At 66.1% G+C, this 53,225-nt stretch carries 56 protein-coding genes and 2 tRNA genes (2 of these 58 only partly in view); 27 read left to right on the top strand and 31 right to left on the bottom strand.

Annotated features, from left to right (window positions below; all coding sequences use genetic code 11):
• Positions 1–113, bottom strand: the 5' portion of a protein-coding gene (locus SynRS9909_RS01815; protein WP_007100770.1) for a photosystem II reaction center protein K. The gene continues 31 nt to the left of window position 1, outside the view; only the first 113 of its 144 coding nucleotides appear in the window; its start codon is at positions 111–113; its stop codon lies beyond the left edge, outside the window.
• Positions 114–143: 30 nt separating this feature from the next.
• Positions 144–1,262, bottom strand: coding sequence for a tRNA guanosine(34) transglycosylase Tgt (gene tgt, locus SynRS9909_RS01820; RefSeq protein WP_007100769.1), 1,119 nt, complete (start codon positions 1,260–1,262; stop codon positions 144–146).
• A gap of 64 nt (positions 1,263–1,326) precedes the next feature.
• Here tgt and SynRS9909_RS01825 point away from each other — a divergent pair, with 64 nt between their 5' ends.
• A complete protein-coding gene (locus SynRS9909_RS01825; protein ID WP_007100768.1) occupies positions 1,327–2,133 on the top strand; it encodes an adenosylcobinamide-GDP ribazoletransferase in 807 nt (268 codons plus the stop codon).
• Here SynRS9909_RS01825 and SynRS9909_RS01830 read toward each other — a convergent pair.
• Positions 2,078–3,226: a sensor histidine kinase KdpD gene (locus SynRS9909_RS01830; RefSeq protein ID WP_007100767.1), complete on the bottom strand. Its 1,149-nt coding sequence runs from the start codon at positions 3,224–3,226 to the stop codon at positions 2,078–2,080. The genes SynRS9909_RS01825 and SynRS9909_RS01830 overlap by 56 nt on opposite strands.
• 347 nt (positions 3,227–3,573) lie before the next feature.
• On the opposite strand from SynRS9909_RS01830, the gene SynRS9909_RS01835 reads away from it, so the two are divergent.
• Positions 3,574–3,942, top strand: coding sequence for a DUF3155 domain-containing protein (locus SynRS9909_RS01835; protein ID WP_007100766.1), 369 nt, complete (start codon positions 3,574–3,576; stop codon positions 3,940–3,942).
• Positions 3,943–3,947: 5 nt separating this feature from the next.
• Here SynRS9909_RS01835 and SynRS9909_RS01840 read toward each other — a convergent pair whose 3' ends face one another.
• Positions 3,948–4,571 (bottom strand): alpha/beta hydrolase, encoded by a 624-nt coding sequence (locus SynRS9909_RS01840; RefSeq protein ID WP_255479198.1) that lies wholly within the window; start codon positions 4,569–4,571, stop codon positions 3,948–3,950.
• 76 nt (positions 4,572–4,647) lie between these two features.
• On the opposite strand from SynRS9909_RS01840, the gene purH reads away from it, so the two are divergent.
• A complete protein-coding gene (gene purH, locus SynRS9909_RS01845) occupies positions 4,648–6,252 on the top strand; it encodes a bifunctional phosphoribosylaminoimidazolecarboxamide formyltransferase/IMP cyclohydrolase (RefSeq protein WP_007100764.1) in 1,605 nt (534 codons plus the stop codon).
• A gap of 50 nt (positions 6,253–6,302) precedes the next feature.
• Positions 6,303–6,764, top strand: a complete 462-nt coding sequence (locus SynRS9909_RS01850) for a DUF4079 domain-containing protein (protein ID WP_007100763.1) — start codon at positions 6,303–6,305, stop codon at positions 6,762–6,764.
• A gap of 13 nt (positions 6,765–6,777) precedes the next feature.
• Here the strand turns inward: SynRS9909_RS01850 and SynRS9909_RS01855 are convergent, their stop codons facing one another.
• The 4 genes from SynRS9909_RS01855 to sfsA all read right to left on the bottom strand — a co-directional run bounded on the left by SynRS9909_RS01855 (position 6,778) and on the right by sfsA (position 11,088).
• Complete coding sequence (locus tag SynRS9909_RS01855; protein ID WP_007100762.1) at positions 6,778–7,404, bottom strand: DUF1997 domain-containing protein; 627 nt, start codon at positions 7,402–7,404, stop codon at positions 6,778–6,780.
• Positions 7,405–7,467: 63 nt separating this feature from the next.
• Positions 7,468–8,664: a 4-hydroxy-3-methylbut-2-enyl diphosphate reductase gene (locus SynRS9909_RS01860; RefSeq protein ID WP_007100761.1), complete on the bottom strand. Its 1,197-nt coding sequence runs from the start codon at positions 8,662–8,664 to the stop codon at positions 7,468–7,470.
• Between the two features lie 98 nt (positions 8,665–8,762).
• Positions 8,763–10,229: an ammonium transporter gene (locus tag SynRS9909_RS01865; protein ID WP_038001656.1), complete on the bottom strand. Its 1,467-nt coding sequence runs from the start codon at positions 10,227–10,229 to the stop codon at positions 8,763–8,765.
• 94 nt (positions 10,230–10,323) lie between these two features.
• Complete coding sequence (sfsA, locus tag SynRS9909_RS01870; protein WP_007100759.1) at positions 10,324–11,088, bottom strand: DNA/RNA nuclease SfsA; 765 nt, start codon at positions 11,086–11,088, stop codon at positions 10,324–10,326.
• A 113-nt stretch (positions 11,089–11,201) separates the two neighbouring features.
• Here sfsA and murJ point away from each other — a divergent pair, with 113 nt between their 5' ends.
• Positions 11,202–12,809: a murein biosynthesis integral membrane protein MurJ gene (murJ, locus tag SynRS9909_RS01875; protein ID WP_038000882.1), complete on the top strand. Its 1,608-nt coding sequence runs from the start codon at positions 11,202–11,204 to the stop codon at positions 12,807–12,809.
• Here the strand turns inward: murJ and SynRS9909_RS01880 are convergent.
• The 3 genes from SynRS9909_RS01880 to SynRS9909_RS01890 are packed head-to-tail and all read right to left on the bottom strand — an operon-like array spanning position 12,796 to position 13,647.
• Positions 12,796–13,059 (bottom strand): hypothetical protein, encoded by a 264-nt coding sequence (locus SynRS9909_RS01880; protein WP_007100757.1) that lies wholly within the window; start codon positions 13,057–13,059, stop codon positions 12,796–12,798. The genes murJ and SynRS9909_RS01880 overlap by 14 nt on opposite strands.
• A 25-nt stretch (positions 13,060–13,084) precedes the next feature.
• Complete coding sequence (locus SynRS9909_RS01885; RefSeq protein WP_007100756.1) at positions 13,085–13,375, bottom strand: DUF3181 family protein; 291 nt, start codon at positions 13,373–13,375, stop codon at positions 13,085–13,087.
• Positions 13,375–13,647, bottom strand: a complete 273-nt coding sequence (locus SynRS9909_RS01890; RefSeq protein WP_038001653.1) for a hypothetical protein — start codon at positions 13,645–13,647, stop codon at positions 13,375–13,377. Before SynRS9909_RS01890 ends, SynRS9909_RS01885 begins: the two co-directional genes overlap by 1 nt.
• Positions 13,648–13,756: 109 nt before the next feature.
• Here SynRS9909_RS01890 and SynRS9909_RS01895 point away from each other — a divergent pair.
• The 8 genes from SynRS9909_RS01895 (at position 13,757) to SynRS9909_RS01930 (ending at position 23,153) form a co-directional block, all read left to right on the top strand.
• A tRNA-Arg gene (locus tag SynRS9909_RS01895) sits at positions 13,757–13,830 on the top strand.
• Positions 13,831–13,963: 133 nt separating this feature from the next.
• Complete coding sequence (gene glyA / locus SynRS9909_RS01900; RefSeq protein WP_007100754.1) at positions 13,964–15,256, top strand: serine hydroxymethyltransferase; 1,293 nt, start codon at positions 13,964–13,966, stop codon at positions 15,254–15,256.
• An 89-nt stretch (positions 15,257–15,345) separates the two neighbouring features.
• The gene (locus SynRS9909_RS01905) at positions 15,346–16,518 is read left to right on the top strand and encodes an MraY family glycosyltransferase (RefSeq protein ID WP_083774511.1); all 1,173 of its coding nucleotides are present in this window, start codon (positions 15,346–15,348) and stop codon (positions 16,516–16,518) included.
• An 8-nt stretch (positions 16,519–16,526) separates the two neighbouring features.
• Positions 16,527–17,804 carry a competence/damage-inducible protein A gene (locus SynRS9909_RS01910; protein WP_007100752.1) on the top strand — a complete coding sequence of 426 codons (1,278 nt, stop codon included), beginning with the start codon at positions 16,527–16,529 and terminating at the stop codon, positions 17,802–17,804.
• Positions 17,804–20,500, top strand: coding sequence for an HAD-IC family P-type ATPase (locus tag SynRS9909_RS01915; protein ID WP_007100751.1), 2,697 nt, complete (start codon positions 17,804–17,806; stop codon positions 20,498–20,500). Before SynRS9909_RS01910 ends, SynRS9909_RS01915 begins: the two co-directional genes overlap by 1 nt.
• Before the next feature lie 26 nt (positions 20,501–20,526).
• Entirely contained in the window at positions 20,527–21,948 is a 1,422-nt protein-coding gene (leuC, locus tag SynRS9909_RS01920; protein ID WP_007100750.1) for a 3-isopropylmalate dehydratase large subunit, read from the top strand.
• Between the two features lie 55 nt (positions 21,949–22,003).
• Positions 22,004–22,651: a 3-isopropylmalate dehydratase small subunit 2 gene (locus SynRS9909_RS01925; protein ID WP_007100749.1), complete on the top strand. Its 648-nt coding sequence runs from the start codon at positions 22,004–22,006 to the stop codon at positions 22,649–22,651.
• 22 nt (positions 22,652–22,673) lie between these two features.
• On the top strand, positions 22,674–23,153 hold the full coding sequence (locus tag SynRS9909_RS01930; RefSeq protein WP_007100748.1) for a pentapeptide repeat-containing protein: 480 nt from the start codon (positions 22,674–22,676) through the stop codon (positions 23,151–23,153).
• 16 nt (positions 23,154–23,169) lie between these two features.
• Here SynRS9909_RS01930 and SynRS9909_RS01935 read toward each other — a convergent pair whose 3' ends face one another.
• Entirely contained in the window at positions 23,170–26,166 is a 2,997-nt protein-coding gene (locus tag SynRS9909_RS01935; protein WP_240307721.1) for a DUF3769 domain-containing protein, read from the bottom strand.
• Positions 26,167–26,490: 324 nt separating this feature from the next.
• Positions 26,491–26,610, bottom strand: a complete 120-nt coding sequence (locus SynRS9909_RS01940; RefSeq protein ID WP_006042333.1) for a photosystem II reaction center protein I — start codon at positions 26,608–26,610, stop codon at positions 26,491–26,493.
• 37 nt (positions 26,611–26,647) lie between these two features.
• Between SynRS9909_RS01940 and SynRS9909_RS01945 the strand changes: the two genes are divergently transcribed.
• Positions 26,648–29,656, top strand: a complete 3,009-nt coding sequence (locus SynRS9909_RS01945; protein ID WP_050752449.1) for an alpha-mannosidase — start codon at positions 26,648–26,650, stop codon at positions 29,654–29,656.
• On the opposite strand, the gene psbN is transcribed toward SynRS9909_RS01945, so the two are convergent.
• Entirely contained in the window at positions 29,644–29,784 is a 141-nt protein-coding gene (gene psbN / locus SynRS9909_RS01950) for a photosystem II reaction center protein PsbN (RefSeq protein ID WP_007100745.1), read from the bottom strand. The two genes, SynRS9909_RS01945 and psbN, sit on opposite strands and share 13 nt — an antisense overlap.
• 84 nt (positions 29,785–29,868) lie before the next feature.
• Here psbN and psbH point away from each other — a divergent pair, with 84 nt between their 5' ends.
• From psbH to SynRS9909_RS01970, 4 genes are read left to right on the top strand one after another with little or no spacing between them, the layout of a single operon-like run.
• On the top strand, positions 29,869–30,069 hold the full coding sequence (gene psbH / locus SynRS9909_RS01955) for a photosystem II reaction center phosphoprotein PsbH (RefSeq protein WP_007100744.1): 201 nt from the start codon (positions 29,869–29,871) through the stop codon (positions 30,067–30,069).
• 9 nt (positions 30,070–30,078) lie between these two features.
• Complete coding sequence (locus tag SynRS9909_RS01960; protein ID WP_007100743.1) at positions 30,079–30,354, top strand: TatA/E family twin arginine-targeting protein translocase; 276 nt, start codon at positions 30,079–30,081, stop codon at positions 30,352–30,354.
• A complete protein-coding gene (gene pth / locus SynRS9909_RS01965; protein WP_007100742.1) occupies positions 30,354–30,977 on the top strand; it encodes an aminoacyl-tRNA hydrolase in 624 nt (207 codons plus the stop codon). Before SynRS9909_RS01960 ends, pth begins: the two co-directional genes overlap by 1 nt.
• The gene (locus SynRS9909_RS01970; protein WP_007100741.1) at positions 30,974–31,231 is read left to right on the top strand and encodes a DUF3146 family protein; all 258 of its coding nucleotides are present in this window, start codon (positions 30,974–30,976) and stop codon (positions 31,229–31,231) included. Before pth ends, SynRS9909_RS01970 begins: the two co-directional genes overlap by 4 nt.
• On the opposite strand, the gene SynRS9909_RS01975 is transcribed toward SynRS9909_RS01970, so the two are convergent.
• The 4 genes from SynRS9909_RS01975 to rph form a co-directional block, all read right to left on the bottom strand.
• Positions 31,209–31,640 carry a hypothetical protein gene (locus SynRS9909_RS01975; protein WP_007100740.1) on the bottom strand — a complete coding sequence of 144 codons (432 nt, stop codon included), beginning with the start codon at positions 31,638–31,640 and terminating at the stop codon, positions 31,209–31,211. The genes SynRS9909_RS01970 and SynRS9909_RS01975 overlap by 23 nt on opposite strands.
• The gene (locus tag SynRS9909_RS01980) at positions 31,640–32,851 is read right to left on the bottom strand and encodes a DUF3084 domain-containing protein (protein WP_007100739.1); all 1,212 of its coding nucleotides are present in this window, start codon (positions 32,849–32,851) and stop codon (positions 31,640–31,642) included. The genes SynRS9909_RS01975 and SynRS9909_RS01980 overlap by 1 nt, the downstream gene beginning before the upstream one ends.
• A gap of 63 nt (positions 32,852–32,914) precedes the next feature.
• Complete coding sequence (gene ntcA / locus SynRS9909_RS01985) at positions 32,915–33,658, bottom strand: global nitrogen regulator NtcA (protein ID WP_007100738.1); 744 nt, start codon at positions 33,656–33,658, stop codon at positions 32,915–32,917.
• A 78-nt stretch (positions 33,659–33,736) separates the two neighbouring features.
• The gene (rph, locus tag SynRS9909_RS01990) at positions 33,737–34,477 is read right to left on the bottom strand and encodes a ribonuclease PH (protein ID WP_038000877.1); all 741 of its coding nucleotides are present in this window, start codon (positions 34,475–34,477) and stop codon (positions 33,737–33,739) included.
• Positions 34,478–34,638: 161 nt separating this feature from the next.
• Here rph and SynRS9909_RS01995 point away from each other — a divergent pair, with 161 nt between their 5' ends.
• The gene (locus SynRS9909_RS01995; protein ID WP_007100736.1) at positions 34,639–35,247 is read left to right on the top strand and encodes a cob(I)yrinic acid a,c-diamide adenosyltransferase; all 609 of its coding nucleotides are present in this window, start codon (positions 34,639–34,641) and stop codon (positions 35,245–35,247) included.
• Positions 35,247–35,840: a dCTP deaminase gene (gene dcd / locus SynRS9909_RS02000; RefSeq protein ID WP_007100735.1), complete on the top strand. Its 594-nt coding sequence runs from the start codon at positions 35,247–35,249 to the stop codon at positions 35,838–35,840. The genes SynRS9909_RS01995 and dcd overlap by 1 nt, the downstream gene beginning before the upstream one ends.
• Before the next feature lies 1 nt (position 35,841).
• On the opposite strand, the gene thyX is transcribed toward dcd, so the two are convergent.
• Entirely contained in the window at positions 35,842–36,567 is a 726-nt protein-coding gene (gene thyX / locus SynRS9909_RS02005; RefSeq protein WP_007100734.1) for an FAD-dependent thymidylate synthase, read from the bottom strand.
• Positions 36,568–36,590: 23 nt separating this feature from the next.
• A complete protein-coding gene (locus tag SynRS9909_RS02010) occupies positions 36,591–37,148 on the bottom strand; it encodes a thioredoxin domain-containing protein (protein ID WP_007100733.1) in 558 nt (185 codons plus the stop codon).
• Positions 37,149–37,261: 113 nt separating this feature from the next.
• Between SynRS9909_RS02010 and SynRS9909_RS02015 the strand changes: the two genes are divergently transcribed.
• Positions 37,262–37,762, top strand: coding sequence for a hypothetical protein (locus tag SynRS9909_RS02015; protein WP_007100732.1), 501 nt, complete (start codon positions 37,262–37,264; stop codon positions 37,760–37,762).
• On the opposite strand, the gene SynRS9909_RS02020 is transcribed toward SynRS9909_RS02015, so the two are convergent.
• Positions 37,755–39,761 carry a transglycosylase SLT domain-containing protein gene (locus SynRS9909_RS02020; RefSeq protein ID WP_007100731.1) on the bottom strand — a complete coding sequence of 669 codons (2,007 nt, stop codon included), beginning with the start codon at positions 39,759–39,761 and terminating at the stop codon, positions 37,755–37,757. The two genes, SynRS9909_RS02015 and SynRS9909_RS02020, sit on opposite strands and share 8 nt — an antisense overlap.
• 66 nt (positions 39,762–39,827) lie before the next feature.
• On the opposite strand from SynRS9909_RS02020, the gene SynRS9909_RS02025 reads away from it, so the two are divergent.
• Positions 39,828–40,037, top strand: a complete 210-nt coding sequence (locus SynRS9909_RS02025; RefSeq protein ID WP_007100730.1) for a hypothetical protein — start codon at positions 39,828–39,830, stop codon at positions 40,035–40,037.
• 53 nt (positions 40,038–40,090) lie between these two features.
• Entirely contained in the window at positions 40,091–41,491 is a 1,401-nt protein-coding gene (glmM, locus tag SynRS9909_RS02030) for a phosphoglucosamine mutase (protein WP_007100729.1), read from the top strand.
• On the opposite strand, the gene SynRS9909_RS02035 is transcribed toward glmM, so the two are convergent.
• Genes SynRS9909_RS02035 through SynRS9909_RS02050 form a run of 4 tightly spaced genes read right to left on the bottom strand, consistent with a single transcriptional unit; the run spans position 41,478 to position 45,751 of the window.
• Positions 41,478–42,455, bottom strand: coding sequence for a BadF/BadG/BcrA/BcrD ATPase family protein (locus SynRS9909_RS02035; protein ID WP_007100728.1), 978 nt, complete (start codon positions 42,453–42,455; stop codon positions 41,478–41,480). The genes glmM and SynRS9909_RS02035 overlap by 14 nt on opposite strands.
• A complete protein-coding gene (locus tag SynRS9909_RS02040) occupies positions 42,452–43,780 on the bottom strand; it encodes an IctB family putative bicarbonate transporter (RefSeq protein WP_007100727.1) in 1,329 nt (442 codons plus the stop codon). Before SynRS9909_RS02040 ends, SynRS9909_RS02035 begins: the two co-directional genes overlap by 4 nt.
• Positions 43,773–44,489, bottom strand: coding sequence for a tRNA (guanosine(46)-N7)-methyltransferase TrmB (gene trmB, locus SynRS9909_RS02045; protein ID WP_007100726.1), 717 nt, complete (start codon positions 44,487–44,489; stop codon positions 43,773–43,775). The genes SynRS9909_RS02040 and trmB overlap by 8 nt, the downstream gene beginning before the upstream one ends.
• Positions 44,489–45,751 carry an FIST N-terminal domain-containing protein gene (locus SynRS9909_RS02050; RefSeq protein WP_038000873.1) on the bottom strand — a complete coding sequence of 421 codons (1,263 nt, stop codon included), beginning with the start codon at positions 45,749–45,751 and terminating at the stop codon, positions 44,489–44,491. Before SynRS9909_RS02050 ends, trmB begins: the two co-directional genes overlap by 1 nt.
• Before the next feature lie 70 nt (positions 45,752–45,821).
• Here SynRS9909_RS02050 and SynRS9909_RS02055 point away from each other — a divergent pair, with 70 nt between their 5' ends.
• Both SynRS9909_RS02055 and SynRS9909_RS02060 read left to right on the top strand, forming a co-directional pair.
• Positions 45,822–46,433 carry a DUF3177 family protein gene (locus SynRS9909_RS02055; RefSeq protein ID WP_038001642.1) on the top strand — a complete coding sequence of 204 codons (612 nt, stop codon included), beginning with the start codon at positions 45,822–45,824 and terminating at the stop codon, positions 46,431–46,433.
• The gene (locus SynRS9909_RS02060; protein WP_007100723.1) at positions 46,423–46,731 is read left to right on the top strand and encodes a hypothetical protein; all 309 of its coding nucleotides are present in this window, start codon (positions 46,423–46,425) and stop codon (positions 46,729–46,731) included. The genes SynRS9909_RS02055 and SynRS9909_RS02060 overlap by 11 nt, the downstream gene beginning before the upstream one ends.
• 12 nt (positions 46,732–46,743) lie before the next feature.
• On the opposite strand, the gene ileS is transcribed toward SynRS9909_RS02060, so the two are convergent.
• Together ileS and SynRS9909_RS02070 are read right to left on the bottom strand one after the other, a co-directional pair.
• Positions 46,744–49,653 (bottom strand): isoleucine--tRNA ligase, encoded by a 2,910-nt coding sequence (ileS, locus tag SynRS9909_RS02065; RefSeq protein ID WP_007100722.1) that lies wholly within the window; start codon positions 49,651–49,653, stop codon positions 46,744–46,746.
• A gap of 22 nt (positions 49,654–49,675) precedes the next feature.
• Entirely contained in the window at positions 49,676–50,224 is a 549-nt protein-coding gene (locus SynRS9909_RS02070) for a Ycf66 family protein (RefSeq protein ID WP_007100721.1), read from the bottom strand.
• A 55-nt stretch (positions 50,225–50,279) separates the two neighbouring features.
• Here SynRS9909_RS02070 and SynRS9909_RS02075 point away from each other — a divergent pair.
• Both SynRS9909_RS02075 and crtR read left to right on the top strand, forming a co-directional pair.
• Positions 50,280–50,361: transfer RNA gene (locus SynRS9909_RS02075), tRNA-Leu, on the top strand.
• Between the two features lie 57 nt (positions 50,362–50,418).
• A complete protein-coding gene (crtR, locus tag SynRS9909_RS02080; protein WP_038000872.1) occupies positions 50,419–51,423 on the top strand; it encodes a beta-carotene hydroxylase in 1,005 nt (334 codons plus the stop codon).
• A gap of 1 nt (position 51,424) precedes the next feature.
• On the opposite strand, the gene gatC is transcribed toward crtR, so the two are convergent.
• The 4 genes in view from gatC to SynRS9909_RS02100 are tightly spaced (at most 19 nt apart) and all read right to left on the bottom strand, a layout consistent with a single transcriptional unit that may run on beyond the window.
• Positions 51,425–51,718 (bottom strand): Asp-tRNA(Asn)/Glu-tRNA(Gln) amidotransferase subunit GatC, encoded by a 294-nt coding sequence (gene gatC, locus SynRS9909_RS02085; protein WP_007100719.1) that lies wholly within the window; start codon positions 51,716–51,718, stop codon positions 51,425–51,427.
• A complete protein-coding gene (locus SynRS9909_RS02090; protein ID WP_038000871.1) occupies positions 51,715–52,503 on the bottom strand; it encodes a creatininase family protein in 789 nt (262 codons plus the stop codon). Before SynRS9909_RS02090 ends, gatC begins: the two co-directional genes overlap by 4 nt.
• Before the next feature lie 19 nt (positions 52,504–52,522).
• Positions 52,523–52,666 (bottom strand): hypothetical protein, encoded by a 144-nt coding sequence (locus tag SynRS9909_RS02095; RefSeq protein WP_007100717.1) that lies wholly within the window; start codon positions 52,664–52,666, stop codon positions 52,523–52,525.
• A 5-nt stretch (positions 52,667–52,671) separates the two neighbouring features.
• Positions 52,672–53,225 carry the 3' portion of a queuosine precursor transporter gene (locus tag SynRS9909_RS02100; RefSeq protein ID WP_240307720.1) on the bottom strand. Its footprint extends 211 nt past the window's final position, so only the last 554 of its 765 coding nucleotides appear in the window; its start codon lies beyond the right edge, outside the window — the gene reads right to left on this strand; the stop codon is at positions 52,672–52,674.

Below are 53,225 nucleotides of genomic sequence, written 5' to 3' on the forward strand. Positions count from 1 at the left end.
AAGGCGAGCAACAGGAAGAAGAGTGGAATGATCGGCAGGATGTCGACCAGAGGCCCGAAGGCCTGATAGGCCTCGGGCAGTTGGGCCAGCAGATCGAGTGTGGTGGCGGCCATCCCGGCGATGTCATGGGCGATGAGCGGACGCTACCACGTGTGATGGGCGGGCGACTCCGGCAGCCAGGGAGCGAAATCCTCTGCAAAACAACCGTCCTGAATCGCCCGTGCCATCGCGGTGGTGAACCGGATCAGATGGGTGAGGTTGTGGAGGCTGAGCAGGGTGAGCCCCAGCAGTTCCTCGCTGCGGATCAGGTGGTGCAGATAGGCGCGGCTGTGGCGTGTGCAGGCGGTGCAGGGGCAGGTCGCATCGAGGGGGGTGTGGTCGTGGCGAAAGCGGGCATTGCGCAGATTCCAGCGTTCGCCGCCCACCAGTGCCGTGCCATGGCGCCCCAGACGGGTGGGCAACACGCAGTCGAAGAGATCGATGCCATGGGCTACTGCCACCGCCATCTCCCGCAGGGTGCCGATGCCCATCAGATAGCGGGGGCGGTCCGCCGGCAGCAGGGGCGTCACCTGCCGCACGATCCGATGCATCTCCTCCACCGGTTCCCCCACACTCACGCCGCCGATGGCGATGCCGGGCAGGTCGAAACCGGCCACGGCGCGAGCGCTCTCCTCCCGCAAACGGGGATAGCAGCCTCCCTGCACGATCCCGAACAGGGCCTGGTCGGGGCGGTTGTGGGCGGCGGCGCAGCGTTCCAGCCAGGCGTGGGTGCGGCGGCAGGCCTCCTCTACATCATGTTCAGTGGCGGGATAGGGGGGGCATTGATCGAAGGCCATCGCCACATCCGCACCCAGGGCCATCTGGATCTGCATCGAGCGCTCCGGTGTCAGCAGGATGCGGCTGCCGTCGCGGGGATTGCGGAAGTCGACGCCGTGATCATCGATCCGGTTCAGGTCGCCGAGGCTGAATACCTGGAAGCCACCGGAGTCGGTGAGTATCGGGCCGTCCCAGGCCATGAAGCGATGCAGGCCACCGGCCTCCGCCACAACGGCTTCTCCAGGCTGCAGATGCAAGTGGTAGGTGTTGGATAACACCATCTGGGCGCCGGTCTCTACCAGCTGGCTGGTGGTCACCCCCTTCACGGTTCCCAGGGTGCCAACGGGCATGAAGCGCGGCGTCGAGACCGGTCCGTGGGGGGTCTGGAAACAGCCGCAGCGCGCCTGGGTGTGCGGGCAGTGGGCGTTGATCTGAAAGCGGAACACGGGCCGGCGGCCACCATCCCTGACCCTACGGTGAACCCCTGCCACCACCTTGGCGCCGTCATCGATGGCCTCCGTTCCGTTCTGGTTGTGCGATCTGGCTGGCGCCTGGGTGTTCTACAGCGTGCTGCCGGCCTGGCCCTGGCTTCAGCCGGGCTTCCGCCGCATCGCCCGTTTCGCGCCCTGGATCGGCTTGGTGATCGGTGTCCTCGCCGGGCTGCTCTGGCTGCTCCTGGAGCGGCTCGGCTGGCCCCCAGCGTCCCGGGTGTTGGTGGTGCTGGGGTTTGAGGCCTGGATCACCGGTGGCCTCCATCACGATGGGGTGATGGACACCGCCGACGGTCTGGCTGCCGGGGAGGGGCGCCGCCTGGCGGCAATGGAGGACAGTCGGGTGGGCGCCAGTGGTGTGATGGCGTTACTGCTGGCGCTTCTGCTCCAGGGCGCGGCTCTGTTGACGCTGGTGGAACGGGCGCCGGCATCGCAGGCGGGACTGCTGCTTCCCGGCTGGCTCGTGGCCGCTGCCTTCTGGGGCCGGTGTGCACCGCTCTGGGCCCTGTTGCGCTTTCCTTATCTCCGTGCCGGCGGAACCGCCGGCTTTCACCGGGCTCAGGCTCGGGGGGGATGGGAGCTGCTTCCAGCTGGATTGGCTGTGCTGCTCGGCCTGGCGCTGGCTTTGCTCCTTCCCCAGACTCGTCTGCTTCTCTGGAGTGTGCCCATGGGCTTGGGGGCGAGCTGGTGGGTGGCGTGTTGGCTGGGGCGACGCCTCGGCGGTCACACCGGTGACAGCTATGGCGCCTGTGTGGTGTGGACGCAGGCCCTCATGCTGATGCTGCTGGCCCTTCTGCCGATGCCGGCGCCGGTTGGGGCAGCCTGAGCACGAAGGCATTGCCCTCCTCCGGCAGAGAGGGATCCAGCTGCCGAGGGCTGCAGCAGAGCCGGAGGCTGCCGCTGCGCTCCTCAGCCAAACGCCGGGCCAGCGCCAGCCCGATGCCGCTACCGGGTCGGTCCTGACTGCGCTGTCCCCGCACGCCCTGCTGGAAGATCCGCTCCCGTTCGGCGGCGGCGATGGCGGGCCCTCCATCCCAAACGCAGATCCAGTCATCGCCCAGCAGCAGTCCAAGCGGCGCGTTGGCTGGGCTGTAGCGGAAGGCGTTCTCCAGCAGGTTGGCGATGATTTCCGCCACCACCTGATCCTCCGGTGCACGCTGGATCGCACTCCAGCCGGGCCAGTCGTCCGGGCCCAACCAGCGCCGCCCCTGGAGTGCCGCCGTGGCGGCGGCCCGCTCGGTCAGGGGCAGCAGCAGGTCTTTCAGGTTCACCCCGGCCCGACCGGGGAGCCCCGGGGGGAGCAGCAGGGCCTGATGGCCCCCGTCGGCGATCACTGGCGTGTCCTTGCCGATGCGGTCGAGGCTGCTGATGTAGTGATCCAGCTGCGCCTGCTCCTCAAGAAGGTGTTGCACCAAGGGGCGATGGCGGCTGTCAGGGTCGAGGCGTCTGAGCAGCAGCTGGGCGTAGGTGCGCAGCGCCGCCAGAGGATTTCGGAGCTGATGCACCAGCAGATGCAGCTGCTCCCGTTGCGCTTCGAGCTGGTCGAGCAGGCGCCGGCGTTCCAGGTCGAGGCTCAGGCTCTGGGCCAGGGCTGCGGCACAGGCCTGAAGGCGCCGGTCCAGGCGTGGGTCCCAGTCGTCGTTGGCATGGCGTTCGGCCCGCAGGGCTCCGAGCAGAAGATCGCCCTGGCGCAGCGGATACCAGCGCCGCTCTGCGGTCGGCGTGCGCAGGGCTGGATCCGACTCCACCGGCGGGAGCTGCCCCTCGACCCTGGGCCATTGCTGCACAGCGTCGAGGCGGGGATCCGCCCCCTGGCTGCCCTGGGCCACATACAGCACCAGTCGCGCCATGGCGGCTTCCCCTTCAAAACTGCTCAGCTGCTGCTGGGCAAGAGCCAGAAACGGTTCGGAGAGAAGCATGGAACCGAAACGTGCTGTCGAACACAGACAAGTGGCGGGACAGCCCCGACACGGGGCTTGTCAATCTGGGAAAAAGTCTTAAGATCAGATGATCGACCGATAGCACGCCCCCTCCGAGAGGCGGCACTTCGGTATCGAATCTGCTGAGGTTGCGCTTTTTTCGCTTCCAAGGCTACAGCAGAGGTTGATGCGTCTTCTGTTGTGCTTTGGCTCTGCCAAGGCTTTCGATGCTGCGAGTCCTTGGTCAGCGTGGGTTGTTCACGTTGACCTGTCTCCCGGATTGCTGACGTCTGGACGCTTTGCGTCGCCCCTTCTCCTCTCCTGCTCCCGTCCGGGAGTTTTCTGCCATGTCCAAAAAGCGCAAGCGGATCAGCCGCCGCCGTCTCGCCGGTCAGCGTGTGCTTGCCCACGTGCCCACCTACAACCTCGAAACGGGCGAGCACAAACCGGTCACTGCCGGTCGTCGCTTCATTGCCGAAAACGGCATCACGCCACCGGCTCTGCTCAAGGTTCGCCGCAACGAGCACACCACCGACCATTTCTTCTGGGGTGAAAAGGGGCTGTTCAGCGCCCAGTACGCCGAAGAGAACCACTTCCTGTTCCCCTCCTTGCGTTGCATTGTCGACCGCATCGGTGAAGACACCCTGTTTGAGGGGCTGGAGCTTGTCGCCGACGATTGGGAGGAAATGGAGGAATACGAATACGCCTTCGTCTGACCCAGTCAGCTCCACCAGCGGCTGAGGGCCGCCTGGATCGCGGGAAGCGATGCCGCCGCGATCGTGTGACCCTCCTCTGACGCCTGCAGTTCCGCTCTCGGAGACGATGCGTCTCCGTTGAGCAGGCACTGCAGCGTTTCGCTGGCACTGAAGGGCACGACCTCATCCCGTGTCCCGTGCACCAGAAGAATGGGTGGACGCCCTTGTGGTGGTGTCCAGCCGGGGTGGGGATAGCCACTGCAGGCGATCAATCCCGCCAGTGGCAGGCCGCAACCGCTCGCTAGAGCCATGGCAGCTCCCTGGGAAAACCCGAGCACCACCGTTCTCTCCAGGGGACGATCCCGATCGCTGAGCGATTGAAGGCGTTGGCTCAGCTCCTGACATGCCGCGGGTACTGCGCTCCAATCCGCTGGGAAGAGCCCATACCACTGCCGTCCAATGCCCTGCGGATGCAGCTCCGGAGCTCGCAGTGCCACCAGCTCCACCGGCTTGGGCAGATCGGCCGTGAGTGCTTCCCCGAGCGGCAGCAGGTCCTCCGCATCAGCACCCCAACCATGAAGGAGCACCAATCGATGTCGGGCTCCAGGAATGGAGCGCAGCAGCTGGTCGTCGGTCATGACTGCGGGCATCAGGTGGAGATGGGAGTCTTCTCTCTTTGCAGAAATCCCTGCTGCGTAGGTTGGCCCATGGAATCCTTCTGCTGCCATGGCACCCACCGCCCTGTTGAGCGTGTCCGACAAGCGTGGGCTGGTGACCCTGGCGGAGGCCCTGCATCGCCGTCATGGCTTCCGGCTGCTCTCCAGCGGAGGCACCGCAGCGGTGCTCGAGCAGGCCGGTTGTCCTGTGACTCGGGTGGCGGATCACACCGGAGCACCGGAGATTCTGGGTGGCCGGGTGAAAACACTGCACCCCCGCATTCATGGCGGCATCCTGGCGAAGCGGGGCGATCCCAACCACGACGCCGACCTGGCGGCGCAGCAGATCGATCGGATCGATCTGGTGGTGGTGAACCTGTATCCCTTCCGCGAAACGGTGGCCGATCCAGACGTGACCTGGGACACGGCGATCGAAACCATTGATATCGGTGGGCCCACCATGGTGCGCTCGGCTGCCAAAAACCATGCCGATGTGGCGGTGCTCACCAGCCCTGAGCAATACGACAGGGTGATCGCAGCCCTCGACCGCCCCGGTGGGATCGATGCCGGCTTGCGTCGCCGGCTTGCGCTCGAGGCGTTTGCCCATACCGCCGCCTACGACACCGCCATCAGCAACTGGATGAACGACCGGATGCGGAGGGCCGAGAACGCCACTGGGTCACAGGAGGGCGATGACGACGAGGCTGCTGCGCTGCCCTGGCTGGAAGCCGTTCCCCTGCGTCAGCGCCTGCGCTACGGCGAAAACCCCCATCAGCAGGCCAGTTGGTACAGCAGCCCCCGCGGCGGTTGGGGGGGTGCCCTGCAACTGCAGGGCAAGGAGCTCAGCACCAACAACCTGCTCGATCTGGAGGCGGCCCTCGCCACCGTGCGCGAGTTCGGTTACGGCAGCGACGGGCGTCACCCCGCCCAGCAACCTGCCGCCGTGGTGGTGAAGCACACCAATCCCTGCGGTGTGGCCGTCGCCGATGCGGTGGCGGCGGCGCTCACCCGGGCTCTGGATGCGGATCGGGTGAGTGCTTTCGGCGGCATCGTTGCCCTCAACGGCGTGGTGGAGGCGGCGGCGGCCAGGGAACTCACCGGCTTGTTCCTGGAGTGCGTGGTGGCCCCGGGCTACACCGCGGAGGCGCGCCACATCCTGGCGGCGAAAGCCAACCTGCGCCTGCTGGAACTGGCACCCGCGGCCATCGACGCTGCCGGCCATGCGCATGTGCGCAGCATCCTCGGCGGGTTGTTGGTGCAGGACCTCGATGATCAGCCGATCGATCCCGCCAGCTGGACCGTGGCGACGCAACGTCCGCCCACGGCCCAGGAGCAGGCGGATCTGCGCTTCGCCTGGCAGTTGGTGCGCCACGTGCGTTCGAACGCGATTGTGGTGGCCAGGGCTGGACAGAGTCTGGGGGTGGGGGCCGGCCAGATGAACCGGGTCGGTTCCGCTCGCCTGGCGCTCGAGGCGGCCGGGGATCAGGCCCGGGGGGCGGTGCTGGCCAGCGATGGCTTTTTCCCCTTCGACGACACGGTGCGCCTGGCCGCGAGCCATGGCATCACCGCAGTGATTCACCCCGGCGGCAGCCTGCGCGATGCCGATTCAATCAAGGCCTGCGATGAACTCGGTCTGGCGATGCTGCTCACCGGCCGCCGTCATTTCTTGCATTGAGGCCTGACCCCCTAACCTCCCTCTCACGCGTCCTTCTGTTTGGTTGATTGATGACCCTCGCTGCCCTTCCCTTCGCTGCGAATTTCCTGCATCCGCTGATGATGTGGGCGCTGCTTGCCGGCGGTGGCTACGCCCTTTATCTGGGTGTGCAGGCGAAGAAGGTTCGCACCGGCACGCCGGAGGAACGCAAAGCCCTGATTCCCGGCAAATTCGCTCAGCGTCACTATCTCTGGGGGAGCGTGCTGCTGGTGGTGATGGTGTTCGGCACCCTGGGCGGGATGGCCGTCACCTACCTCAACAACGGCAAGCTGTTTGTCAGCCCTCACCTGATCGTCGGCCTGGCGATGACGGGTCTGATCGCCGCCGCTGCCGCTCTTTCACCGCTGATGCAGCAGGGTAATCTGCTGGCGCGTAAGGCCCATGTGGGCCTCAACATGGGGGTGCTGACCCTGTTCCTGTGGCAGGCCGTGACCGGCATGCAGATCGTGAACAAGATCTGGGCGAACCGCTGAGGGTTGGAGGCGATCAGAAAGCGGCCCGTCGCCTCGGCGGGCAGATCAAGCCATGGCTGGCGTGAAAATCTTCCTGCACCTTCCAGGTGAGCTTGCGTGAGATCTGGCGCACGATCTGCCTGAGCAGGTGATCGCCGCTCGATTGCACCAGCTGCTCCGGCAGCATGGTGATGACTTTCGGCAGCCGGATCCACACCGAGAGATCCAGGCTCCAGCTCACGTTGGTGGCTTCCGCCACGGCGTCCTGATGTGGATCCTCGTCCAGGCTCAGTTCGGCCTGGAAGTTCACGTCGTAGAGCGTTGTCAGCCCCGGGTCAGCATCCGGAATGGGCACGGTCACAATCGCATAGGTGCCCTGGTGCTGCGGCAACAGGCGCAAGCCGATCATCGGTTCAACCTCGAAGCCGAAATTCCCGAAGCGGCCGAGCGTCAAGGCATAGGCCTGGGCATCGATCGGGTCCACGTCCATCGGCGCGGCGCAGCGACGGAACCAGCCTTCGTGGCAATCGAGATAGGCCGCGACCTGGTGGCGCGGGGCCAGCATCTCCATGCGGTCAGCGAATTGGCTGCGGTAGCAGCGCACCTGGGGATCGTCGCTGTGGCGCAGGGTTTCGGCCGGAGTTCTCGTCAAGAGCAGCACGGATGGGGGTCCCTCGCCGGGGGTGTTCCCCGCTAGATCAACCAATGTAAAGCGGCCTGGCCTTCAGCTTTCGCTCAAGGCGATCAGACGCTGAATCACCTGCTCCACGGCCCGGTCTGGTGTGGAGGCTCCGGAGGTGATGCCCACGGTGACCGGTCCGGGCGGCAGAAAATCCGTCTCGTGCACCAGATCGCCTCCCAGGGGTTTGTGCTCGATGCTGTTATCGGGATCGATCCGTTCCGGCGTGTCGATATGGAAGGAGCGGATGCCGCGGCTGATGGCGATCTCCTGCAGGTGGGTGGTGTTGGAGGAGTTGTAGCCCCCGATGACCACCATCAGGTCAAGAGGCTCATCCACCAGGGAGAACATGGCATCCTGCCGCTCCTGGGTGGCATCGCAGATGGTGTTGAAGGCGAGGAAGTGCTCATTCAGTCGGGTCGGTCCGTATTTGCTGAGCATGGTGCGCTCGAACAGACGACCGATTTCTTCAGTTTCGCTTTTGAGCATGGTCGTCTGGTTGGCCACGCCCAGCCGCTCGAGATCGCGATCGGGATCGAAGCCGGGGGAGCAGGCCCGGGCGAAGCGGGCCATGAAGGCCTCCCGATCCCCCTGACCGAGGATGTAGTCCGACACCAGGCGCGCTTCCTCCAGATCCAGCACCACCAGATAGGTGCCGGCGAAGGAGCTGGTGGCAAGCGTTTCCTCGTGCTTCACCTTGCCGTGAATGATTGAGGTGAACGCATGCTTCTTGTGCTTCTCCACCGTGGTCCACACCTTGGAGACCCAGGGGCAGGTGGTGTCCACGATGTGGCAGCCACGCTCATTGAGCAGTTGCATTTCCTGCACGGTGGCACCGAAGGCCGGCAGGATCACCACATCGCCGGAGGCCACGTCGGAAAAGTCCTTCACCCCCTGATCCACGGGGATGAACCGCACATCCATCTCGCGTAGGTGGTCGTTCACCGAGGGGTTGTGGATGATCTCGTTGGTGATCCACAGCCGTTCACTCGGATAGTGGCGCCGGGTTTCGTAGGCCATCGCCACCGCCCGTTCCACTCCCCAGCAGAAGCCAAAGGCCTCGGCCAGCCGCACCGTGAGACGGCCTTGCGTCAGCCGGTAGTCGTTGTCGCGAATCGAGCCGATCAGGCCGCTCTGATAGGCCTGCTCCAGGCTGCCGGCCACCTCCTCGGCCCGTCCGAAGCCACGGCGATTGTAACGATCGGAGTGATGCAGCGAGCGCTTGAAGGCGTGGGTATCCATGGCGCGGCGTCAGCGATGGGGTGACTCTATGGGCCCAGAACAAAACCCGGCCCCATGGGAGCCGGGTCGAGAAGGTCAGCGGATGCTGAAGTAAGACGTCAGTTGCTGGCTGAGGCGAAATCCGGATAGGCCTCCATGCCGTGCTCCCCGATGTCGAGACCTTCGATCTCTTCTTTTTCGGTGACCCGGATGCCACCGAAGATGCCACCGATGATCGACCAGGCGATCCAGCAGGTGATCAGCGTCCAGATCGCATAGGCCGCGCAGCCCAGAGCCTGAACGCCCAGCTGGGAAATGCCACCACCGTTGAAGAGGCCGATGCCAGCAGCACCGGTATCCATGCCGTCCACGCCCCAGAGGCCGATCACGAGGGTGCCCCAGATGCCGCAGACGCCGTGCACGGAAAAGGCACCCACCGGATCATCGATCTGAGCTGCATCGATCGCCGCAACGGCGAACACGACGATGATGCCACCGATCGCACCGGTCACCCAGGACCCCACCAGGGTCATGTTGCCGCAACCGGCTGTGATGCTCACCAGGCCAGCGAGAATGCCGTTGATGATCATCGTCAGGTCAGGCTTGCCGGAGGTCATGGTGGACACCACAGTGGCCCCAATGGCGCCGCCCGCAGCGGCCAGGGTGGTGGTCACAGCCACGTAGGCCACGTATTGATCCATGGCCAGCTCGGAGCCAGGGTTGAAGCCATACCAGCCGATCCACAGGATCAGAGCGCCGAGGGTGGCGATGGCCATGTTGTGCCCGGGGAGTGCCTGAGGCTTGCCATCGACGAATTTGCCGATGCGAGGTCCGAGCAGCATGGCGCCGACCAAACCGGCCCAAGCACCCACGGAGTGCACGATCGAGGAACCAGCGAAGTCGATGAAGCCCAGCTCACTCAGCCAGCCACCATTCCACTGCCACGACCCGGAGATCGGATAGATCACAGCCGTGAGCACCAGGGCGAAGATCACGAATTCACCGAACTTGACGCGCTCAGCGACAAGGCCCGACACGATCGTGGCCGCAGTGCCTGCGAACGCCGCCTGGAAGAGGAAGTCAACCGAGGGCACCAAACCACCCTCAGCGATCAGTTCCGGTGTGACGGTGGGGTCAAAGAACAGGCCGCTGAAGTAGAGCCAGCCTGCGGCCACCGGATCGCCATACATCAGCGAGTAACCGATGAACCAGTAGGCGGTCACCGCCAGGGCGAACACAAACAGGTTCTTGGCGAGAATATTCACCGCATTTTTCTGGCGGCACATCCCGGCTTCGACCATGGCGAAACCGGCGTTCATGAAGATCACCAGGATCGTGGCCACCAGCAACCAGAGGTTGTTGGCCAGGAAAGCGGCATTCAGCTCGGGCATCTCGGCGGCATGGGCCGAGAGGTTGAACAGACCGAGACCGAAGAGGGCGACAGGCACGCAGGCCAGCCACATCAGGGAACGATTCGACTTGAAGCCGCGAATGCTGCGCAAGAGGAGCATGGGGCCATCCAGAAGACTGGCGTCCTGGAGGCGTGTCTTGCCCCGCCTTGCAGGCGAGTGCAGAGCAGTTGTCATGAAAGGAGAGCAGGGCTGCAGAACGGGCTGGACGCTGAGGTCCGGCATCCGTTGACAAAGTGCTCGCTTGTGAACCATTCCCAGGTGGCGATTGTTACCGAATCGCCGATTGGTGGGTCAGCACCGGCCTGAGGCCATCCCAGAGGATGTGATCGGCCTCGAAGCGGAAGGCGCAGGGCAGTACCTCAACGCCGGCGCTCAGGGCCTCCCGGAAGAGCTCGCCGTAGCGGGGATCGGCGCTGTCGCCCGGAGCGAAGGCGGTCACATCCGGTCGGCTCAGGCAGGGCACCAGCACGGCCCTGGCGTCCGGCAGCAGGGCACGCAGCTCCTCCAGGTGCTTCTGCCCCCGTTCGGTGACCGTGTCTGGGAACAAAGCAAGATGGCCCTCGCTCCAGGTGGTGTTCTTCACTTCCACATAGATCGCTCTGGGGTCGCTTACCTGCGCAGCCGGTGAGAGCAGCAGATCGATGCGGCTGCGGCGGTCTTTGCCGTAGGGCACTTCGCCCCGGATGGTGGCGATCGGCCCCAGCTGCTCCTCCAGACAGCCGGCTTCGATCGCGGCCCGGATCAGGCGATTCGGCAGGGCGGTGTTGATGCCCACCCAGCAGGGGGTGCCATCGGCCCCGGGCACCTCCGCCTGCTCCCAGGTCCAGGCGAGCTTGCGGGTCGGAGAGGGGGCATGGCGCAGCCGGACCCTGCCTCCGGAGTGCAGCACGCCGGTCATCGGTCCGGTGTTGGCGCAGTGGGCGGTCACCTCACGGCCGTCATCGAGGCGAACATCGGCCAGGAAGCGTTTGTAGCGCTTGAGCAGCACGCCCTCCTGCAGGGGTTCGAAGGCGAGAAGCGGATGGCCGGGCATGGCAGCGCAGCACCAGGGACACAGATGGTGGTCATGGTGGCCCCTGGCGTGAGGTTGGCGGGCTGAAGCGGTCGAGAATGCCGCCCAGTTCAGCAGTGCCGGCCGGGCCGTCGATGGCGAGATCCCTTAAACGCATCGCCCTCGTGGTGACCTACGGCACCATGCTCAGCAAGCTGGGTGGCCTCGTGCGGCAGCTGGTGATCGCCGCCGCCTTCGGCGTCGGAGCCGCCTACGACGCCTACAACTACGCCTATGTGTTGCCGGGATTTCTGCTGATCCTGCTCGGCGGCATCAATGGCCCGTTTCACAGCGCCATGGTGAGTGTGCTCAGTCGCCGGCCGCGGCAGGAGGGAGCCCACATCCTCGCCACGCTCAACACGATGGTGAGTGCCCTGTTGCTGGCGGTCACGCTGCTGCTGGTGCTGGCAGCCGACCCCCTGATCACGCTGGTGGGGCCGGGCCTGAGTGCTGAGTTGCACCACAACGCCGTGCTGCAGCTCCAGGTGATGGCGCCGATGGCGTTGCTGGCTGGATTGATCGGTCTCGGTTTCGGTTCCCTCAATGCCGCCGATGAGTTCTGGATCCCGGCGATCTCTCCGCTGATGTCGAGCCTGGCTCTGATCCTTGGGGTCGGTGTGTTGTGGTGGCAGCTCGGTGATGCGATCGCCACACCGGCCTTCGCGATCCAGGGCGGGGTCGTGCTGGCGCTCGCCACTCTGGTGGGGGCCCTGCTGCAGTGGCTCCTCCAGCTGCCGGCCCTCGCCCGTCAGGGTCTGGCACGGCTGCGTTTCGTCTGGGATTGGCGCCACCCGGGTGTTCAGGAGGTGTGGCGTGTGATGGGACCGGCCACCCTCTCCTCAGGGATGTTGCAGATCAATGTGTTCACCGATCTGTTCTTCGCTTCCGCCCTGGTGGGGGCTGCTGCAGGCCTGGGCTACGCCAATCTGCTCGTGCAGACCCCTCTGGGCCTGATCTCCAATGCCCTGTTGGTGCCCCTGCTGCCCACCTTTTCCCGCCTGACGGCACCGCAGGATCGGCCGGCTCTGGTGGATCGGATTCGCCAGGGGTTGATGCTCTCGACCGCATCGATGCTGCCCCTGGGGGCCCTCTTCGTCGCCCTTGGTGGCCCGATCGTGGCGCTCGTCTACGAACGGGGGGCCTTTGATCAGCAGGCTGTGCAGCTGGTGACCGGTCTGCTGATGGCCTATGGCGTCGGCATGCCGGCCTATCTGGGCCGGGATGTGTTGGTGCGGGTGTTCTATGCCCTCGGGGATGGCACGACGCCGTTTCGGCTCTCCCTGGCGGGGATCGGGCTGAATGTGCTCTTCGACTGGGTGCTGGTGGGCGGCCCGAGCCCCTGGGGGCCCCAGCTTCCCTTCAGCTTCGGCGCGCCAGGCCTGGTGCTTGCCACCGCGGCGATCAACCTGATCACCTGCACCGCCCTGTTGCTCGTGCTGCAGCGGCGCCTGGCTGGTCTGCCTCTGTTCGCCTGGGGCCGGGACGCCCTGGCCCTGGGCTTCGCGGCGGTGCTCGCCGGTGTGGCGGCCTGGGCGGTGAGCCTCGGCTTGGCCTGGGCTGCTGATGTGCCGGGTCGGATCCTGCAGGTGGGCGTCTCGGCCTCCGTGGGGCTGCTGGTGTTCGTGCTGGTGGGTCGGCGCAGTGGCGTTCCTGAATTGGAGGCTCTGGTGCGGGGGATTCGGCGTCGGTTCAGCTCTCGTTGAGTCGCACGTTGCGTTCTTCGCGCACATGAATCGGCAGCTCGAGCTGCTGACGGCCCACCACCTGAGGCCCTTGAACCGAAAGAATCCGGGCCTCGATGCCGAAGTCGCGAAAGGCGGTTTCCAGCTCCTGGATCAGGGCTTTCTCCACCTGCGCCTCCGCATCCACCACCTTGCCGATCAGCCGCCCGCCAAGACGCCCGATCCGCTGCCGCACCACCTCGCGTGCGTTGGTGACCTCGATGATCAGCACAGGAACTCCGGAGGTGCGTGCAACCTTATCGGCAGTGCTCCTCGAGGATCTCCTCGAGATCACGAAGCTGCACAGCCGGAATCAGTCGTGCCAGGGGCAGCCGCGTGCTTCCACCGGCCAGGGGAACCTGCACCGCCTCGAGGGCCTGGCGGGCGGCAACGGCCGCTCCCTGGTCGAGGCGGGCACTGCATTCAATCGCCAGGGCTTCCGCCAAACCGGCGTCACCCAGATAGAGATGCCAGTTGGCGATTTGTAGATACAGCCGATCGCTGAGGCTGCTGGTCAGCTCGCGCAGATCGGCGGCATCGAGGCTCATCAGTCGTTCGGGGCGGAGGAGGAGACACTGGCAGCCGCGTCGGCTGCGGGGCGAAGCCGCAGCACCACGAGAAGGTGCGCAATCAGCAGCGCCAGCCAGATCTCGGTGACAAGAGCCAGATGCGGCCAGGGGTGACGTAGGCCCTGCACGAACCAGAGACCGCTGTTGATGGCAGCAAATGCCATCCCATGCAGGGTCAGATTCACCACACGACTGAAGTGTCGGTAGGTCGGATCCGCCGGGTTGGCGGGGCCGTACCAGCGAATGGGCATGGACACCCGTGGGCTGCTTTCTGAATTCTCGCCCCCGGGCAGGCTTGGCCGCATCCCTGTGTCCTGGTTGACGAAGGGCACCTCAATAAGCTCAGATGGATTGGCGCAAGCGCTTGTAGCTCAGCGGATTAGAGCATCTGACTACGGATCAGAGGGTCGGGAGTTCGAATCTCTCCAGGCGCGTTTTTTAACTGCCCACGGGCAGTTTTTTTTTTGGCTAGGCATCCACGCAGCACTGGATCGCGGTGTGTGGCGCCGCTGCCGCGGTCTGGGGTGGTTCTGTTGCCTACGATCGGGATGCCGCCGGTTCGTGTCGATGTCTCAGCGCCTTTCCTCTGCGATCAATGCCGCCCTGGTGGATGCCGACCCCGCCATCTCCGGTCTGATCGGCAAGGAGCGGGAGCGTCAGGAGACCCATCTGGAGCTGATCGCCTCGGAGAATTTCGCCTCCAGGGCTGTGATGGAAGCCCAGGGATCAGTGCTCACCAACAAATATGCGGAGGGCCTCCCCCACAAGCGCTACTACGGCGGTTGTGAGCACGTGGATGCGATCGAAGAGCTGGCGATCACTCGCGCCAAAGAGCTCTTCGGTGCCGCCTGGGCCAATGTGCAGCCCCACAGCGGCGCCCAGGCCAACTTCGCCGTGTTCCTGGCCCTGCTCAAGCCCGGTGACACGATCATGGGCCTCGACCTCAGCCATGGCGGCCACCTCACCCATGGATCGCCGGTGAATGTCAGCGGCAAATGGTTCAACGTGGTGCAGTACGGGGTTGATCGCGACACCCAGCGCCTCGACATGGAGGCGATCCGCCAGCTGGCGCTGCAGCATCGGCCGAAGCTGATCGTGTGCGGTTATTCCGCTTATCCGCGCACCATCGATTTCCAGGCTTTCCGCGCCATCGCTGATGAGGTGGGTGCCTATCTGATGGCCGACATGGCCCACATCGCCGGTCTTGTGGCGGCTGGTGTGCATCCCAGCCCTGTGCCGGTCTGTGATGTGGTGACCACCACCACCCACAAGACGCTGCGCGGACCGCGCGGGGGTCTGATTCTCTGCCGCGATGCCGACTTCGCCCGCCAGTTCGACAAGGCGGTGTTCCCCGGCACGCAGGGCGGCCCCCTCGAGCATGTGATCGCCGCCAAAGCCGTGGCCTTCGGAGAAGCGTTGCAGCCCAGCTTCAAGACCTATGCCCAGCAGGTGGTGGCGAACGCCCAGGCTCTGGCGTCCCGGCTGCAGGAGCGGGGGATCGCCGTGGTGAGTGGTGGCACCGACAACCATGTGGTGCTGCTCGATCTGCGCAGCATCGGCATGACCGGCAAGGTCGCCGACCTCTTGGTGAGTGATGTGCACATCACGGCCAACAAGAACACGGTTCCCTTCGACCCGGAGTCGCCGTTCGTGACCAGTGGTCTGCGTCTTGGCACGGCGGCTCTCACCACCCGTGGTTTCGATCAGGGCGCCTTCCAGATCGTGGCTGATGTGATCGCCGATCGTCTGCTCCATCCCGAAGACGACGCCATGCAGGCCCGTTGCCTCGAACGCGTGCGTGATCTCTGCCAGCGCTTCCCCCTCTACGACTCTTCCCCCGTGGAACCGGCGCTTGCCTGACTGTCCAATGCGTCTTGGTGCGTCGCATCAGGGCTGCCTAGGATTTTGAGTACTGACCCCTCGGGGTGGTCCCCTCCACGGAGTTTTCTGTGATCCTCGCGAGCAGCCCTCTGGCCGTGGCCGTGGCGAGCTTCGCTTTGGCTGCGGGGATCACCACCGTGATCGTGCCGAGGGTGCGCTCCCTGGGGCTGCGCTACGGGTTCACCGATCAGCCAGATCCGCGCAAACAGCACTCCACGCCGATGGTGCGCCTGGGGGGAGTGGCCATGGTGATCGGTTTCAGCCTTGCCCTCGCCGTCACCTGGCTCCTGGGGGGGTTCGGATTGTTGGCGCCCGCTCGGGATCAGTTGATCTGGACCACCCTCGCCGGATCGCTCTGCTTTTTCATCATCGGATTGGCCGATGACCTCTTTGCCCTCTCGCCCTGGCCTCGGCTCGCAGGGCAGGTGGCGGTGGCGGTTGTGGTCTGGTCGCAGGGTGTCCGTATCGGGGCGATTGATTTCCCGTGGTTGATGGAGGCCGGCAGTCCGTTGGTGCTGCCGGAGCCGCTCAGTCTCATGGCCACGGTGATCTGGCTTGTGGGCATCACCAATGCAATCAACTGGCTTGATGGGCTCGACGGTCTGGCCGCCGGTGTGGCTGGGATCGCGGCCGTTGGTCTGGTGTCGGTGAGTTTTTCCCTGCACCAGGTGGCGGCCGGATTTCTTGCTGCCGCTTTGGCCGGGTGTTGTTTGGGTTTTCTGCGCCACAACTTCAATCCGGCCCGGATCTTCATGGGGGATGGCGGTTCCTATTTTCTAGGATTCACTTTGGCCTCGATCAGCATTGTGGGGCCCGCCAAGGGGCTCACCACCGTCAGCCTGTTGCTGCCTCTGCTGATTCTGTCCTTGCCCCTCGCCGACATGAGTGCCGTGATCATGGGCCGGCTTCGGGAGGGGCGTTCACCCTTCTATCCAGACCGACGCCACCTGCACCATCGCCTGCTGCGGGCTGGCTTCAGTCATCGCCGCACGGTGCTGTTGATCTATGTGTTCACCCAATGGCTGGCGGCTCTGGCCATGGTGGTGGCCAATGTGGAGATGCGGTTTCTCTGGCTCGCCCTGGCCACGGCGATCCTGGTGGGAACGGTGGTGGTGCTGCGTCGTCGGCAGCAGGAGGAAGTGGCGGAGCGACAGCAGCTGGCCGCATATCCGTCCCACCATTCCGCCTCTGAACCGGTGGCGCATCCCGGCGGGTGCGCGGCTCCCCAGTCCCACGAGTAGGAGCGGCAATGGCGGCCAGGTCCAGCTCCAGGGGGGTTGAGCTGCTCTGCGTGGGCACGGAGTTGCTGCTCGGCAACATCCTCAATGGCAATGCCCGTTGGATTGCGGAGCAGTTGGCGTCACTCGGCATGCCCCATTTCCGTCAGTCGGTGCTTGGTGACAACCGCGAGCGTCTGATCGCTTTTGCGCGGGAGGCGGCGGAGCGTTCCCGGGTGCTGATCACCACAGGCGGGCTCGGTCCGACTCCGGATGACCTCACCGCTGAGGCTCTGGCCGCTGCCTTTGCGGTGCCACTGGAGGAGCGACCGGAGGTCTGGGCCGACATTGAGGCGAAGCTGGCCGCGCGCGGCAAGGTGCCCTCCCCCAGCCTGCGCAATCAGGCCCTGCTGCCCAAAGGCGCGGCTGTGCTTCCCAATCCCACCGGCACCGCCCCCGGAATGATCTGGACGCCTAGAGAGGGCTTCACGATCCTCACCTTTCCCGGAGTGCCCAGCGAAATGCGGGCGATGTGGACGGAATCCGCGGTTCCCTGGTTGCGTGCCGCGGCGCTGACGCAGGGGGTGATCGCCAGTCGTCAGCTGCATTTCTGGGGCATCGGTGAATCCAGGCTGGCCGAGCAGGTCGAGGATCTTCTCGCTGGCACCAATCCCACCGTGGCTCCTTACTCCGGTGGTGGCGAGGTGATGTTGCGGCTGACAGCCCAGGCGCCGTCGGAGCCGGAGGCCCAACGGCTGTTGGACCCCCTTGAGCAGGAGCTGCGGCAGCGCAGTGGTCGTCTGTGCTTCGGGCGGGATGGGGAGACGCTGGCGTCTGTTGTGCTCGCGCTCCTGCAGCACCGGGGCGAGACCCTGGCCGTGGCCGAATCCTGCACCGGAGGAGGGCTCGGCGCTGCCCTGACGGAGGTGCCGGGGGCTTCGGCTGTGCTTCTGGGCGGTGTTGTCGCCTATGCCGATGCTGTGAAGCAGCACCTCCTCGGAGTGCCGGCTGAGCTGCTCGCCTGCCATGGCGCCGTGAGTGATCCGGTGGCTGAGGCGATGGCGGAGGGCGTGCGCCGTTGCACCGGCGCCGACTGGGGTGTGGCGATCACCGGGATCGCCGGCCCAGGCGGTGGCTCGACGACGAAGCCGGTGGGTCTGGTGCACCTGGCTGTGGCGGGTCCGGACGGATGCCGCAGTGGAGCGGAGCGTTTCGGCTCCAGCCACGGCCGCAGTTGGGTGCGGCGCCTCAGCGTGGGTGAAGCGCTCAATCGCCTGCGCCTGCGCCTGCTCGATGCCCCCCCTGGCTGATGCGTTCACCTGTCGCCCGTCGCCCTCCCCATGCCAGCTCCTTGGCCGAGCTGCTGCAGAGCCTCGGGAGCGATGGCGACCAGGGCATGGCGGCATCTGCTGTGGCGCTGCGTCAGCAGCAGGAGGGCTGGAATCGGCTGTCTGAACGGCGGCGGCGGCCGTTGGCGCTGCGTTTTCTGCAGCAATTTCATGATCCGCTTCTCTACACCCTGCTGGCGGTGGGCGCCGTCAAGCTGCTCAGCGGGGCGCCCCGGGAAGCCCTGGCGGTCTGGAGCGTCACCCTGATCAATGGGGTGATCGGCTTTGTGCAGGAGAGCCGCGCCGAAACGGCGATTGCAGCCCTGGCCAGTGCGGTGCGCACGGAGGTGGAGGTGGTGCGGGAGGGCCAGCATCAGCGGCTGGCCTCCGACCAGCTGGTGCGTGGTGACCTCGTCTGCCTGGCGGCCGGCGACAAGGTGCCGGCGGATCTGCGCCTGGTGCGGGGGCGGGATCTGCGGGTGGATGAATCGGTGTTGACCGGTGAATCACTGCCGGTGAGCCGGGATCCGGCGCCGCTCCCGGCCGACACCCCCTTGCCAGAACGGGCCTCGATGCTGCATGCCGGCACTTTTGTGGTGGCCGGCCAGGGGGTTGCGGTCGTCACGGCGATCGGGGATGCCACCGAGGTGGGGAAAATCTCCACCTCTCTGCAGGATCAGCCGAGCCTGAGCACGCCGCTCACCCGACAGATTCAGCGTTTCGGACGCCGTCTGCTCCAACTCATCGTCGTCCTGGCGCTCGTGACCTTCGTGATCGGGGTCTGGCGGGGGCGCGAACCGCTGGAGATGTTCGATGGGGCCGTCGCCCTGGCGGTGGGTGCGATTCCGGAGGAACTGCCAGCGATCGTCACGATCATCCTGGCGATCGGCGTCCATCGCATGGCCGCGCGCAACGCGATCATCCGGCGCTTGCCGGCGGTGGAAGCCCTCGGCAGCACCACTGTGATCTGTTCCGACAAAACCGGCACCCTCACGGAGAACCGGATGACCGTGCAGGAGATCCATGCCGGTGGCGAGAGCCGTGCGCTCGCGTCCCTCTGGGCCGGCGATGGCGACGATGCGCTCCGTCGGAATCAGGCCCTGCGCGACACCCTGCTGGCCGGTCTGCTCTGCAATGACGCCAGCCTGGTGCGCGAGGACGGCGAGGCGGCGCAGGCGAGTCCGCAGGCGATCGGTGATCCCACGGAAACGGCTCTGTTGCTGGCGGCGGATCGCGCCGGATTCGATCAGCACCAGGTGCGGCACCATCACCCCCGGCTCGATGGCATTCCCTTTTCCTCTGAGCTGCAATTCATGGCCACCCTGCACGGCAGCCGTCGCATTCTTCTGAAGGGTTCGGTGGAGGCACTGCTGCCCCGCTGCAGTCGTCAACGCGCGGCCGATGGTGCCGCCGAGCCCCTGGATCGGCAGGCCGTTGAGGGCGCCGTGGCGGCGATGGCCTCCCGGGGGCTGCGGGTGCTGGCGTTTGCGATCGGCGTGCCCGAGCCCGATCAGGAGCGCCTCGAGCTCGAGCATGTGGAAAGCGGCCTCGACTTTCTCGGGCTTCAGGGCTTGATGGATCCACCTCGGACTGAGGCGATCCGCGCCGTGAGGGTCTGCCGCCGTGCCGGTATTCGCGTGGTGATGATCACCGGTGACCACGCCGGCACGGCCCGGGCGATCGCCGAGAGGTTGGGCCTCAGGGCCGACACCGTCCTGGAGGGACGGCAGCTGGAGGCTCTGGATGCGGCGGGGCTCGCTGAGGCGGTGAGCGGTTGCGATCTGTTTGCGCGGGTGGCTCCAGCCCAGAAGCTCGCCCTGGTGCAGGCCCTGCAGAGCCGGGGTGAGGTGGTGGCGATGACGGGGGATGGCGTGAACGATGCGCCGGCTCTGCGTCAGGCCGACATCGGCATCGCCATGGGACGCGGCGGCACGGAGGTGGCGCGCGAATCGGCAGCCATGCTTCTCACCGATGACAACTTCGCCACGATCGAAGCAGCCGTGGAGGAAGGGCGGGCGGTGTACGTCAACCTGCGTCGCACGCTGGCGTTTCTGCTGCCCGTCAACGGTGGGGCGTCGATGACAATCCTGCTCGGCGCCCTATTGGGGCTGGAGTTGCCGGTCACGGCTCTTCAGGTGCTTTGGCTCAACATGGTGAGTTCGCTCACCATGTCGGTGCCGCTTGCCTTTGAGCCCCCTGCTCCGGGGTTGATGGCCCGCCCGCCTCGCCCCGTGCATCAGCCCTTGCTGACCAGGCCGTTGCTGCTGCGGGTGCTTCTGGTATCGATCTTCAACTGGCTGTTGCTGTTCGGTCTGTTTTCCCTGGTGATCGAGCGCAGCGACGATCTGGCGTTGGCCCGCACGATGGCGGTGCAGGGCCTGGTGTTGTCTCAGGTGGTGTATCTGATCGGCATCAGTCGCATCAGCCATGGCCCCTGGCCTGGTGGCCCCACCTGGCGGCGCCTGCGCCAGGCTTCGGTGTTGCTGATCGGCCTGGCCCTGGCGCTTTGCCTGCAGGTGCTCTACAGCCAAAGCCATTGGCTGAACGCCTTCTTCGGCACGGTGCCTCTCAACCTGAACCAGTGGGGGGTGTGCATGGTGCCGATGCTGCTCATGCTTCCCCTCTCCGCCCTCACGCGCTGGCTTGATCCGATCGATCGCACCAACGTCACCACCTAGGGTGAAAGGCTTCTCAACTGGCCGGTATGAGCAGCGGCACGCTTTACGACAAGGTCTGGGATCTTCATCGTGTGGCCGAGCTGCCGGGGGGATCGACCCAGCTCTTCATCGGCCTTCACCTCATTCATGAGGTCACCAGTCCGCAGGCTTTCGCCGCCCTTGAAGACAAGGGCCTGAGCGTGCGCTGTGCTGAGCGGACGGTGGCCACCGTCGATCACATTGTGCCCACCACCAGCCAGGCCCGACCCTTCGCCGATCCCCTGGCGGAGGAGATGCTCAGCACGCTGGAGCGCAACTGCGCCCGCCATGGCATCACCCTGCACGGCCTGGGCAGTGGCCGTCAGGGCATCGTGCATGTGATCGCGCCGGAGCTCGGTCTCACCCAACCGGGGATGACGGTGGCCTGCGGTGATTCCCACACCTCCACCCACGGCGCCTTCGGAGCGATCGCCTTCGGAATCGGCACCAGCCAGGTGCGCGATGTGCTGGCCAGCCAGAGCCTGGCGATGAACAAGCTCAAGGTGCGCAGGATCTGGGTCGACAATCAGCTCGGATCGGGGGTCTTCGCCAAAGACCTGATCCTGCACGTGATCCGCACGCTGGGGGTCAAGGCGGGGGTGGGTCATGCCTATGAATTCGCCGGACCGGCGATTGAAGCCCTCTCGATGGAGGAGCGCATGACCCTCTGCAACATGGCGATCGAAGGTGGTGCTCGCTGCGGTTATGTCAATCCCGACCAGGTGACCATCGATTACCTCGCAGGACGCCCGGGCGCGCCCAGTGGCGAGGCCTGGGACAGGGCTGTGGCCTGGTGGCGGTCGCTGGCGTCCGATTCTGATGCCAGCTTCGATGACGAGGTGCGTTTCGATGCTGCAGCGATTGCCCCCACCGTGACCTGGGGGATCACGCCTGGGCAGGGCATCGCCGTCGATGAAGCGGTGCCGACCCCGGAGCAGCTCGAACCCTCCGAGCGTCCGATCGCCGAGGAGGCCTATCGCTACATGGATCTCACCCCCGGACAGCCGATCGCCGGGGTGTCGGTGGATGTGTGTTTCATCGGCAGCTGCACCAACGGCCGCTTGAGTGATCTGCAGGCGGCGGCGGCGGTGGCGCGGGGGCGCCAGGTCTCCCCTGGGATCCGGGCGTTTGTGGTGCCCGGTTCCGAGCAGGTGGCCCGGGCCGCCGAAGCCGAGGGCCTCGATGCGGTGTTCCGTGCGGCGGGTTTCGAATGGCGTGAGCCCGGCTGTTCGATGTGTCTGGCCATGAATCCGGATCGCCTGGAGGGCAGGCAGATCAGTGCCAGCTCCAGCAACCGCAATTTCAAGGGCCGGCAGGGGTCGGCCAGTGGTCGCACGCTGCTGATGAGCCCGGCGATGGTGGCGGCCGCCGCCGTCACCGGACAGGTGACGGATGTGCGCCACCTCGCGGCTCTGCCGGTCACGGCTTGAGGCACCCCGCCATCTCACTGTTGTTGTTTCCTGCACTCTCCTCCTCACGCCGTTCATGACCACTCCCGGCAGCTTCCCCCAGGGTGAAATCCGCCAGATCAGCGGTTCTGCCTTCACGTTGCGGGGTGATGACATCGATACCGATCGGATCATCCCCGCCCGTTTTCTCAAGTGCGTCAGCTTTGAGGCGCTCGGCGATCAGGTGTTTGCCGACGATCGCAGCGAGCTGGGCGGTTCTCACCCCTTCGATCAGCCCGCCCATGCCGGTGCCTCGATCCTTGTGGTGAACGGCAACTTCGGCTGCGGTTCCAGTCGTGAGCACGCCCCCCAGGCGTTGATGCGTTGGGGGATCCGTGCCCTGATCGGCGTCAGTTTCGCGGAGATCTTCCATGGCAATTGCCTGGCGCTCGGGATTCCCTGTGCCACAGCCACGCCGCAGCAGGTGCTGGCGCTTCAGGCTGCTGTGGAGTCCGATCCCGGCCGCCGCTGGACGCTCGATCTGGAGGCCAACACCTGCAGTGAGCCCCAGGCCGGCAGCTGGTCGATCAGCCTGGATCCCGGGGCCCGGGAGATGCTGCTCACTGGCCGCTGGGATGCGACATCTCAGCTGGTGGCCCGCGATGCAGAGCTCAGGGCCACCATGGCGACGCTTCCTTACCTGAACCGGTTTGAGGGCTGCGGACACTTGCTGGAGTGTCTATGAAGGAGAGAGAGGCTCCTAGGCCATGGATCGCTTCCCAGCTCGACTGACGCCGCTGACCGGTTGCCTCGCCCTGCTCCTGGCCATGGCCTCCCCCCTGACGGCGGCCGAGATGGTGCCGCTCCGGGTGGAGCCGTTTCAGGACCCTCGCCAGCAGTTGCTGAGCACGGGGGCTTGCGCAGGCTGTGACCTGCGCGGCGTGGATCTGGTCGGCGCCCATCTGATCGGTGCCGATCTGCGGGACGCCGATCTGCGCGGTGCCCGCCTGGATGAAGCCAATCTCGAGGGGGCCGACCTCAGTGGTGCGCGCCTCGATGGGGCTGGCTTGCAGGGCGCAACGCTCACCAATGCCGAGTTGGCGGGAACGGATCTTCGCCGTGCCGACCTGCGGGAGGCGGTGGTGATCAACGCCTATGCCCCGGGGGTGCGCACCGAGGGGATGCAGTTTGCCGGTTCCGATCTCACCGGCAGCCATCTGATCTACGGCGGCGGCCCGGAGGAATGATCCGTCAGAGGCGTGGTCAGAACGGCCGGTTTTCCAGTTCGTTCGGCAGATTGCGAGGGGTGTAGGGAATGAACGGCACGCCGGTGCCCGTGAAGTTGAAGTCGTTGAGCCGGAAGCGGAAGCCGCCGATGCCTTCGTAAGGGTTGTAGTAGAAGCCGAAGTCGTAACTGCGGCGCTGCCAGCGCACTTCGATGTTGGAGTTGATCACATCGCCGTAGAACTCGGAAGCCGGATCCACGTTGAGAGCCACGCCGGCGCTGATCAGCAGCGGCCCGGCGATCTGCTGGGTGAGGCCGACACCCAGGGTGCCGAGATCCACCGCCTGGTCGAAATCGAAGGGGCTGGAGCCTTGTTTAAGCGTTCCGCCACCGGTGACCGAGAGCTGGGTGTAGTCGAGGAATGGTTTGCTGAAGGTGCCCAGGGTCAATGTGGGTCCACCCGAGAGGCTGAGGGTGTTTTGTTGATTGCCATCGCCATAGGCAGCGAGCAGCGTATTGACATTGGTGTTGAGGCTCAGGCCGGGAACAATGGCCACTGGCGAGTAGCGATAGGCCCGCTCTGGGGTGAGAGGTGCCGGTTGGCCCCGCCAGAGCGGATAGCTGCTGTTGATGGAGCCGAAGAGATTGGCCCGCCAAAGGTCGGCGAGATTGGTGCTCGTAAAGCTTTCGGCCTGATAGTTGCCGACACCGACCCGCCAGAGGTAGGAGTTGCCCAGTTTGCCGATGTTGAAATTGCCTTTCTGTTCGGCGAAGGCGCCATAGGCCGAATACACATCGGTTTCTCCGAGTGAGCCATTCCAGGTTCGGTAGCGGTAAGCACCGAAAAAGCGCGTGCTGATTTGGCCCAGCCAGGGCAGCGTGAAGCGATTCCGCACATCCCCCCAGTAACGACTGCCATTGGCAATGTTTTCGGCGCTGAAGGTGCTGATGTCAGCATTGAAATTGGTCTTCCATCCCCAGACCTGGCCGTTGAGTTCTGCCTCTAGGCCGAAGAGATCGCCGATCGTTGTGGGCTGCGTCACTGTGCCACTGTCGATGGATGAGCCGGGAGCCACGTAGCTATTGGTTTCACCGTTGATCGCACGTTGCAGTAGGAACTGTGGCTGAAGACTCAAGGTGTAATCAGTTGTGAGCTCAATCGGTTTGAGGTTGCGGCCGATGAAGAAGCCGTTGCGGTCCTCGTTGTCGATGCCGAACACCCAGCGGTTCTCCACTTCCTCCTGCTTCTGAATGCGTTGGGTGCGACTCACAGGGATCGGCAGTCGCTCTTCCACGATCAGACGGTTGCGCCCGCTCTTGATCAGGATGTCGCCATTGGCTTGCTCGGTGGCCACCACGTTGTCGGCATCGATCCGTGTCTGGGCCGGTGTGAAGGGGTCATTGGTGAAGCCCATGCGATCAGCCCGCCAACCGTCGGGGGTGATGCTCACGCGCGCCGCCTGGATGCGCCAGCGGCTGATGGCGCCAGTGATCAACTGCGTGCGTCCCAGCTGATCCAGTTGTGACGGCTGAATGGCTCCATAGGTGTTCTGCTCTTCGACATCGTCGTTGCGCAGGGAGCTCGGGACACCGATGCGTCGGTCGATGGTGAGGGATTGCTGGAACTGGATGCTGGTGATGCGTTGATCAATGGCTGCGATGGCCTTGTCCCGAAGTGCTTCCTGGTCACGCAGCGACAAGCGTGATTCGTTGGTAAGCGCCAAGGGTGTAGCAGCTTGCGAACCTGCTGCCTCGACTCCAGTCGATGGTGGGGTCTGCGCGCCGAGGGTGATGTCATTCAGCTGTTCGTTGAGCGTCTGTGGCTCGATGCGGCTGGCTCGATCCGGATCCGGGCAACCAAGTGGTGGCGGGACTTCGGTTGGCTCTGGGGCTGCTGGATCCTGGCCCCAGCGGTAACGCAGGCCAATCAGGTAGGCGTTGCTGCCTTCACGTACGCCGCTGTAGGTGCCGAATGCGCCGGAGCGGTGGTGGATTCTGCCAACCAAAGACACGTCATCCGCGACGGCAGCTTCCAGTTCAAAGGCGAGATAGTTCAGCAGTTGGGCGTAGTTTTCCCTGTAGGTGCGTTCGTAATTGCTGACGGCCGAGTTGTAGCTGATTCCCTCCACAAACCCAAAGCTCAGCCAGGGTTGGATCCAGAGCCGGGCTCCCAGGCCGATGATCCCCTCAGCAAAGCTTTGCGAGGGGGTGTTGGCATTGGGAGTCGTTTGGTTGTAAGGCCCGCCCGCCTGCTCGTAGGCGTGATGGCCAAAGAGGTCTGCTTCCAGCTCAAGAGAGAAGGGGCCGGCGCGCCAGATCCGTTTCTGCATGCTGACGCCGAGCAGGTATTCCGGTCGCATGCGGCCGTTGAATAAAAAGGTATCGCCAAAGTTGGAGTCGATCATCTGACCGCCCCACGCGGTCACGGCCCAGGGGTGGGGTTGCCAGGCAGGAACCGGTGGCAGCATCGGCGGACAGGCCATCCCCAGCTCAGGCTGCTTGGAAGCGGCGGAATCGGGCTTCAGCCACTCTGGTGCGGGTGGCAGTTCCAGATCCCAGAACGTGCCCCCATCATCCTGGGGATTGAGCCGTTCCGGGCTGTTCGCTTCCAGCTCCAGCTCCAAGGCCGTCGGGAAACCGAGGCTGCTGGATTCGACGATCGGCAGCAGAGGGGGGGGGCTTGGCGTGGTGGGCCCGGATGAGGCATTGCCACTGGTGGGGTTGAAATCCAGCGCAGCACTGTCGAGATCAAGAATTCCGTAAACGTCGTTGAGTTCGCCTTCGTTCTGGATCAGGCTGAAATGAAGGGTGCTGGCTTGAAAATACTGCGCTCCCCGTCGGAAACGCACGCTGCCGCGCGCAAAGAGCGTGTTGAACGAGCTGTCGAATTCGACGCGGTCAGCTTGCAGCACACCGCCGTTCAGAACGGCGCGTACGTTGCCCTCGGCAATGAAAAGATTACGCCGGGCGTCGAAGCTCTGACGATCCGCTTGCAGCTTGATGTTCAGAGGCGGCCTTTTCTGCGGGGCAGCCACCTGATCGCTCGGCGATGGCTGAGTCGGGGCATCTGCTGTGACCTCGGCAAGGACCTCGTTCAGGCTTGGTTGAGGTTCGTCTGAGCCTGGATCACTCTCAAGGCCGTCGGCTGAATCGTCGCTCCACTCGTTGACTTCATCGAGGGCCTGGGCTTGGAGCGGCCGAGGTCCAAAGATCAACACAGCACCCAAAGCAATCAGTGCAAGGCCTCGACTCAGCCACCATCGCGTCGAGCCTGAAGTGGCGGTGCTGGCCGGCAAGCGAAAGAACTGCTGTGGCCGGTGATCCTGCCACGTTCATTCAGCCCTGACGCGACGGGAGGGTCAGTCTTCGAGGTCTTTGCGGCTGGGGGTGCGGCTGGGATCGCTTGCCAGGAAGCCGAACACGAAGATCCCGAGGAAAAAGAAGACGACCGAGTAAACGGAGATCTTGAGGGCGAGCATGGAGACCGACCGGCGTCTGGGACAGCGCCATCATCCTATGGGGCAAGGATTGGGAAACACGATGCAGACCCCGCTCCAGGCGCGGCGATTGGCGTGGATTGAAACGTTTCGACGTCGGTCTCGCCATGAGCTGCTCGAGCGTTGGCTCCGGTCGGATCGGCCTGATTCAGGGCCGGCCCTGGCAGATCCGTGGTGCAGGGAGCATCGGCCGGACTGGCATGCGCGGGGCTTGCTGGCCTGGCCTCGGGGGGGGCGTTGGTGTCGGCTGCAGCTGGAGGTCACCTGTCCTGCGGCCTGGCGTGGCCAGCCCGCGCAGGCCCGTCTGGTGCTGAGCTGGTGGGCGGATGCTGTGCGCCTCTGGGTGGATGGTCAGCTTGTGCACGCGGGCGATCTCTTCGACACACGCTGTCGCTGGCCCCTGCCGCAGCGCTGGCTCGACGGCGCTCCACTCCGATTCGAGCTGGAGCTGCGCAGCCCCTGTCATGACGACGGCGCCCTGATCAGCAGCGCGATTGTGCGGGAACCGCGCGAGGCCGGACGGGATCCTGCCCAGCTGTTGCTTCCTGAGGCTCTGGCCCTCTCGCAGGCTGTGCTGCCCGATGCCGTGTTGGCGCTGGATCCCTTGACGGCCGAGGCCGGCACGGCGGTGGCGACCACCCTGGAGACCCTGGCGCCGGCCACGGGTGCGGTGCACTGGGTGGGGCATGCCCATCTCGATCTCGCCTGGCTCTGGCCGGTGGCCGACACCTGGGAGGCGGCGGAACGGACCTTCCGCTCCGCGCTGGATCTGATGGATCGCTTTCCGGAGCTCCATTTCGCCCACTCCACGCCGGCTCTGTATGCGTGGATGGAACGGTTCCGCCCGGCTCTCTTCGCCAGGATTCGGGCCGCGAGTCAGGCCGGTCGCTGGGAGCCGATCAACGGCCCCTGGGTGGAAAGCGACTGCGTTTTGGTGAGCACGGCGTCCTTGCGACAGCAGTTCGCCCTCGGTCAGGCCTACAGCCGCAGCACGTTCCCGGAGTGGCGCCACGATCTGGCCTGGCTGCCCGACAGTTTCGGTTTCGGCGCTGGTCTGCCGGCGGTGGCGGCGGCGGAGGGGGTGCGCTGGTTCTGCACCCATAAATTGGCCTGGAATAGCGCTCAGCCGTTCCCCCACCGCCTGTTTCGCTGGCGCAGTCGCGGTGGCGGCGAGCTTCTGGCCTTGATGCTGCCGCCGATCGGCACCGATGCCGATCCCCAGGCGATCCAGACCGAGCAGCGCGCCTTTGACCAGGCCACCGCCATCGAACGGGCGCTCTGGATTCCGGGTGTGGGCGATCACGGCGGTGGCCCCACCGCCGAAATGCTCGAGCATCTTCAGCTTTGGAAGGATCACCCCCAGGTGTCGACGCGGCAGCCGGGAACCGTGCGCGGGTATCTCCAGGCCCTGGAGGCGTATGCCGACCATCTGCCGGTGTGGCGCGACGAGCTGTATCTGGAGTTGCATCGCGGCTGCGCCACCAGCCGCCCGGATCAGAAGCGGCACAACCGCAGCCTGGAGCGGTTGCTGCGGGAGGCGGATCTGACGGCGGCCCTGCTCGCATCGGCTGAGAAGGGCGCTGTTCAAGGCGCTGTTCAAGGTGCCGAGATCGAAGCGACCGACTGGCGGCCGTTGCTGTTTCAGCAATTCCACGACATCCTCCCCGGCACCTCGATCCCGGAGGTGTTTGAGCAGGCTGAGTCGATCTGGCGCCGCTCCCGTCGCCAGGCGGCGCGACGTCGCAATGGGCAGCTGCAGCAGCTGCTGGGCAGCCCTGAAGCGGATCACAGCTGGGCCTGGGTGGGGCTCCAGCCCCTGGCGCGATGGAGTCCGCTCGTGCGCCTCCCCCGCGGTCGCTGGTCCAGCGTTGGGCAGGCCTTGCCCGTTCAGGAGGCCCCCGGCGGGGGTGCCTGGGTGCAGTTGCCTCCCCAGCAGGGTGTGGCGGCCGTGCCCCTCACGCGTGGCTCCCAGGGGGTGGCCGCGCCGGTGCGTTGCCCCGTGCGGGCCGAGCGGCAGCCCGGTGGGGGATGGCATCTCAGCAATGGCTGGCTGTCGGCATCCATCGATGCGTCAGGTCTACAGCAGGTGTGGGATCGCCAGGGCGTCGCCCAGTTGGCGGCCCCCCTGGCATTGCAACGGTTCGTTGACCATGGCGAGTTCTGGGATGCCTGGGATCTGGCGGCGGACTACCGCGACAAGCCCCTCCCCATCGGTGAGCCGGAGGCGCCGCCTGACCTGGTGGAAGCCGGCCCGCTGCTGGCGCGGCTGGTCTGGCGCTGCCGGGTTGGTGCCAGCCTGATCCGGATGGATCTCCAGCTGCGTGCCGACCATCCCTGGTTGGAGCTCATCTGCAGCATCGAGTGGCGTCAGACCCATGAGCTGCTGCGGCTGGAGGTGCCGTTGAAGACGGCAGCCGTGCGCTGGTCCGCCGACACCAGCGGCGGAGTGCTGGAGCGGCCGGCCCTGGCCATCACCGCTCGGGAGCAGGCGCGCTGGGAGGTGCCGGTGATCTCCTGGTTTGCGAGTCAGGCGGCTGCGCCGGCGGGTGGTCTTGCGGTGCTGCTGGATGGTCCGCAGGGCGTGGATGTGCAGCCGCATCGCCTCGGCGTGTCGCTCTTGCGCGGACCCACCTGGCCTGATCCCTCTGCCGATCGGGGCCGCCATCGCCTGCGGATGGCGCTGATGCCGCTGCCATCCGGCTGGGCGGAGGACGCCGTGCCCCAGGCGGCTGTCGCCTTCCGGGAGCCTGGCTGGTGGGGGCCGGTGGGGGCGATGCCGGCCGTGCGCTCACTGCTGCCAGCCCTTCCTGATGCGCTGGTGCCGATCCGGGTCAGTCGTGCTCAGGCCTCTGGCGCTGTGCTGCTGCAGGTGTTGAATCCGGGCGCGAAGCGTGTGCGCTGGAACCTGGTGGACGGGGCGGCCTGGCAGATGCGGCGAACTGGAGCGGGGGGCTTCACCCGGGAGCTGGTGCTTCGGCCCGGTGAACTGGCCGACCTGGAACTGTCGCCTGCGCCTCAGTCGTCGTGATCGTCGAATGGATCATCCAGTCGTTTGGAGGGGGGGCCGAAGGCTGTGTAGATGCCGAAACCGGTGAGCCCGAGCAGAACGGCGAGCACGGCGATCGCCACCGTGAGCGCTGGGGAGGAGGTTTCCATCACATCTCTCGACAGGTTCGACCCGTTCCGGGCCATGGCCCCTACAGTATCCAGACTGAACCTCACCCGAGCCCCAAGCCCGTCATGGCGCAACGCACTCGTCTGGGAGATCTCCTCCGTCCCCTCAATTCCGAGTACGGCAAGGTGGTGCCCGGCTGGGGAACCACGCCTGTGATGGGCGTGTTCATGGCCCTGTTCCTGGTGTTTTTGCTGGTGATCCTGCAGCTCTACAACAAGTCGCTGATCCTCGAGGGCATCAACGTCAACTGGAACGGTTTCGGTTGAGGTAAGGCGATGAATGTCTTCGGCATCGGCCTCCCCGAGATGGCCGTGATCGGTGCGGTGGCCCTGCTGGTGTTTGGGCCCAAGCGCCTGCCGGAGTTGGGGCGGACTCTGGGCAAAACCCTGAAGGGTTTCCAGTCTGCCTCAAAGGAATTTGAGCGGGAGATCAACAAGGCGATGGCGGAACCCGAGCCGATCGAGCAAGCCCCACTGCCACCTGTCGCGGAACCTTTGCCTCGCGATGCAGCCGCTGGTGAGCGCGTGAAGCCAGGCGATTCCGCGTCCTGATGCAGGCCGGACAGCTGCGGCTCCTTGTTGGGCTCGGCAATCCAGGTGATCGCTACCACGGCACCCGCCACAACGTGGGATTCATGGCGTTGGAAGCTCTGGCCCGCCGCAACGCCAGCGCCTTTCGATCGATGGCCAAGCTGCAGGGGCAGGTGGCGGAGATCGGCTTTGGGCCAGGCCGGTTGCGGTTGCTCATGCCGCAGACCTTCATGAATGAGAGTGGTCGCTCGATTCGTGCTGCCCTGGATTGGTTCCAGTTCGATGTCAATCAGGTGCTGGTGGTGGTGGATGACATGGACCTACCGCTAGGACGTCTGCGCCTTCGCGCCAAGGGCGGCGCTGGTGGCCACAACGGTCTGCGCAGCACCATTCAGCATCTGGGCACCGAGGCCTTTGCCCGACTCCGGATTGGCATCGGTGCTCCGGGACGCACGGCAGAGGAGCGTCGTGCCCGCACCGTGTCCCATGTGCTCGGTCGCTTCAGCCAAGCGGAGCAGCCGCTGCTGGATCAGGTGATCGAGGCGGTGGTGCAGGGTGTGGATCAGATCCAGCGCCAGGGATTGGAGCGCGCCGGCAACCATCTCAATGGTCTGCAGCTGGTAGACGAGGAAAGCGGCCCATGAGTGCCCTGCCGGTCACCACGGCCCATCTCCGGGTCCTGCGTCAGAGCTTTCAGCAGCAGCGCCTGGAGGGCGAGGTGCAGGCCGGGGGCTTTGCCTGGGAATTCTGCTGGTTGTTTGATCGCGGTGAACTGCATGTGGAGCCTTCGCTGGGGCGGGCCTTGATTGAGGATGCCCTGCTCCGCTTTCTCGTGAAGGCCGATTACCACCTGGAACCGGGAGGCGACTACACCTTCACGGTGCGTGCCCGTTTCTGAGCGGATCGGGCCAGTCGAGTCTGACGCCGAAGTGATCTTCGAGCATCACCAGTGCCGCGAAGGCATCGAGATCGAGCGGTGGCAGTCGCAGGCCTTCGGGGAGCAGCCGGCGCCAGCCCCGCGGTGGTCGCAGCGTCCAGTAGCGCGCGCGCGCTCGCAGGGTGGTGCCCCGTTCCTCCACCAGCTCCACGGGCAGCAGGGGGCGCAGGCGTTGTTCCCAGTCGGCACTGCCGGTGCCGTTGCCCAGCACCACGGTGCTGATCGGTTCTTCGTCGCTCCAGCGCTGGATCTGGTGGAGAACATCCTCCACCGGCAGCACCAGGCCCTCGATCACACGGTGGCGATTGAGCTCGCAGAGCACCAGGCCACATTTGCTGCGTCCCGGGTCGATCGCGAGCAGGCGTGTCATCAGGGGGTGGGGGCGCCAGCTGGTGTGTTGGAGGGGATGTCGCCGACGGCCCGCAGCTCCACAGCCACGGGATCGGCGGTGTCACTGCTGCGCAGGGTCACCACCTCCAGCTCGATGCGGGAGGGAGTTCGCTCCAGCAGCTGCTGTCCGAGGCTGTTGAGGCGGTTGGCGTCGAACTGGAGTCCCTGACTGAGGGACCCCCGCCGTTGGGCTTCAGCAAGGGCGGAGGCCAGGAGCAGATTCAAGCGGTTGCGCACCGCTTCGTTGCCAGTCTCGTTGCGTTCGATCGTGGTGCGCGCCAGCACATCGCCCGTGTTCACCACCTGGGTGTTCGGACGTACTTCAGGAATGGCATAGACCACGGTTTCGCCAAGTAGCACATTGGCGGCGGAGCGGATGTTCACCACCCAGGTGCCCGGTTGGCGAATCACCTGTTCGAGCCGTTCAATGTCGTTGCGTGGCACCAGCAGAATCTGCCGATCGGCCTTCTCACCCGGCAACACCCGCTGGTAGGCCTGCAGGTTGGCCTCACGCAGCATCTGGTCGATCACCTGCTTGGCTTGCCCTGGATTGTCGAGCCGCAGGGTCGCTGTGGCCAGGGGTTCGCCGCTGCTGAGCACCACGCTGCCTCGCCGCAGGGCCAACACGTTTTTCTCCAGTTGGCGCAGTTCCGCCTCGCCGCTGCGAATGCGATCGCGCACCTGGGCCAGCTCGGCTTCCGTGCGTCGGATCTCGGCATCGCGCGCTTTCACGTCGCGGCTGAGTCGAGCCCGTTCCGCCTCCAGCTGCTGGCGTTGTTGCTGCAGCGGCACCAGCGCCTGGCGGAGGGTTTCGGCCTTGGCTTTGGCATCGGCCAGATCCTTGCTGGCACGCGAGCGTTCGGCCTGGGCCTGAAGCAGTTCACGGCTCGCTTTCTTCTGGGCCTGCCGACTCGCCTTCAGGGCCTTGCGGCTGTCGTTGAGCTTGGTCTGCAGGGCGTTCAGTTCAAACAGCCCCACCCGCAGCTGCCGACTCACCAGCAGCAGCAGGCCGAGCGACAGCGCTGAAATCAGGCTGCCCGTGAGCACGGTGATCACCACGGCGGTGCGGCGCGGCCGCAATCCCATCAGGCTCAACCGGGCCTTGCCCACCTTGGAGCCGAGCCGATCGCCCAGGGTGGCGAGCACGCCACCGAGCACGAGCAGGATCAGGATCAACAGCCAGCCGGTCACGAATCCAAGGGCGGTGAAGGGGGACGACGGGCCGACCGGAGCCCATTGTCCCCCGCGGATGGCTCAGCTGAAACGTTTGGCGAGGGCGATCGGATCGAGCACGGTGATCTTCTTTCGGTCGATTTCCACCAGCCCCGCATTGCGCAGATCCCCGAGCAGTCGGGTGATGGTGACGCGGGTGGATCCGATCGCTTCAGCGATTGATTGATGCGAGAGCCGCAGGTCGATGGTGATGCCCTGGGTGCCGGGGATGCCGAAATCGCGGCAGAGCACGAGCAGAAAACTCACCAGTCGCGACGACATGTCGCGGTGGGTGAGCGTTTCGATCATCGTTTCGGTTTGCAGGATGCGGCTTGAGAGCCCTTGCAGCAGCAACAGGCCTACGCCGGTATCGGCTTCGATCGCCTGGCGCACGGAAGCGGCAGGCGCCGTGACCATCTCGACCCGGGTGAAGGCCACAGCGTGATAGAAGCGATCGGAGCGATGGCCGGTGAGCAGCGACAGCACCCCGAAGAGGCTGTTTTCCCGCAGCAGCGCCACGGTGATCTCCTCCCCCGATTCGTAGACCCGGGACAGCCTGACGGCGCCACGCCGGATCAGGTACACCCGCTCGGCGGGATCACCGGGGAAAAAGATGGTTTTACCCCGTTCCACCAGCTCGGTGCTGGCACCCTCCAGATCGCGGATCACTTCCAGGAGGGTGGGGGTATGGGCCGTGGCCGTGTTGGCCAGGGTGGTGCCGCCGCCGCTGGAAGCTGGAGCGGGCTGGGGTGAGTAACGGCTGAAGCCGCGGGTGGCTCCGACCATGGCGGCACTGCAGGTGGCTGGACGCTACGGATGGCCCTGGCTCCACCTTGTAGCAATCCACACGAAATCCGGCGTTGCTCAGGGGCGCGACTCCGGTGCCAGGGCCCGCTGCTGCGCCGCCATCAGGGCCGTCAGGCCTGGTTCGGCCAGGTCGAGCAGCCGCGTCAGTTCGCTGCGGCTGAAGGGGGCACCTTCAGCGGTGCCCTGCAGTTCCAGCAGGCGGCCGCTGCCATCCATCACCACATTCAGATCCACATCGGCCTGGCTGTCTTCGCTGTAGTTGAGGTCGAGCAGCGCCTCTCCGCCGATCAGCCCCACCGAGACGGCGGCCACCTGGTCGCGCACGGGGTTGTGGCTGAGGTCGCCTCGCTTCACCAGGCGCTCGCAGGCCCGTTGCAGCGCCACCCAGGCGCCGGTGATTGCGGCGGTGCGGGTGCCGGCATCGGCCTGGATCACATCGCAGTCGACCAGCAGGGTGTTCTCCCCCAGGGCCTCCATGTCGAGGCAAGCCCTGAGGCTGCGGCCGATCAGGCGTTGGATCTCCTGGGTGCGGCCGGAGAGTTTCAGCAGTTCCCGCTTCTGCCGCTCGGGCGTTGACCCGGGCAGCAGGCGGTACTCGGCACTGAGCCAGCCCTTGCCGCTGCCCATGCGCCAGCGGGGCACGCCGGCCTCGTGGCCAATGCTGCAGAGCACGGCCGTGCGCCCGCTGCGCACCAGCACGGAGCTGAGGGCAAAGCCCATCGGATCCCACTCGATCGCGACAGGCCTCAGTTCGCTGGGCGAGCGGCCATCGACTCGTGTGGAGACCTGGTTGGACATCGAGGCGCGGCGGCATGCAGCTGAGCCTGACAGCTCGACCGTTGTCCCAGGCGCACACCATGACCAGGGGCGCACACCATGGATGGTGTCAGTCGGCTTGTGTGCCGCGCTTCCGGCGCTAGATTCGAACCCTGCAGGCCGGGTGCGGCCGTGTGAACGCCATGACCGCCAGCCTCAGTTCGAGCCATCGCCCCCTGGACCCGCGCAGCGCCGAGCGCCGGGCCCTTGAGCGTGCTGGTCTGCGGCCGTTGCCCCCTGTGCCGCCGCGGCCACCCCTGCATCTGGTGGCACCGGAGGGTCAGTTGCAGGTGCATACGGCTCCCTATCGTGGCAGTTTTTCCACAGTGTTCAGCCAGGCGCTGCGCGCCGCCGGTCTTGGCAGCCGGGTGATGGTGGTGCAGTTCCTCAAAGGGGGCGTCGACCAGGGGCCAGAGCGTCGCCTCAGCCTCTGCGGACGGCTGGATTGGTTGCGTCCAGCCGTGCCTGGTTGTCTGGGTGAGCCGGCTGAGGGGCAGCCGCCTGCGGTGAACGATGCGGTGGAAGCGCTCTGGCAGGTGTGTCGCGACAGCCTGCTGGCGGGCGAGTTGGATCAGCTCGTGCTTGATGAGCTGGGTCTGGCGATTGCGCTCGGCTACCTGAACGAGGAGGATGTGCAGGCTGCGCTGCAGCGCCGTCCGGGTTCGGTGGATGTGATTGTCACCGGCCCGGCAATCCCCGAGTTTCTGATGGGGCTGGCTGATCAGGTCACGGAACTGCGCCGAGGCTTCTGATGCTCAAGAACGATCGCTGGATCACCGAACAGGCGCAGGCCGGCATGCTGGAGCCTTTCCAGGCGGGGCTGGTCCGTCATCTGGAGCCGGATCAGCAGCAGCGCCCGGTGCTCAGCTTCGGATGCTCGTCGTATGGCTACGACCTGCGCCTGTCGCCGCAGGAATTCCTGATCTTCAAGCACGTGCCGGGCACGGTGATGAACCCGAAGCGGTTCAATCCCGCCAACCTGGAGCCCACGGAGCTCCATCACGATGCCGATGGCGATTACTTCATCCTTCCGGCCCACTCCTATGGCTTGGGTGTGGCCCTGGAAAAGATGAAGGTGCCCGCGAACATCACGGTGATTTGCCTCGGCAAAAGCACCTATGCCCGCCTGGGCATCATCGTCAATACCACGCCAGCGGAAGCGAGCTGGGAAGGACACCTCACTCTGGAATTCAGCAACAGCTCCGGTGCTGACTGCCGTATTTATGCCAATGAAGGTATCTGTCAGCTGCTCTTCTTCGAGGGGGATCCCTGCGACACCACCTACAGCGACCGCCAAGGCAAATACCAGCATCAACCGGAACGGGTGACGCTGGCAAAGGTGTGATCTAAGGCGCCAGCTTTGCCTTATGCAAGCGGCTCTTTTCGTACCAAGTGGCGAATTCCGGTGCCCACTGCTGCAGGTGGGGCCAGAGCAGATCGCAGAGTTCGCGAATCTCTTGCTGAGCATCGAGTTTGGCGCGTAGATCCATGAAGTGCAGAAAGGCCCGCAAGCTGAAGCTCACCACGAAGTGCTGGCGGTAATCGAAGGGCAGGATGCCGCGGGCATGTTCTTCAGCGAAGCCGGCGGCGAGCAGGTCGCGATAGCGCGCCGCCGCCGCGCGGCAGAGGGCGAGATCCTTGCTGCGCTCTGCGGCGGTGTAGGCATACTTCTTGCCCTGGCGGTCGCTGTACTGGCCCTCTGGGCGCAGGTAGAACACCTCCTCGAGATCGATGTCGCCGTTCGCGGCCCGGCAGATTCTCTCGCCGGTGTAGCGCATCGATTGCACATCAAAGCTCACGCCCACCCGATGGGTGCGGGCCTGCTGCATCACCGAATGGGGAAACCAGCCCACGTTGAGCACGATCTGGGCATGCTCCAGCGGACCGTAATGGCCACGCTCACCCGCCAGGAGCCGTTTCACGCAGATTTCACCGGCCCGGGTTTCATCCGGCCAGTTGTCGCGATCAGCGGCCACGAAGCCCTCGCTGTAGTCCTGATGCATGCCGGCATACACGCACTGCTGCGGGTTGGGGGTGGCAGCAATCAGATCGACGCGGAAGCGGGAATCCATGGGTGTTCTGGGCGTGATGGCATTCAGCCGTGGCTGCGCGGACCGACGCCGGAGGGCGCCGGTGTGGCCACAGTCGCAGGCGTCAGTGGGGTGGTGTCGCCGACACCGGCCAGCTGTGGCAGCGGGCTGTTGTCGATCAGGGCCTCACTCAAGGCTTCCAGTTCCGTCTGGGAGCGGCGGCCGAGCGAACGGCCGCGCGGCTGGCCTTCCGCATCAAAGAGGTTGAGCTGGGGAATCCCGTTCACGTCGTAGCGATCGATCAGGTCCTGCCAGCGGGGGTTGTCGACGTTCACCAGCACCACATTGAGCTGGTCGCGATACCGCTGCTCATTGGCGAGCATCGCCGGTGCCATCTCCCGGCACACCTCGCACCAGTCGGCATAGAACTCCAGCAGGGTCGGTCGACCGCTCGTCAGGGCCTGCTCCGGCAGCAGCGATCGGCGCGCCAGCTGGTCCAAGGGACTTTCCGCCGTCAGGCCTCCGCGCAGAAGAAATAACAGCCCCGCCAGCACCAGGGCACAGGCCAGCAGCAGCACTTTCTGCACGGTGCTGAGGCTGGTGGGGGCAGCGCTGCCACTCATGCCGGACGATCGCGATCGCGGCGACACTCTGGCAGGCCCATGCCGCCAGCGCCCGGTCGGCTCCCCCGCTACTTTGGGCACGGCTTTCAGGGCTCTGCCGGCATCGCGCATTGATGGCTCTGCTGCGTTTCCTCGTCTTGCCCTTCCGCGCCCCGCTCGTGCTGGTGCTGTTTGTGGTGGCGGTTCTGCTCGGTCATCACTGGACGATCTTTCAGCAGGAACTGATGCAATCCCGCGGCATCGACCCCCAAATCTTCTGGACTGTGGAGGTGGTGCAGGCTCTGCTGGTGGTGGTGATCTGCACCATGCCCGACCTGCTGCTGCGCCAGATCTCGATGCTGATGGCCTCCAGTCGGGTGATCAGCCTCGTGGTGACGTTGCTGCTGGTGATCACCGGTGGCTTGTATGTGCTGCAGCTCAGCCTTCTCTCGGACGTGTTGATCCTTTCCTCGGCCGTGCTGCTGGCCCGGCTCGATCTCACCCGCATCAAGGTGGTGCCGCCTCCCTTCGTGGCGGCCAGCTGGCTGGCGTTGATCGTGCTCGGTGGGATCTGGCTGGGGCATGCCCTCCCCAATCCGTTTGACGCCGCCGCCCTGGGACGTTGGCTCACTTGAGCGGCGGACACACCAGCCCCTGAGGATTTAGATAGGCCCAGAGATTGCCCAACACCTTTTTGGTGTAGAGGCGGGTTTCCGGATAGGGAATGCGCTCCACCCAGAGTTCGGGGTCGCTCTGCAGCTCGGGCGATTGCCACGACCCAGCGGCACCGGGGCCGGCGTTGTAACTGGCGATCGCCAGCCAGGGGTTGCCGTTCCACTGCCGCAGCAGCCATGCCAGGTAGCGGCTGCCAAGGCGTGCATTGAGCTCCGGTTGCTCGAGGTCGTCGCGGTTGAGGGTGCGGCCAGCCACTTCATTTGCCGTCGCCGGCATCAGTTGCATCAGCCCCACGGCGCCCACCGGTGAAGCCACTGCCGCTGAGAAGCGCGATTCCTGTTTGGCGATCGCCAGGGGGAGCTCGCTGCGAATGCCGGCAGCCTCGCTGGCCTCCGCAAAACTGGCTTCATACCGCCTCGGGTGCTGACTGCGATGCAGGCGCTCGCGCGTCGGGCAGTCGTCATCCACCAGCCGCAGGCTTGAACGCCAAAGACGGTCCAGGCCGTTCCAGCTGTCACCACGGGCCAGCCGCAGCTGGCCCTCCACCAGGCCTTCGGCAGGGGCCTCGGCTTCAGGGTGCCGGCTCCGCCAGGTCTCCCAGGCGGCTTTGGTCAATCCCAGCCGCCACAGGGTGTCAACCTCCGCATCGCCACTGTTCAGGGGGTCCCAGCCGGACGCTTCGGGCTGGGGAGCAGTGCTGGCCTCGGGAAAAGGTTGCAGCAGCGATGGCAGCCGGGTGCCCTTGAGGCGGCTGGCGGCTCGCCAGGTGTAATAGCCGGGAGGGTGCTCCTTGATCAGGCGTTGCCAGATCGCCTCGGCCTCCGAGCGCTGGTCTTGTTTGGCGTTTGCCAGTCCCAGCCAGAATTGCTGGCGTGCCGCCAGGGGCTCGGGCAGGTTGGAGGCTGGAATGGCGCCGAGCCAGTGCGCCGCCGCTCGCCACTGCCCCTTGAGCAGGGCCTCCCGGGCCAGGTCCCATTGCAGTTGCCAGCTGGCCGGGGCTGCGGGCCAGCGTTGCAGCACGGCCTCGGCATCCTGACGTTGCCCCAGGCGCACCTCCGCGGCCGCCACATCAGCGGAGCGGTTGCGGACGGGTTGGGGGATGGCGGCCAGCAGGGCCGGATCAGGCTTGAGGGGGGCGCTGATCTGTGCGGCCGCCTCGAGGGCCAGGGTCTCCCCCTTACCTCCAGCGGTGGCTTCTGGCCGTTGGGTGAGCTGCAACAGCAGCGCCTGCCCCTGGGCGCGTTGGCCAGCGTGGCCATTGAGCAGGGCTGTGCCGATCGCCAGCATCGTGGCGGGTTCTGGCGTTGCCCCCTGCAAACACCGGAGAGCAGCGGCGCCATCGCCCCGTGCCGCCAGGGCTCTGGCGAGGATGTTGCGGCCTGCGGCGGAGGGTGCGGGCCCGGCTTCGCGATCACAGGCTGCCCGGATCAGAGGGCCTGCCCCCGGATGGTTCGGGCCCCAGCGGGCGAGGTGGAGCCCATCGCCATCGCGCACGGCGCTGTCGAGAGCGGCGGGGTGGGCCGGCTGCTGCTGCCGCAGTTGTTGCTGCAGGTCTGGGTCGCCGGCGCTCAGGTGATACCGGGCATCGGCGCTGGCGGCGCTGCCCGGAAAGCGGCGCAGCAGATCGCGCCAGTGGGCGGCGGCCTTCTGCCGTTGTCCGAGTGCAGCGGCCGTGTCCGCCTGACGTTGCACGCTCACGGCGGCCAGGTCGCTGCGGCCCCAGCCCTGCCCCGCCAGCAGTCGCTGCCTGGTCGCGGCGTCGTCTGTCCTGTGGCTCAGGGAGAGGGCGGCCTCGCGGCGCTGCTCAGGGTCGGTGGACCAGCGGTAGTGCCGCCAGAGGGTTCCTGGGCTTGTGGAGGGGTTGATCTGGGTTTGGCGCTGCCGCAGCAGGGGCTGGCCCACGACGATCAGCGCCAGGCTGGCGATGGCGGTGCCGCCGATCAGGATCAGACCACGCATCGGAGAGCACGCATCGGGCAGGCCGGAGCCTCTGACAGCTGGCATTCTGGGCGCAGTCGGCAGCAGATGGTGATGGCGAGCGAGCCGCGCTGGCAGCGTCCGGGGCAGTCGCAACGGCGTCGCTGCGGCCTGGCCTGGTTGCTGTTGCTTCTTGTGTGGGGAGGTCGCTGGCTGTGGCCGCTGTTGTGGATCCCGGGCTGGCTGGTGTTGGTGGTGGCCCTCTGGGCCCTGCTGGAGTTGGTGCTGCTGTTGTTGGCACCGCGGCGCTGGCGCTGAGACAGGGCCGCATCGCCCGCGGCCCGTAACCTTGGTTGCCTTCCAACGCCCCCATGGTCGAGACCGCCATTCCGCCCCTGGGATTGCCCCACGCGCCGGCGCAGGCCAGCTTCGGCACCGATGGCCTGCGCGGCCGGGTGGGCACCACGATCACGCCGGCTCTGGCGCTGCAGGTGGGCTACTGGTGCGGCCGGGTGCTGCCCAAGGCGGGCCCGGTGCTGATCGGCATGGATTCGCGCAGCAGCGGCGCCATGATCGTGGCGGCGTTGACCGCAGGGCTCACCGCTGCAGGGCGGGAGGTGTGGACGCTCGGGCTCTGCGCCACTCCGGCGGTGCCAGGGCTGATCCGTCGCACTGGCGCCGCCGGTGGCTTGATGGTATCGGCGAGCCACAACCCGCCCCACGACAACGGCATCAAGGTGTTCGGGGCCGATGGCAGCAAGTTGCGCAGTGAGCTGCAGCAGGCGATCGAGGCCGGGCTCCATGGAGAAACAGGCGTGGGTGCCATCGGTGAGGGATCCCAGGGCTGTGGCCCCGCCCATCACCGCCCCGACCTGCTGATCCATTACCGCGATGCTCTGCTGGCGAGCGTGCCCGATCAGCGGCTGGATGGGGTGCCGATCGTGCTCGACCTCTGCTGGGGATCGGCGACCGCCTGCGGCGCCAACGTGTTTACCAGCCTCGGGGCTGATCTCACCGTCTTGCATGGCGAGCCCGATGGTGCCCGCATCAATGTGAACTGCGGCTCCACCCACCTGGAGCCCCTGCGCCATGCCGTGCTGGAGCGGGGTGCTGCGATGGGGTTCGCTTTTGACGGCGACGCCGATCGAATGCTCGCGGTGGATGGTCGCGGTCGGGTCGTGGATGGCGACCACGTGCTCTATCTCTGGGGATCGGCGCTGCAGGAGGCTCGGGCCCTGCCCGAGCAGCGGCTGGTGGCCACGGTGATGTCAAACCTGGGATTTGAGCGGGCCTGGCAGGCGCGCGGTGGCGTGCTGGAGCGCACGCCCGTGGGCGATCAGCACGTGCATGCCGCCATGGTCAGCAGTGGGGCCGGCCTCGGGGGTGAGCAGTCGGGACACATCCTCTCGGCGGCCCATGGACTGTCGGGCGATGGCGTGCTCACCGCCCTGCAGCTCGCCACCCTGTGCCAGGAGCGCCAGCTCAGCCTCGCCGACTGGCGCGATCGGAGTTTTCAGGCCTATCCGCAGAAGCTGGTGAATGTGCGCGTGCCCGATCGGGCCCGGCGTCAAGGCTGGGCGGCGTGCGCTCCGCTGGCTGATCTGGTGCAGCAGGCGGAAGCGACCATGGCCGACAACGGCCGGGTGCTCGTGCGGTCCAGCGGCACCGAACCGCTGCTGCGGGTGATGGTGGAGGCCTCGGAGCTGGCGATGGTGGAGCACTGGACCAGCCGCCTGGCCCAGTGCGCCGATCAGCACCTCAACGCGGCCTGAGCAGGCGCTCCGCCAGGGTGAGGGCGCCGGCGCAGGCGTCGGCTTGACCCGCTTGCCAGTGCCAGTGGCGCAAGCGAGCCTGGAGGGCCCGTTCCACCGCCTCGCGAAACAGGGGCAGATGCTCCAGCGCCCCGCCCCGAGGACTGATCGCCACGGTGGCGAGAGAGAGGCGGTTGGCGACGGCGGTCACCGCCTCCGCCAGGGCGTCGGCCGAGCGCTGCAGGATCGCTGCGGCGTCGGGATCGCCTGCAGCGGCGGCGTCCTGCACCAGCGGCGCCAGCTGGGCCAGGGCCGGCACACTCCGCTCCGGACGCACCACCAGGGCCTTGATCTCCGCCGCACCGCTGCATTGGAGGGCGTGCCAGAGCTGTTGCCGCAGCGGCCTGTCCGGCAGGCGGCCATCGGCCATCCGCAGCGTCAGCTGCAGGCCCTGCTGCCCCAGATCGAAGGCCCCACCGGCCCCATCCAGCATCCAGCCCCAGCCACCGCTGCGCGCCTCCTCGCCCTGGCGGTTCCGGCCCAGGCAGATCATGCCGGTGCCGCTGATGAGCACGATCCCCGCCGCATCAGGAAAAGCGCCGTGGAGTGCCGTGCGTTCATCCCCGGTCGCCAGGCAGCGGTGCGGCGGCAGCGTCAGTTCCGCCGCCATCAGCTCCTGGGCGCGGGTCTGCAGGGCCGTGCCCTGCTCCAGGCCACTGGCGCCGATCGCGGCTGCTGTCAGCGCGGTCTTGGTGGCGATCGACCCGGGCGCTTCCGCCTCAGCCGCCGCCCAGGCGGCGTTAAGGCTGCTGCGCAGGGCGGCCCGGAAGCGGTCCTCGCCACCCTCAGCGTCCAGATGCGACACGGGGGAGCCACGCCCTTCGGCGAAGTCCTGCCAGAGGTTGCTGCGGCTGTCCCAGCGGCGGAGCCGGCAGCGGCAGGAGGTCTGGCCGGCATCGAAGCCCGCCAAAAACAGGGGACTCATCCGTCGCTGGGCTCCGCCGCTGGATCAGTGGCTGGGCTGAGGGGCTGCGCCAGGCTCGCCAGGCAGAACCAACCGATGATCTGCACCTCCGGCCGGAAGAAGATCGTGTCGGTGGCACCCTGCACCAGCAGGCCGACGATCGCGGCGAGGCAGGCCAGTCGGGGCAGGCTGAAGGCGCCGCGCTCGCGCAGACCGGCCAGACCTTGCCGCAGGCTGCACCAGGCGAGTCCGAGACAGGCAATCAGACCGGGAACGCCCGTTTCCACCAGGATCTCCAAGGGCACGGAGTAGGCACTGAGGGCATTGAATTTGGGCTGCTGATACAGCGGATAGATGCTGTTGAAGGCGGCATTGCCCGGGCCGATGCCGATCCAGGGCCTGTCTTGAATCATCTCGAGTGCGGCCAGCCACACGTTGATGCGGAAGTTGTTGGAGCTGTCGCCTCGCCCCGCCAGCAGGCTGGCCACCCGGGTGCGGATCGGTTCGATCTGGGTGGCTGCGATGGCAAGAGCCAGTCCGGCCAGCACGAGCAGGGCAAGGGGCAGAAGCCTTCGCCAGAGGGGCGGCCAGTCGCGGATCGCCCGCAGCAGCAGAAGCAGCACGAACAGCCCAAGTGCGGCGAGCATGCCCAGCCAGCCGCCGCGGCTGTAACTGAACAGGGTGGCGGCAGCACCGAGGGCCAGGGCCATGCCCGCGAACAGTCGCTGACCCCATCCCCGCCAGCGCAGCAGGGCCGCGAGGGCCAGGGGCAGGATCGGCACCAGATAGCCCGCCAGCAGGTTGGGATTGCCGAGGGGGCCGTAGATCCGGATCGTGCCTTCGGCTACCGAGTTGGGATCGGCCCAGCGGGCCAGTTCTTCCGTGGGGCCGTAGAGCTGACGCAGCGCGAACACGCTGGTGGCCAGTTCGCCCGCCAGCAGGGCGGCGGCGAGGCGATCCCACCAGAGGGGGTGTGCCGCCAGTAACCGTTGCATCAGGGCGTAGACGCCGAGGTAACTGACCAGCTTGGCCAGGCCTTTGGCGGCGGCCAGGGGCACCGGCGACAGCCCGGTGGCCAGGACGGCGATGGCCAGAAAGAGCAGCAGCCAGAGGTTGATGGCACCGAGGCGACCCGGCGGCTGGGTGGTGCTCCAGAGAAGCCAGAGCGCTCCTGCGGCCAGGATTACCAGGCCGAGCCCGGTGCGACTGATCCACGGCAGTCCGGCGAGCAGTGCGATCAGAATCCAGCCGGCCCAGAGGCTGAGCCGTTGTTGCAGCCCTGGCGGGCTGGCCAGCAGGCCCTGCCAGCGCAGGAGCCAGGGGGTGGGGGCCGAAGCCTCAGCCATCGGGAGTGCCGGGAGCGTCGTCTGCGGGATTATCGACCCGTTCCCACTCCGTTTCGAGCGCGGCGCGCCTCGGGAGCGGCTGTGCGTTGCGGCGGAACAGCACTCGGTACACCGGCAGATCCTGGCCGAGCACATAGCGCTCCCGCTCCGTGCCCACGGGCAACGGGTTGGCGCCGCGCCATGGCGTGGCATCGCCTGGGGGCCTGGTGAAGGCGCCGCTCAGTTCGGTGAGCTGCACCATCGGCTCGATCACCTCGAGCACATCGCTTTGCAGAAACAGCTCCCGTCCAGGCGTCAATGCTGCTGCGATCGCCAGCAGCAGGGAGGGCTGCAGCACACGACGTTTGCGGTGGCGCTTTTTGAACCAGGGATCGGGGAACTGAATCGACACCCGCTGCAGCTGGTCATGGCCCAGCGCGGCCAGCCAGCCTTCGAGGCTCACATTGGCGTTGCAGAACAGGAAGTGGAGGTTGTGGAGGTTGAGCCGATCCCGGTCGCGCTGGGCTGCCTCCACCAGGGGGCGACGGATCTCCACGCCGAGGTGGTTCCAGTGCGGTTGCACGGCCGCCAGGTCGAGCAGAAAGCGGCCACGGGCCGAACCGATGTCGAGATGGATCGGCAGGAAGGGGTCGCTGAATAGGGCCTCTGGAGCGGGCAGCTCCCGGGGCAGCTGGAAGAACCGGCTGAGGGGATTGACGTGCTGGCGCATCAGCTCGATAGGGGCGCCTGGCGCAGCAACCCCCAGCAGGCGGTGTAGCCATGGAGATGGGTGCTGCCGCCCAGGGGGCCGATTTCGCCATTGCAGAAGGCGCCGCTGATGGGCAGATCGGTCATCACGCTCCGGGCGATCGACACATCGCCGTCGGCGACGCCGAAGAGGCCGCTGCCGCGACCGAGGCAGGCGAACAGCAGCCCCAGCAGGGGTGGGCGTTCCGCCCGTTCACGGGCGGCGCAGAGCAGCTGGCTCGCCTCCTGGCGTGAGGCATTCGCCTCGCGCAACTGAAACTGCACGTTTTGTCCGGGGCGCACCCGTTCCGCCACCGCCACGGCGCCGTTGCGGGGGTCGACCCCGATCAGATTGCGCACCAGGAAGGCACTGCCGGGTTCGCTCGGTTGATTGCCGCCGATCAACAGATCCCGTCGTTCCACCCCAAGGAAGAGGGAATCCTTCGCCATCTCCCTTTCGTCCTCCGTGAGTTCCGCCAGCACCCGCTGCAGGCAGGCGACCGGGCTGTCGCGACGGCTGCCTTCGCTCAGCTGCAGCAGCACGTTGCGATGGGATTGTTCGATTGCAAACACGGGGCCGATCGGGCGACACCCCTGGGCCACCACCGGGTCCAGGGTCCAGTCGCCGCCGATGCCGAGGCCCACGGCACCGCTCACCACCTGATCTCCGCTCAACAGCGAGCCATGGGGGGCGTTGTGGGGTGCGGCGATGCCGCCGATGCAGGCGGCTGCGGGGTAGGCGTAGTCGCGGCCACTGATCAGGTCGTTGATGCCGCTGCTGCCAGGATCCACCAGCAGCAGCATGGCGCGGGTGGTGTTGGGGGCGAGCCCGAACCAGCGGTGCCACTCTTCGCTGGACCCATCGAGATCGGGCAGGCTGTCGGTGGCGACGGCGAAGGGCTGCAGTACCGCGCCGGGGAGGTTGAGCAGGGTGACGCTGAGGGCGGCGTTGCGTTCCACTTCGGAGGCTTTGCCGGAGCGGTCGGTGCCGATGACGCCTCCACCCACGGCCCCGAGCCAGTGGGTGCTCTGCAGCCGTTTGTGGAGCAGGGGCAGCAGCCGCGGCAGGTCACTGGCGAAATGGCTGGACACGAACACCAGAGCCAGATCGGCCGCGGCGGAGCCGAGCTCATCCGCCACCTGCCTCACCGCCTCGTCCAGGGAGGCTTCGCATGACAACGCCGTCCGGCAGGACGCCTGCGTAGCAGGCGATCGAAACCAGTTGAGCGGTGAAAACGGCGTCATGAACTGGACCTTACCAACGTCGCTGTCGCCAGCGCCGGCGTCGATAATGGCGCCTTCCCGAACCGTGCCGGTGCCCGATCTCCCTTACCGCAGCCTGGTCTGGCTCACCTATCGGCTGGGGGCCTGCTTCGCGTTTGGCTTGCCGCTGGTGCTGCTGATCTGGGCGGCGCTGCGGCGGGAGCCAGCGATGGTGCGACTGCTCACGATCTACTGGAAGGTCGCCAGCCTGTTGGCGATCAGCCTGCTTCTGCTCACCGATCAGCGTCCGCTCGGTTACGTCACTCTGCTGCTGGCTCCCGTGTTGATGCTGGTGTCGATCTGGTTCTGGGTTGACCTGAACGAAGAGCTGGCCGACTCGCCGACCTGGCGACCTCTCCCGCTCACCGTGCGGATCTGGCGTTGGGCGTTCACGGGTTTCGCTGTGCTGGCCACGCTGATGGCCGCCACAGGTCTGCCCTGTGTCCGTCAGCTGGAGGGTGCCGATTGCAAGGTCTGGTTGGAGGCTCCCCAGGGGTTGCATCGGGTGGTGGAGCGCCTGTTCGATTTCGTGTTCGGCGGCCAGTGGACCGCGGCGGTCGCTGCGTTTGTGGGCTATGTGGTGTTGGTGGCCTACGTGGTGGGCCTGATCCAGTGGTTGCTGGTGCGTTTGCCGCGGCAGGGACGGGTGGCCGGTGAGTTCTGATCTGCTGCAAGCGCTGGAGGCGATCAGTCGCGAGCGCGCCGATCGGGTGGTGCGTCTGAGCGGCAGGGTGATCACGGCCACGGGCGAGATCGAGCCACTGGAAGTGCTGATCTATCGCGGCTTTTCCAGTTGCACCACCCATCCCACGGCCTTTGACCCCGACACCTGTGTGTTGCCTGAGGGTGGCGTGCTCGATGCGGCCGAGTTGTTGGTTGGCCCCCTTCTGCCCCAGCAGGAGCAGCGGTTACAGGGGCCGATTCCGGCCCAGGCGTTGCTGGATCCAGCCCGGTGGTGTTGAGGGCAGGCTGTTTCAGCGCCGTTTGAGCACGGCCACGCAGCGGCCGCAGAGGCTGGGGTGATCGGCATGCTGGCCGATGTCGCTTTCGTAATGCCAACAGCGTTCGCATTTTTCGCCGCGGGCGCGCGCCACCTCGATCACGGCGAGGGGATTGCTGTCGTCGCTCGCCAGCAGTTCCGCCCAGGGTTCGCCCCCGAGTTGCAGCTGGGACACAAGCAGCCAATCCCGCAACCCATCCACCTCCGGATCGCCGTGGTCGGCCAGCCAGGTCAGCGCTGACTGGAGCGACTCGGAGCGGGCCTCGACCCGCACCGCTGCCTCCAACGCGGCGCCCAGCTCCTGACGGCCGCGGCACTCTTCCAGCACCCGGTTCACCGCGCCGCGCAGGTCGCGCAGCTGTTGCATCGGCGCATTCAGGCTCTCGTCCCGCCAGCTGTCAGGCACCACCGGCCAGCCGCGTCGGAACACCGAGTCTTCGGCCACGGCGTAGGGCAGGTTCTGCCAGATGTCTTCGGCCATGTGGCAGAGCACGGGCGCGATCGCTCCGGCAAGGCGTTCGATGATCAACGCCATCACCGTCTGGCAGCTGCGCCGCCGCCGGTCGTTCGGTGCACTCACATAAAGCCTGTCCTTGGCGATGTCGAGGTAGAAGTTGGAGAGATCGGCAACGCAGTAGTTCTGCAGCAGCTGGAAGAAGCGGAAGAACTCGTAGCGTTCGAAGGCTTCGCTGATCTCATCGAGCACCACGGCCGTGCGCTGCAGCATCCAGCGATCGAGCAATGGCAGCGCTTCCATCGGCACGCCATCGCGGCCAGGATCGAAATCGTGGAGATTACCGAGCAGGTAGCGCGCGGTGTTGCGCACCTTCCGGTACACATCGGCCAGTTGGCGCAGGATGCCGGCGCCGATCGGCACATCGGCGGAGTAGTCGACGGAACTCACCCACAGGCGCAGCACATCGGCGCCGTAGGGAGGTTCCTGTTTCTGGTTTTTGCCACCCTCGATGATCACCATCGGATCCACCACATTGCCGAGGGATTTGCTCATCTTGCGGCCCTTCTCATCCAGGGCGAAGCCATGGGTGAGCACGGTGCGGTAGGGGGCATGGCCATTCACCGCCACCGAGGTGAGCAGGGAGCTCTGGAACCAGCCGCGGTGCTGATCCGATCCCTCCAGGTAGAGGTCAGCCGGGTAGCTGAGGCCATCGCGCTGGCTGGCGACGGCGGCCCAGCTGGAGCCAGAGTCGAACCACACATCCATCGTGTCGGTGCCCTTGCGCCACTGCACCGCTTCGCCCTGATGGCTGGGGGGGAGCAGCACGCTCTCGTCGTTCTCCCACCAGACGTCGGCACCGTGTTCGGCGATCAGCGCCTGGATGTGGGCAATCGAGTCGGCGTTCAGCAGCACTTCGCCGCTGCTGCGGTGATAAAACACGGGGATCGGCACCCCCCAGGTGCGCTGGCGCGAGATGCACCAGTCACCCCGTTCCGCCACCATCGCTTCGATCCGGTTCCGGCCGGAGGCCGGCAGCCACTCCACCGCGTCGATGGCGGCGAGGGCTTCGCTGCGGAAGCCCTCCACAGAGGCGAACCATTGCTCCGTGGCCCGGAAGATCGTGGGTTTCTTCGTGCGCCAGTCGTAGGGATAGCGGTGGCTGTAGCTCTCCTGCAGGAGCAGTGCTCCGGCGGTCTCCAGGGCGTCGATGATCGCCGGGTTGGCGTCTTTGAGCACGTTCAGACCGGCAAAGGGGCCGGCTTCTTCCGTGAGGGTGCCGGCTTCATCCACCGGGCAGAGCACCGGCAGGCCGTGTTTGCGGCCGGTGTTGAAGTCATCCACGCCATGGCCAGGTGCGGTGTGCACCAGGCCCGTGCCTGATTCGGTGGTGATGTACTCGCCACCGACCAAAACCGGGCTTTCCCGTTCCAGAAGGGGATGGCGGTAGACGAGCCCCGCCAGGAGCGCTCCCTTCACGACGGCCTTCGCCGCCAGCGGTCGCCCGAGTTTGCCGGCGAGGGTGTCGCGCAGGTCGGCTGCCACGATCAGTAAGCTTCCCCTGCCGTCGTCGGCCAGGCAGTAGTCGAGGCGGTCATTGACCGACACGGCCAGGTTGGCGGGCAGGGTCCAGGGCGTGGTGGTCCAGATCGCCACCTGCAGGGCGTCCTGTAGGGCGTCGCCGTCCGCTGGTAGCTCAACGCCCTGCTGTTGCAATGCCGTCCGGAGCGCTGGCGGGGCTTCGAGGGTTGGGAAGGCCACATAAACGCTCGGGCTTGTGTGGCCGTCGGGATACTCCAGCTCCGCTTCCGCCAGGGCCGTGCGGGAGCTGGGGCTCCAGTGCACGGGCTTGAGGCCTCGATAGATGTGCCCCTTGAGGGCCATCGTGCCGAACACCTCGATCTGGGCCGCTTCGTAGTCCTTCTGGAGGGTGAGGTAGGGGTGCTCCCAGTCGGCCCAGATGCCCCAGCGTTTGAAGCCGGCCATCTGGCCTTCCACCTGTTTGCGGGCGTAGGCGGCGGCTTTCTTGCGCAGCTTGAGGGGGGTCAGGGCCTGGCGTTGCTCCTGGTCCATCGCCTGAAGCACCTTGAGTTCGATCGGCAGGCCGTGGCAGTCCCAGCCGGGCACGAAGCGCACCCGGCGGCCCTGCATCAGCCGATGCTTGTTGATGATGTCCTTGAGCACCTTGTTGAGGGCGTGGCCCATGTGCAGGGCGCCGTTGGCGTAGGGCGGCCCGTCGTGCAGGGTGAACACGGGGCCGGGATTCTCCACGCCGAGCTTGAGATCCACGCCTCGCTCGCTCCAGAACGCCTGGAGCTCCGGTTCCCGTTGCCTGGCGTTGGCCCGCATGCCGAAGCCGGTCTGCAGGAGGTTGAGGCTGTCCTTGTACGACGGTCGTGCGTCAGCGTCAGGGCGCGTCTGTTCGGTCACGGTGGCGCTGTGGCAGAGGGAATTATCCGTCCTGGCCGGAGCTCTCTGCGGCGCCGGTGTCAGCGACGCCGGTGTCAGCGGGCTTGGTGGTTTCGGTGTTGGTGGCCTCGGGGTTGGTCGCCTGGGTCGACGGCTCAGGCCTCACCCAGCGCTTGCCGCTGCGGTTGCTGCCCTCAGGGCGGTCGGGAGCGGCGCTTGGCGGTTTGAGGCTGGCCAGGGCGCTGCCGGTGTTGCCGGCCAGACGACGGATCGCAGCCAGCAACTGCTGCAGGCTGGTGCTCCAGCGTTCACTGGAACGCAGCCGTTGACGTTCCTCCTCGCCAAGCTGGTTCCAGCGCCCCTGGCCAACCTCCACCCCCAGCCGGGTGATCAGCAACGTGGCGCAGACCACGGCCAGCATCGGGGCGCCGCGCAGGCGATCACTGCTGGTCACCAGCACCAGCCCGAGCAGGAGCACCAGGGCTCCCCAGGCGCTGTCGCGGGGGCGGCTCAGCTCGGTGGCGAGCAGGGGCAGCAGCAGCAGGGCCAGACCCGCCAGCAGACAGAGATCCCCTGTGAGGGTGGCCAGCATTCGAGCACTCCGCCGCTTGGGTCCATTCTGGGCCGATGCCTACAGTTCAACTCTTGCCCATCTGGCGGAATTGGTAGACGCGCTGGTTTTAGGTACCAGTGGCTTCGGTCGTGGGGGTTCAAGTCCCCCGGTGGGCATCACTTGTCACCTAGGGTCATAACGCTTCTGGCATGTTGAGAGGGTCGCGTCCACCGATGACACAGGCTTCCGTTCAGGCCGTTGCACCACTGCGTTCCGTGCCGAGGGAATTTCTGGATCCTCCCGGGGTCTGGAATCCCACCGTGGCGCTCTTCCTCGGCGGTTATGGCCTGGCTGCCCTCACGGTGTGGGGATGGTTTGTGGGGGGCTGGCCTCTGCCCTTGCTGCTGATCACCGGGTTTCTTGCCCTGCATCTTGAGGGCACGGTTGTGCACGACGCCTGCCACAAGGCGGCCCATCCGGTGCCCTGGATCAACCAGGCGATGGGCCATGGCTCCGCCCTGCTGCTGGGGTTCAGCTTTCCCGTGTTCACTCGGGTGCATCTCCAGCACCACTCCCATGTGAACGATCCCAAAAACGATCCGGACCACATCGTGAGCACCTTCGGTCCGCTCTGGTTGATCGCGCCGCGCTTCTTTTATCACGAGGTGTTTTTCTTTCAGCGCAAGCTCTGGAGGCGCTGGGAATTGATGCAATGGGGCCTGGAGCGTGCCGTGTTCTTCACGATCATTGCGGCGGCGGTGCGCTTTGGCTTCCTGCCTTTCATCTTCAATTGCTGGTTTGCGCCTGCCCTGATGGTGGGTGTCACATTGGGGTTGTTTTTTGATTACCTTCCCCACCGCCCCTTTCTGTCACGCAACCGCTGGTTGAACGCTCGTGTGTATCCGGGGCGCACGATGAACTGGCTGATCATGGGCCAGAACTATCACCTGGTGCATCACCTCTGGCCGTCGATCCCCTGGTTTGAATACAAGCCGGCCTACGAAGCCACCAAGCCATTGCTGGATGCCAAAGGTTCTCCTCAGCGTCTGGGTCTGTTTGAGACCCGCCATGATCTGGTGAATTTCCTCTACGACATCTTTCTCGGGGTGCGCAGTCACAAGCCCCATGGCAGCAAGATGCGCCCTCTGGCCCGGGTGATGCCCAGCCGCCGCATGCGCCGTGGTTGGTTGAATCTGTTGCAACGCACGGCCGTGACGCCGTCCCGTCGGGGCTCCTGAATCAATCCGCCAGGATCTTCGGCACCCGGAAGAAATCACCCTCCCGCTGCGGCGCCTGATCCAGCAGTTCTTCACGCACCTGAGTGGCCACGACGCGATCGTCGCGGGTGGCATTGATCACCTCCACGGCGCGGGTGGTGGGAGGAACGCCATCGGTGTCCACGGCCTGGAGCTGGTCGACGTAGTCGAGGATGCGCTCCAGCTGGCCGGTGTAGGTGGAGATTGTGTCTTCAGGCAGTTCGAGACGAGCCAGCTGCGCCACCTTGCGCACGTCGTCAGCCGTGATCTTGCTCATGCGGCGTTGAGGAAAGTTTCCAGATCTTCGCGCAGGGCGGTCGCGGCCGTGTCGAGCAGTTCAGCGCCATGGTCTGGCGTGGCCAGGGAGGGATCGGATCCCATGCGGCCGTCGGGGTAACGCGCACGGAAATCAGCCGGACCATGGATGGGCCCGCAGGCAGCCGGCTCCGGCAGGGGGCGCTGCTTGCGCTGCAGGCAGCTGTGCAGATGCAGGGTGAGGGCGATCTCGCTGGGGGTGGCGTGCTGGCCTTCCCGTTCGCCGTAGAGCTCTCGGGCTCGACGCATCACAGGCCCAGCCATGAACCAGTTGGCCAGTTTGCAACGCAAGCGCGGCGCCACCGCGAGGCCGCGGCTCGCAGCTGTGCCGTAGGCCTGGGCGAAGGCGGCTTTGGCGGTGGCGATGTTGCCGCCATGGCCATTCACCACGAAGATGCGCTCGAAGCCATGGCCGGCCAGCGACAGCACCAGGTCGTGCAACACGCTGAGGAGAGTGCTCGGCTGCAGGCTCATGGTGCCGGCGAAGCCCAGGTGGTGCTCGGCCATGCCGAAGGCCTGGGTCGGCGTCACCAGCACACCGCTGCGGCGGCCCAGCTCCAGAGCCACCGCTTCGGCGGTGAGGGCGTCGGTGCCGATCGCTCCTGTGGGGCCGTGCTGTTCGGTGGATCCCAAGGGAAGGATGACGCCGCGGCAGCGTTCCAGGTAGGCCTCCACGTCGGGCCAGGTCTGGAGATCAAGTCGGATGGCGTCAGTGCTGGTGACGGGACCGGGCAGGGGTGATGTCATCAAGCCAGTCTGAACGCCATCAGTGGGCGGTGCCGTTGCCGTCGTATTGATCGGTGTTGTAGTAGCCACCGCGGGTGCCGAAATACAGCGTCGTCAGCACGAACAGACCGCTGCCGAACAGCAGCACGGTGCCGAGGTTGAACGAATGCAGGGCGGCGTCCATGACAGTCAGAGGGTCTCGCTACAGCCTGGCAGCGTTTCGGTCGCTGTCATCCCTGCAGCGGGCACATCCAGCCACTGCCGCAGCCAGCCCGTGAGCCAGATGAACGGCAGGGTGTCAGCGAGGGCTGCCAGTGCCTTGAACAGGTAGCCACTGGCGATGTAGGCCCCCAGTTGGGGCAGCACGGGGTCGTCGCTGCGCAGGGGCAGCACGTGGGCGCCGTAATGGCTGATCAGCACCACGGCGGTGGTGTCCACGAGCTGGCTCACCAGGGTGGAGCCGTTGTTGCGCAACCACAGCGCCTTGCCGTTCGTGCGCTGTTTCCAGAAGTGAAAGAGACGCACATCCACGAACTGGGCGGTGACATAGGCCGCCATCGAGGCTCCCACCGAGCCGAAGGCCAGGCGTTGAATCGCGAAGAACGTGCTCTCTGGCGCTCCTTCCAGTCCCGGCAGGATGCCGCCAAGCCAGAGGATCAGCACCACCCAGCCATTGAGGAGCAGGCCCACCCACACCACCTGGGCTGCCCGTTGTTCTCCCCACAGTTCGCTGATCAGATCGG

The organism is Synechococcus sp. RS9909 (assembly GCF_014279595.1).
GTDB lineage: Bacteria > Cyanobacteriota > Cyanobacteriia > PCC-6307 > Cyanobiaceae > Synechococcus_C.

Bases quoted from the DNA above. Each gene is read 5' to 3' on its own strand.
- SynRS9909_RS01825 (WP_007100768.1), top strand. From the start codon at position 1,327: ATGGCCTCCGTTCCGTTCTGGTTGTGCGATCTGGCTGGCGCCTGGGTG.
- SynRS9909_RS01830 (WP_007100767.1), bottom strand. From the start codon at position 3,226: ATGCTTCTCTCCGAACCGTTTCTGGCTCTTGCCCAGCAGCAGCTGAGC.
- SynRS9909_RS01835 (WP_007100766.1), top strand. From the start codon at position 3,574: ATGTCCAAAAAGCGCAAGCGGATCAGCCGCCGCCGTCTCGCCGGTCAG.
- SynRS9909_RS01840 (WP_255479198.1), bottom strand. From the start codon at position 4,571: ATGCCCGCAGTCATGACCGACGACCAGCTGCTGCGCTCCATTCCTGGA.
- purH (WP_007100764.1), top strand. From the start codon at position 4,648: ATGGCACCCACCGCCCTGTTGAGCGTGTCCGACAAGCGTGGGCTGGTG.
- SynRS9909_RS01850 (WP_007100763.1), top strand. From the start codon at position 6,303: ATGACCCTCGCTGCCCTTCCCTTCGCTGCGAATTTCCTGCATCCGCTG.
- SynRS9909_RS01860 (WP_007100761.1), bottom strand. From the start codon at position 8,664: ATGGATACCCACGCCTTCAAGCGCTCGCTGCATCACTCCGATCGTTAC.
- SynRS9909_RS01865 (WP_038001656.1), bottom strand. From the start codon at position 10,229: ATGACAACTGCTCTGCACTCGCCTGCAAGGCGGGGCAAGACACGCCTC.
- sfsA (WP_007100759.1), bottom strand. From the start codon at position 11,088: ATGCCCGGCCATCCGCTTCTCGCCTTCGAACCCCTGCAGGAGGGCGTG.
- murJ (WP_038000882.1), top strand. From the start codon at position 11,202: ATGGCGAGATCCCTTAAACGCATCGCCCTCGTGGTGACCTACGGCACC.
- SynRS9909_RS01885 (WP_007100756.1), bottom strand. From the start codon at position 13,375: ATGAGCCTCGATGCCGCCGATCTGCGCGAGCTGACCAGCAGCCTCAGC.
- SynRS9909_RS01890 (WP_038001653.1), bottom strand. From the start codon at position 13,647: ATGCCCATTCGCTGGTACGGCCCCGCCAACCCGGCGGATCCGACCTAC.
- glyA (WP_007100754.1), top strand. From the start codon at position 13,964: ATGTCTCAGCGCCTTTCCTCTGCGATCAATGCCGCCCTGGTGGATGCC.
- SynRS9909_RS01910 (WP_007100752.1), top strand. From the start codon at position 16,527: ATGGCGGCCAGGTCCAGCTCCAGGGGGGTTGAGCTGCTCTGCGTGGGC.
- SynRS9909_RS01915 (WP_007100751.1), top strand. From the start codon at position 17,804: ATGCGTTCACCTGTCGCCCGTCGCCCTCCCCATGCCAGCTCCTTGGCC.
- leuC (WP_007100750.1), top strand. From the start codon at position 20,527: ATGAGCAGCGGCACGCTTTACGACAAGGTCTGGGATCTTCATCGTGTG.
- SynRS9909_RS01925 (WP_007100749.1), top strand. From the start codon at position 22,004: ATGACCACTCCCGGCAGCTTCCCCCAGGGTGAAATCCGCCAGATCAGC.
- SynRS9909_RS01930 (WP_007100748.1), top strand. From the start codon at position 22,674: ATGGATCGCTTCCCAGCTCGACTGACGCCGCTGACCGGTTGCCTCGCC.
- SynRS9909_RS01940 (WP_006042333.1), bottom strand. From the start codon at position 26,610: ATGCTCGCCCTCAAGATCTCCGTTTACTCGGTCGTCTTCTTTTTCCTC.
- SynRS9909_RS01945 (WP_050752449.1), top strand. From the start codon at position 26,648: ATGGGGCAAGGATTGGGAAACACGATGCAGACCCCGCTCCAGGCGCGG.
- psbN (WP_007100745.1), bottom strand. From the start codon at position 29,784: ATGGAAACCTCCTCCCCAGCGCTCACGGTGGCGATCGCCGTGCTCGCC.
- psbH (WP_007100744.1), top strand. From the start codon at position 29,869: ATGGCGCAACGCACTCGTCTGGGAGATCTCCTCCGTCCCCTCAATTCC.
- SynRS9909_RS01960 (WP_007100743.1), top strand. From the start codon at position 30,079: ATGAATGTCTTCGGCATCGGCCTCCCCGAGATGGCCGTGATCGGTGCG.
- pth (WP_007100742.1), top strand. From the start codon at position 30,354: ATGCAGGCCGGACAGCTGCGGCTCCTTGTTGGGCTCGGCAATCCAGGT.
- SynRS9909_RS01970 (WP_007100741.1), top strand. From the start codon at position 30,974: ATGAGTGCCCTGCCGGTCACCACGGCCCATCTCCGGGTCCTGCGTCAG.
- SynRS9909_RS01975 (WP_007100740.1), bottom strand. From the start codon at position 31,640: ATGACACGCCTGCTCGCGATCGACCCGGGACGCAGCAAATGTGGCCTG.
- ntcA (WP_007100738.1), bottom strand. From the start codon at position 33,658: ATGGTCGGAGCCACCCGCGGCTTCAGCCGTTACTCACCCCAGCCCGCT.
- rph (WP_038000877.1), bottom strand. From the start codon at position 34,477: ATGTCCAACCAGGTCTCCACACGAGTCGATGGCCGCTCGCCCAGCGAA.
- SynRS9909_RS01995 (WP_007100736.1), top strand. From the start codon at position 34,639: ATGACCGCCAGCCTCAGTTCGAGCCATCGCCCCCTGGACCCGCGCAGC.
- dcd (WP_007100735.1), top strand. From the start codon at position 35,247: ATGCTCAAGAACGATCGCTGGATCACCGAACAGGCGCAGGCCGGCATG.
- thyX (WP_007100734.1), bottom strand. From the start codon at position 36,567: ATGGATTCCCGCTTCCGCGTCGATCTGATTGCTGCCACCCCCAACCCG.
- SynRS9909_RS02010 (WP_007100733.1), bottom strand. From the start codon at position 37,148: ATGAGTGGCAGCGCTGCCCCCACCAGCCTCAGCACCGTGCAGAAAGTG.
- SynRS9909_RS02015 (WP_007100732.1), top strand. From the start codon at position 37,262: ATGGCTCTGCTGCGTTTCCTCGTCTTGCCCTTCCGCGCCCCGCTCGTG.
- SynRS9909_RS02020 (WP_007100731.1), bottom strand. From the start codon at position 39,761: ATGCGTGGTCTGATCCTGATCGGCGGCACCGCCATCGCCAGCCTGGCG.
- SynRS9909_RS02025 (WP_007100730.1), top strand. From the start codon at position 39,828: ATGGTGATGGCGAGCGAGCCGCGCTGGCAGCGTCCGGGGCAGTCGCAA.
- glmM (WP_007100729.1), top strand. From the start codon at position 40,091: ATGGTCGAGACCGCCATTCCGCCCCTGGGATTGCCCCACGCGCCGGCG.
- SynRS9909_RS02035 (WP_007100728.1), bottom strand. From the start codon at position 42,455: ATGAGTCCCCTGTTTTTGGCGGGCTTCGATGCCGGCCAGACCTCCTGC.
- SynRS9909_RS02040 (WP_007100727.1), bottom strand. From the start codon at position 43,780: ATGGCTGAGGCTTCGGCCCCCACCCCCTGGCTCCTGCGCTGGCAGGGC.
- trmB (WP_007100726.1), bottom strand. From the start codon at position 44,489: ATGCGCCAGCACGTCAATCCCCTCAGCCGGTTCTTCCAGCTGCCCCGG.
- SynRS9909_RS02050 (WP_038000873.1), bottom strand. From the start codon at position 45,751: ATGACGCCGTTTTCACCGCTCAACTGGTTTCGATCGCCTGCTACGCAG.
- SynRS9909_RS02070 (WP_007100721.1), bottom strand. From the start codon at position 50,224: ATGCTGGCCACCCTCACAGGGGATCTCTGTCTGCTGGCGGGTCTGGCC.
- crtR (WP_038000872.1), top strand. From the start codon at position 50,419: ATGACACAGGCTTCCGTTCAGGCCGTTGCACCACTGCGTTCCGTGCCG.
- gatC (WP_007100719.1), bottom strand. From the start codon at position 51,718: ATGAGCAAGATCACGGCTGACGACGTGCGCAAGGTGGCGCAGCTGGCT.
- SynRS9909_RS02090 (WP_038000871.1), bottom strand. From the start codon at position 52,503: ATGACATCACCCCTGCCCGGTCCCGTCACCAGCACTGACGCCATCCGA.
- SynRS9909_RS02095 (WP_007100717.1), bottom strand. From the start codon at position 52,666: ATGGACGCCGCCCTGCATTCGTTCAACCTCGGCACCGTGCTGCTGTTC.